Source organism: Pseudomonas trutticola BRTCR10, from assembly GCF_056155105.1.
Map to the genome: position 1 here is coordinate 2,545,652 of NZ_CM149552.1, position 57,671 is coordinate 2,603,322.

Below are 57,671 nucleotides of genomic sequence, written 5' to 3' on the forward strand. Positions count from 1 at the left end.
GGCACCAGCGGATCGTCCTGGCGAATCGCATCCAGTCCAGCCTCAAGGCGTAGTAGTTCGGCGGCGAGATGATCGATGCGACTGTCGGTGGCTTCATCGGGTTTATCGCTGTCGGCGCGCTCGCTCAACGCCAGTAACTCGCGACGGGTTTCGAGCAGCTCGCGCACGGCGACACGCTCTTCACCCCAACGGGTTTCCAATTCGCGAATCGCGTGCACGTTGCTGGTCGATTCGCTTTCCAGCAGGGTAATTCGCTCACGGTGATCAAGCCCAGTGGCCTGTTCACGGCGCAGGCGTTCGACTTCATCCTTGAGGCTGTTCTGCCGGTGGCGCAGGCTTTCCAGCGGAGGCGGTACGTCGTGCTGGCCGAGGGCGACCCGGGCGCACGCGGTGTCGAGGACGCTGATGGCTTTGTCCGGCAACTGGCGGCCGGAAATGTAGCGGTGCGAAAGTTTCACCGCTTCATGGATCGCCGCGTCGAGCACTTGCACGCCGTGGTGCTGTTCGAGTTTGGCAGCCACCCCGCGCAGCATTTCCACCGCGGTGATTTCATCCGGTTCTTCGACCTGGACCAGTTGAAAACGACGGGCGAGGGCCGGATCTTTCTCGAAGTATTTTTTGTATTCCATCCAGGTGGTCGCGGCGAGGGTGCGCAGTTCGCCCCGGGCCAGCGCCGGTTTGAGTAGATTGGCTGCATCGCTGCCACCCTCGGCGCCACCCGCACCGATCAGGGTGTGGGCTTCGTCGATGAACAGGATGATCGGTTTGTCGGCGCTGCGTACTGCGTCGATTACGCCTTTCAAACGCTGTTCGAACTCGCCTTTGACCCCGGCACCGGCCTGCAGCAAGCCGAGGTCAAGCACGCGCAAGCTGACTTCCTGCAACGACGGCGGCACGTCGCCGGCGGCGATGCGCAGGGCCAGACCTTCGACCACTGCGGTTTTGCCCACGCCAGGGGCGCCAACCAGAATCGGGTTGTTCTGGCGGCGGCGAAGCAGGATATCGATGCACTGACGGATTTCGCCATCGCGGCCAACGATCGGATCAATGCGCCCGGCATGGGCGTCGGCAGTCAGATCCTGGGTGTATTGGTCGAGAACCGAATCCTGTCGCGGTGCCGGACCTTTAGACGTGGCGGTTCGCGCACCGACGTGTTCGCGAGAGTTTTCCGTCCACTCCAGCAGATTCGCGCGCAGGGTCTCTTTGGGAATTCGCAGCAACGACGAAGCGCTGTTGAGCAACAGACTGCGGCGCTCGTCACGGTCGATCAACGCCAGCAACAACAGCCCGGAACGGATACTGTCGAGCCCCAGCACACTCGCCTGCACCACCGCATCTTCGAGCAAGCCCAACGTGTGCGACGACAGTGCCGGCGTGCGCGTACTGCCTGCCTTGAACAGATCCAGAGCCTTGTTGATCTCCACCGTCAGCGCATCGCGTTCCAGGCCGAAACGCGGCAGCAAAAAGGCAAAATCGCCACCCTCGATGTCGAGCAGTTCCAGCAACAAGTGTTCGATCTCGACAAAGTGATGCCCGCGTTGCAGACAGCGTTGCGCGGCGCGTTCGAGGGCGCGGCGGTTGTCTGGATTGAGGCGTCCGATCAGGCTGGCCAGTTCCATTTCAGGTGATCTCCAGCTGACGAAGACGGGTTTCGATGCGTTGCACAGCGAGGCTGGCCTGACGTTGCAGGCCGCCATTCCAGCTCAGCAGGGCGGGGGCCTGACGGCCGAGTTTCATGGGCCCGGCACCGCGCACCAGCAGCACCAGTTTGACGTCCAGATCCGGACCGAAATACAGCGCTGCAAGGCTCGCCAGTGCCGGGTGCGCTTCGCCGTCCGGCAGAAAACGTCCGGCCTGCGTCGAGGACAGTGGCCCGAGTGTCAGGCGAATACCCGCGTGTTCATCCCAGACGCGCTTGCCGGCAACGGCCGTGCGTCCGAGTTGCAGATTGCGCCCACCGGCCTTCATCAGGCTGCGGCTGGCCAAGGGAATCTCGCGCCAGGCACCTTCGTAAGCACTGAGTTCGACCGGCACTTCAAACTGCTCACGCACAATCGCTGCGAACCCGGCCAGCGAGCGGCGGCCATCGGCAAACAGCGCCGTACACGCGAGCACCGCGCAGTCAGGAATCGCCTGGCGTTCCTGCAAGGATTTGGGCAACAACCCGGTTAGCGCGCGCAGTTGCGCCTGCACCGGCGAGGCGCCCGGCGTGACAAAACCCAAGGCGATACGGTGCTTGCGCATCACCTTGTAAAGCAGGCTGAGCAGTCGATGCTGGAACAGATCGAGGAACTCGGCCGGCGCATGATCCTTCGCTCGCGCGCGCTGTTGCAGCCATTCCTGATAGGCGTAGGGCAGCGGGCCGTCGGGACCGCCCAGACCGAAGATCGGCGTGTCGAGGGTCAGTGGTTCGCCCGGCGCTTCCTGCAGATTCTCAATCTGGCTGGTCGCAAACACAGGCGTCAGCGGCCCGCGCAGTTTCAACGCTTCCGCTTGTGGCGAGGTGCCGCTGCCGAGGGATTCGGCTTGCGGTTGTTCGCGCTCCAGCAACAGCAACGCCTGCAACAACTCGAACGCCTGCGGATCGCGGCGCAGACGCTGGCTCAGGGTCAGAGCGACAGGGGCATGCCGGCTTGCGGTTGCCATGCCTTGACCTCCTTGTCGGCCTGCATCAATACCGTGCGCACAAAGCGATTGGCCGTGGCGTACACCGAAAAGAACTGCGCCAGCACCGCCGAAAACAGCACCGCGCTGCTGCCGACAAAGTGCTGCGGATCAAGCTGCAGTTGCACCTCCAACCCATTGCGCCAACCGCGCCAGGCATCGACGCCGACATGGCCGATTACCCGTTCGCAACTGATCCTCAGCAAGCCGTCTATCTGGCGTAAAGCGCTGGCTTCATCGCGCAGGTTGTGCAGATGCAGAATCTCTTTCAGTGCATCGAGCGCCTGCGGACCTTCGACCAGCGACAGATGATTGAGGGTCAGTTGCGACACCAGCCTCCAGCGCGAATCACCGTCCAGGCGCGGCAAACTTTGTGGGCTCGGTGGATTGCGCAGACGTGCCCAAGCCACCGGGCCGGGACGCTCAAACCCTAGCGGCGTACCGGCGGGCAGACTTTGCGCCAGGTGACGATTGGTGCACAGCAACTCAGCAGTCAGGCTGTAATCGGGCAGATCGGTCTGTGGCTCGAAACGGGTGTCGACCACGCTCACCAACAGATCGCTGCCGAGCCGGTTCGGGGTCATACCGCTGACCCGTCGGGCATGCCAGTAACGCTGTTGATCACCGCCGCTGTGCTGGCTGCCGTAATAGGCCGGCAGCCGTTGCACGCCGGCGCCGGAACTTGCGCGTACGCCGCGAATGCTGTGAATCTCGACGCTGTTTTCGCGGTGGCTGTCGGCGATCAATCGGTACTCGCTGCGGGTGCCGTCAGGGCGCAGCGGTTCGGACGTACGCGGGAACAGATTGATGACGGGCGCGCAGCCGAGAACGATATCGCTAGCCTGCAAATGCAGGCGACTGCTCGGCGCGCGATCAAAAACGATGTACAGATACAACGTCTGACTGTCGCTGGCTGCACCGCCCAGCGGCAGATCGAAGAAGTGGAATTTCTCAGGGCATGCGAAGTATTCGGCGAGCAGGCGCATGCCGGGATGTACACCGTCTTCGTCGGGCAACAGGACCTCGTCTTCGGCAAAACCGACGATGTCAGGCAGTCCCTTCAGTGCCGTGGGAACGCTGCCCGGCGATCCGGCCAGCACCTGCACCGTATGCGCACCGAGCAGGTCATACAGGCTGGCGTTGATCACCGGCGAGGCCGCGAGATGAATGCGCAATCGGTCGATGCCCAGCTCCGACCATTGAGTGTCGCCGAGGCAACGCAAACTCAGGCGCAATGCCGAACGCGCCTGCGCGACAGCGGTCAGTGCCTGTGCTTCATCGCTGCCAAGCAACAGGGCTTCGGTCACTTCGATCGGCCACAAACGTACGGCGGCACTGGTGCGAAAGTGGATGCTTTCGCCTTTGCTGGTGGTGACAAACAACGGAGTGTCGCGGGGCAGGGGATAGCCGCCGTCGAGCTTGCCTTTGCTCGGGTCCGGCTCGAACTGGACGATGGCGCACGACGGCAACGGGCGCATGGCCAAGGGATAAAGCTGTTCGAGCAGCGCATCGCTGAACTCGGCGTAGTCGTCATCCAGGCGCCGTTGCAGACGCGCGGCCAGCAGCGCAAAACCTTCCAGCAAACGTTCGACATGCGGGTCGGGACATTCGCCGGGTGACAGTTCCAGGCGTCTGGCGACTTTCGGATAACGCTCGGCGAACTGACTCCCGGCATGCCTGAGCCACGTCAGCTCACGTTGGTAGTAATCGAGCAGTTGCGGGTCAATCGAGTCGCTCATGACGTACCTCCAGCCCTTCGCCGCCGGGTTCGATGACGAACGCCACTGGCCAACGCTGCAAGCCGCTGCGCAGTTCGCCCAGCAAGCGAATGCTCAACCGTTGCGGGTGGTCGGGCAGGGGATTGACCTCAACCTCGCCTAACAACAGGCGAGGTTCGAAATGGGTGATTGCTTCGCGGATGTCTCGCGCCAGTCGCCGGCGGTCATCGCTGCGCTGCTGTTGCAGGGCGCTCCAGTCGGCGATGCCGTAATCGATCACGCTGGGTGGTGTGGTGAAGGTGCGCGAGCCACGGCGGGTGTTGAACAGGCGCGCCAACTCGGCAAGCACCGAGTCGAGCAGATCCTGCTGGTCGAACGCCTGCACGGCATCGTCCTCGCTCCAGGCAAGGCGTTCGAACAGTGGCGGGAGAATCCCGGTGCCGGCCATGGCTTATGCGCCCGGTCAGCCGGCCTTGTTCGCCGCCAGGTCCCACACGGTGCCCGCCGTGCCTTCCTTGGTGCCGTCGTCCTTTTGCGCGGTGAGTTCCCATTTGATCTTGGTGAAGTTCAGCGACAGGGTTTCCACCGGTTTGCCGCCCGTACCGCCGCTGACGCTGACGTTGGACAGCACCACGTTGTTGAGGGTGTAGATGATGAAGGGCATCAGTTGCCCGCTGCCTTCAGCGGCGTTGCGGCCGATGGTGATTTTGGCTTCAGGGATCGGTTTGCCCGCGCAGCAATAGCTGTTAAGCGTGGGGGTGGAGCTGTCGACAAATTTGGTCAGGGTGAATTCGCCGATATGCGGTTTGCCGGAAGTGCGCTCCGAGTTGCTGACGTCGTTGGTCACCTGCATCGCGACGTTGTGGCTGTAGGACATGACTTCGATCTTGTCCGTATAACCCTCGAGCAGGCTGTCGCCTTTGATGTCGCCGCCGAGGTCGAGAATGATTGCATCCATCGCTTGAAACTCCTGAAGAAAATCACATTAGGCAAATTGGCCTGAGCACTAATCACTGAGCAGTGAACCTGTGGCGAGGGGATTTATCCCCGATGGGTTGCGAAGCAGCCCCAAAAAATCAAGGGCCGCTGCGCGCCCCATCGGGGATAAATCCCCTCACCACAGGTGTTTCAATGGTCTGGAGAGACTGGCTCCCCCACCACAGGGAGGCATTCACTCAAATATTGCTGCGATCAGGCCGCAACCGGTGGCGGCAACGTCGCCACCAGACGAATCGACGCCGTCAACTCCTCAAGCTGAAAGTGCGGCCGCAGAAACACCGTCGCCCGATACGCACCAGGCTTGCCGGCCACTTCAGTGACATCCACCCGCGCTTCCCGCAACGGGTACTGCGCCTTGATTTCCTGTGGGGCGTTGTCGTTGATCAGCACGTAGTCGGCGATCCAGTTGTTGAGGTAGGTCTGCACGTTGTCGCGGGTCATGAAACTGCCGACCTTGTCGCGCATGATCACCTTCAGGTAATGGGCGAAACGCGAGGCCGCGAGCACGTACGGCAACATCGCCGAGATCCGTGCGTTGGCATTGGCCTCGTTGGTGTTGTAGACCTTGGCCTTGTTGGTGCTCTGGCCGCCGAAGAACACCGCCACGTCGCTGTTTTTCTTGTGGCACAGGGCGATGAAGCCGAGGTCGTTGAGTTCCTTCTCGCGGCGGTCGGTGATCGCCACTTCGGTCGGGCATTTCAGCGACAGGTCGCCGGAGCTGGTGCGGAACGTGTGCGCCGGCAAACCTTCGACCGCGCCGCCGCCTTCAGCGCCGCGAATCGCCGCGCACCAGCCATATTTGGCAAAGGCTTCGGTGATGCGTTGCGACAAGGCCCACGCGGCGTTGCCCCACAGGTATTTACTGTGGTCGGTGCCGTTGACGTCTTCGACATAGTTGATGCCTTCCACCGGCGCAGTGTCAGGGCCATAAGGCAGGCGCAGAAGGAAGTGCGGCAGCACCAAAGACACATAGCGCGAATCTTCGCTTTCGCGGAACGAGCGCCACTTGATCAGCTCCTGGCTCTCGAAGACTTTCGACAGATCACGCGGTACCGCCAGCTCGGTGAAGCTGGTCATGTCGAACAGGCGAGGGCTGGCGGCGGCAATGAACGGCGCGTGCGCTGCGGCGGCTACGTTCGACAGTTTCTCCAGCAGGCCGATGTCCTGCGGATGCCGGCCGAAGGTGTAGTCGCCGACCAGCAAGCTGAACGGGTGGCCACCGAAGGTGCCGTATTCCTCTTCGTAGATTTTCTTGAACAGCGCGCTCTGGTCGAATTCGACGGCTTTTTCCAGGTCGTTCTGCAGCTCTTTCTGGGTGACGTTGAGCAGGCGCAGTTTCAGCCGGGTACTGGTTTCGGTGTTCTGCACCAGCATGTGCAGGCCGCGCCACGAGGCTTCGAGTTTTTGCAGGTCGGGGTGATGCAACACCTCGTTGAGCTGGGCGCTGATCAGTTCGTCGATCTGGCTGATGCGGTCGTTGATCATCGCCACGGTGTCCTTGTCGATGGCCATGCCTTCGTCAAGAACCTGAGTGGCGAACTCCGCGAGCATGTCGCGGGCGTAATCCTGCTGACTGTCATCGTGGGCCATGCGGCCCTCGGCGATGATCCGGTCGAGCAGGGATAAAGTTTCGGCTGCAGCATTTTCGCTGGCTTGATTCTGGGCGGCGGCGGGCATGGTGAGTTCTCCCCTCGATTAAGTGGACGATCAGGCTTGCGGTTCGGCCGGCGCCTCGGCATCAGCTGCCGGGGTAGCGGTGTCCGGGCGGGCCGATTTGATTTCCTGCAGGCCTTCGGTGTTGGCGATGACATCGCGCAACAGCTTGTCCAGGTCATCGTTGCCGTCGAGCTTGGTCAGCAGATCGCGCAGACGCTGGCGGGCCTCGAACAAACGGCGCAGCGGCGTGACTTGCTCCACTACCTTGACCGGGTCGAAGTCGTCGATGTGTTTGAAGTTGAGTTCGATATTGAGCTTGCTGTCGTCGCCGCTGAGGGTGTTGTTGACTTGCAGCGTGGCGCGCGGGCCGATCGAGGCGAGTACCTCGTTGAAGTTGTCGCGGTCGATTTCGGTGAAACGTCGTTCAGTCAGTTTTGCCAATGGCTCGAGCGGTTTACCGGAGAGGTCGGCGAGGATCCCGACCACCAGCGGCAATTCCTTTTTCTCGATGGCGTTGCCGATTTCGACGTCGTAGGTGATTTGCACTCGGGGCGGACGCACCCGGTCGAGCTTGTGTTGAGTACTTTCTGCCATGACGGCGGACTCCGATGCGATGAGCGGGCGCAATGCATCGGGGTGGCCCGTTCATCGCTTTCCCTTGCTGGACCGTAGGTTAGAAAGGGAGGCAGATGACCTGTCGTTCCTTTGACAAACCTTCCTCATTCGGCTGTAGGAACCGAACTACCCAAGACGCTAGAACAGGTCTATAAAAATGCAAGGAAAAACATTCTTGGACAGATTCGGGAAAAGGAAAATTCATTTTGTGTAGACGACTTTTTCTAACGTGGGTGTTGGCACTGCTGGCGGGCTGTTCTTTCTTCGGGCCGAAAGTCGACCTCGACAGCCTGACCCTCGACGTCGCGCCCAAGGCCAATGACGACACACCGATTGCCGTGGATTTCATTGCGGTCAATGACCCCGATCTGCTCAAGCAACTGTCCGGCATCAGCGCCAGTCAGTGGTTTGCCGAGCGCGAGCAGTACCAGCGCGACTATCGTCAGTTGATGAGTGTGTGGGGACTGGAGCTGGTGCCGGGGCAATTCATCGACCGCCAACCCTTCCCACTGGGGGGCAAGAAGGCCGCTGGACTTTTAGTCTTCGCCAGCTATAACACTCCCGGAGCGCACCGATTGCGCCTCGATGATCAGAGTGAGGCCTGGCTCAAATTCGACAGTCGTGAAATGAGTCTGGTCAGCCAGAAAAACTGAAACACACCGCTCGCCGCCGGCTGGCGGCAGGGTCGAAAGGAGTCGTATGAGTCTGCTACCTGACGCGGTTTGCTGGCACGAAGGCATGCAATTGCTGCCGCAGCACTTTCAGTTGCAAGGGCTGCGGGCCGAAGCGCTCGGTGCGCACCTGGCGCAAGCGTGTAATCCATGGTTCTGGGGCGTCAGCCACATGGAGTTCGACCCGTCGGCGCTGAGCGCCGGCGTGGTGCGGGTGTTGTCGCTGCAAGGGACGATGCCCGACGGTTTGCCGGTGGATTTGCAGGCGGGTGTCGGGCCGACGCTGGAACTGGATGTCAGTGCCGCAATCAACGCCACCGACGATGCCACTGTCACCGTGTATCTGGCGATCAGCCCGATGTGGCGTGCCGGGCAATTGCTGCCGCTCAAGGGCCGCTTGCAGTCGGTGGTCGGCGAGGCGTTGCCGGATCTCACCAGCGGTGAATTCCCCGAATCGATCACCGTGTGGCGACCCAATCCACGCCTGTGTACGCAACTGAACAAAGCCGATTCAATCTGTCTGCCGCTGCTGAAAATCCGCAAGGAGGGCGGCGGCTTTCTGCCGTTGGCATACACGCCGCCAACGCCGGTCCTGTTGCCGGAATCTGTGCTCGGACGCCGGATCGCCGGGCTCTGTGCACGGGCGCGGGAAAAATGCCTGTTTCTCGGTGGCCGTTTGCGGCAGGCGCAACAGGCTGGCAACCAGGACGATGCCTTGGAAATCCGCCGCCAGTTGACCGCGTTGTGGGCGCGGCTGCCGGAAGTCGAAGGCACGCTGAACAGTCGCATCGCGCACCCGCAAACCTTGTATGTGCATTTGCTTGGCCTCGCCGGCGCGTGGTCGGCACTCGACCCACTGGCCGGCGTACCGGCGTTCGCACCACTGGATTTTCTTGAGCTGCAGCGCGGCTATGACGCCGTGCTGCAATGGCTGGAAACCACCCTCGAACTGATCCGCGCCGGCTATCGCAGCCTGCCGTTCGAACGCGGTGAGCAGAGCTTTTCCATTCAATTGCCGGACGAGCAACCGAGCCAGCGTCTGGTCGTCGGTCTGCGCATGCCCAATGGTGCCAGCGAGCAAGCGGCGATCGACTGGTTGCGCGGCGCGATCATCGCCTCGGCGCCGCACATTGCGTTGCTCAGCCGCCAGCGCATGAGCGGCCTGGCCCATCAGGCCATGAGCCGCAGCGAGCAGGTGGCCTATAGCGTCGGCGAAGACACGCGACTGTTTGTGATCACGGCCGAGGGCGCCTGGTTCGACGCGCAACTGCCGCTGATGATCGCCGCCCCCGCTGCAAAGCTGACCAGCAGTCCGTGGCAAGTGGTGCTGTTTGTCGCGCAGAACAGTGAAAGTGCCTGATCACACAAGGAACGCCGTATGTCGCAAGGAAGTGCCGCAAGCCTGGGGTTGCAAGACGCACCGTTGAGCAGCGCGTTCCGCCAGACATGGCAGCAATGGCAACAGGACTGGGTGCAATTGCCCAAGGACAGCGAAGACGAAGCGGCGCTGGTCGAGACCGTGGTCGAGTTGTCCACTCAGGCTTCGCAACGCTTGTGGCGCACCGCGTATTCGCGGGTCGGCGACTCGGCGACCGAGCAGGTCAAGGCACTGGTATATGCCTTCGTCGCCCTGGTCGACGAAACCCTGTTGTTTACGCCATGGCCGGGGCAGGCGGCATGGCAGGACAAACCTCTGGAGTCGCGTCTGTATTCCAGCCGGCAGGCCGGCGAGCAAGTGCCAGCGGCGATTCAAACCCTGCTCGATGAACAGAAACCGACCGCCCGCGATCTCGCCAACGTGTATTTGCAGTGCCTGATTCTCGGTTTCCACGGGCGTCTGCGCGGCGAGCACAGTCAGGCGCAACTGGAGAAATGGCGGTTGGCGCTGTTCAACTTTGCCTGGCAGGACGAGGCCTCTTATGAAGGCGTCAGCCAGCGACTGGTGCAGCCCTCGCTGGTCACACCGTTGCAGTTGCCGGTCCGTACAGCGCTGCCGGACGGTTTTCGTCTGGCGTTGGGGATTCTGGCGATGGTGCTGGTGTTGACCGGGCTCGGTCAGTTTCTCTGGCGTGACATTCGTTCTGAGTTGGAACCGGTATTGCAAATGACCGATTCGGTGACGCCCGCGGAGCAAGACTCATGAGCACCCTGACGATTGTCGCGTGGGTCGTCGCGTTGCTGTTGTTGCTGGTCATCATCGCCGTGGCAGTGTGGTGGCTGCGCACCCAGAGCGGCGCGGCGATCCGCAGTTTTTATGCCTCGGTGCGGCACATGGAGCAGGAGCAGGGCAGTCGCGACCGCTATCAGATGCCGTGGCTATTGATGCTCGGCGACGAAACCCAGGGCACGCAACTGGTCAGCGAATGGCGTTTGCAGCCGACCGACAAACCGGCGTGGTTCGGCCGCTGGTGGTCGGACCCCGAAGGCGCGGTGCTGGTGGTGCCGCAGGCGTTGTTCCTGCCGGACGACGGCATGCATTTGCAGCGCGGCGGCTGGTGGCGGCTGCTCGGTCTGATCTTGCGTTTGCGCAGTAAACGGCCGCTGGACGGGGTGATCTGGACAGTGCCGGTGAGTCGCCTGAGCAATCTCGAACAAGCCGCCAGCCTCGGTCTGGCGGCGCGCCGGCGCTTTATCGATTTGCTGCAACGCTTCGGTTTGAGCGTGCCGGTGTACGTGATCATCACCGGCCTGGAAGAGTTGCCGGGGTTTCAGGAACTGATCAGTGCCTTACCCGACGAGGCCCGCGAACGCACTTTGGGCTGGTCGTCGCCCTACGCGCGTGACGCCGTGTGGCAAGGGCAGTGGAGCGATCAGGCGCTGGATCGAATCCACCGCGCCGTGGCCGAAGCGGTGATCGAGGTCGGCACCTTGTCCGGCCATTTGAGCGCGGATCTGTATGCGCTGCCGGAGCGTCTGGAAACCCTGCGCCGTGGTTTGCAGAGCGTGCTGGAGCCGGTGTTTCAGGGTAATGCACAGGGCGAAGCGCCGTGTTTTCGCGGCGTGTATTTCACTGCCAGTCAGGCGTCGAAAGATGCCAGGGATGGTTTTTCCGCCGACGACAGCGGCTTGCAACAAAGCGTGTTCGTGCGCCAGTTGTGGCGCCAGCGGCTGGTCGGCGAGCGCGGTCTGGCCCAAGGTGTGCCGCGCCTGCTGCGTTTGCGTCAGCGCTGGCAGCGGATCACCGCTGGGGTCGCACTGGTAGTGGGCGTGGTCTGGGCGGTGGCGATGCTGTGGGTGTGGGATCAGTCGGTCAAGGATGCCCATGAACTGGCGCGGCTGATGCAGAGTGCGCAGAAGAGCTACGTGGCGGTCACCGATGACGCGCATCGGGTCGAGCCGACTCGGCGCAATGTGCAGAGTTTCTGGCGGGTGCTGGAGCGCGCCCCGCACTGGCACTACATTTCGCTGGCGTTTCCGACCTCATGGTTTTCCTCGGTGGACGTGAAAATCGAACAGGCACTCTTCAAGTCTGCTCAGCGCCAGATGGTCCAGCCGTTGCACCAATTGCTGGTCGCCGAGCTTACGAAAATCAAGGCGATCCGCAGTACCGATCGGCGCACCAGTGTGGAAAGTGAGGACCCGGCGCAATGGCAGAATTATCAAAAGGCTACGGATCTGGTAGATCGGGCGTTGCGTCTGGAACAGCAGAATCAATTGTTTGCCGAGGTGCAGAACAGTCAGCGGGCGCCGCTGGACGATCTCGTGCAACTGAGCAATAGCGCGCTGGCACTGAATCTCAATGCGGCGACCGTGCCGCATTCCGCGTACTACAACCGTTTGCTGGCGGCGGGGGATGGCGGTGATGTGCAGGCGCTGGATCTGAGCGTCGAGCGCCCGTTGGTCACCAGTAACTTCAACGGGCTGATGCAGCGCTGGCTTGATCAGTATTTTCTTGCCGAGAACTTCGTCAGCAAGGCCGGCTACCTCAAATTGCATCTGGAACGACTCGAGGCTGGCAGCGGCAACAGCCTCAATGAGCTGGAAGACTTGCGTGCGTTGATCGATGATCTGCAAGCGGCGGTTGCCCTGACCAACTCGACGTGGAGTCGCGGCAAAGGCCAGGAACTGGTGCCGGGTTATCGTGAGTTTCTCGACAAGGTGCGCAAAAGCACCTTGCTCGGTCCAGCCGTGGAGCAGCAACTCGATCAGCAGGCTGGCAAGTTGCAGCAGAGTTTTCGTGATCAATGGGTCGCCCAGGTCGGTTCACGCGGCAATCTGTTGATCCAGCAAGGCAGCGGGCAACTGGCGCTGCAGGAACATGTGGTCAAGCTCAACAACGCCGTGCAGGCGCTGTTCAAGCGCGACTTTGTGTCAGTGGCGATGCGCGCCAATCAAGACAACGTCAATCTGCAAGGCCAGACCGTGGATGGCGATGACCTCAATACCTCCCTCAATTACTACGCCAGCTACAAGAGTTACGTTGCCGAAGAATTGCCACGTATTCCGCCGGCCTATCGCGAGGCGTTGCTGCAAACCGCCGAAGGGGCTGCCGCTCAGGCGATGTGGCTGAGCCTGAAAGATCACAACGATCAGACTCACTCTTATGCGGTGTTCAATGTGCAGGCCGAGCAGGCCATGGCCTTGCAAAAGGCCTTTGTCGAGGTGCATCGCAATGATCTGGCTGCGCGCCTGCAAAGTGCGTTGAACCGTCGGGCGATGGCGCAGATTGTCAGTGGCCTCGATGAAATCACCGCGCAACCGCTGTTCGCGGGGCGTACTGAAATCAGCCAGTGGGACGGCTCGAAAAACCTCGGCCTGCAACTGTACGGTGCCACTGATGTGCAGGACTTGAAGCTGAGCCTCAAGCAGCAGTTCAACACCATGCTCGGTATCACCGAGCGACGCCAGTCGGCGTTGCAGTGGCTGATGACCCAACAAGGCAATCTGTCGGCGCTGGATTACGAGCGCGTGACGCAGTTCAGCGCGCTCAATGACGAACTGCTCAAGTACAAGGATGCCAACCCGGCCAGTTCGCCGGCACAGATCGAGCAACTGGTCAGCCGCGATTTCATCGACATGGACACCGCGTCCTGCGTGCAGGTCTTGCAAACCGCCAATCTGGCGGGCGGGCGCGGAACGCTGGCGATGCGCGCGGTGGAACTGCAGCAGTCGGCGATGCAGCGCTGCCAGTTCCTGCAACAGCAGCAGGCGGCAGCGGCGTGGAATGAGCTGGCCAACTATTTCAATCAATACCTGGCCGATCGTTTTCCGTTTGCCAACGGCGTGCAGGCGCAAGATGCCGACCCGGCGCGGGTTCAGCATTTCCTCGAAATCATCGATAAACGACTGCCTGTGGCGCAAGCCGGACTGGTGCTCAGCCAGACCCCGGAACGCTTGGCGGCGGAAGATTTTCTCAACCGCTTGAAGCAGGCCAGCACCTGGCTGACGCCGCTGTTCGTGCGCGACAAGAGCGGCATCCTCGGTATCGAACTGGACGTGCGCTGGCGCACCGATCGTGACGATGAGAAGGGCGCCGATCAGGTGATCGCCTGGGGCTTGCTCGCCGGCAGCCAGCAGATCAACTATCCGGTCCCGGCCGAGCAACCGAACCTGCGCTGGATGGTCGGTCAGCCGATACGCCTGACCCTGCGTTGGGCGCGTAACGGCAAGGAGCGCCCGGTCAACGATCCGTTGCAACCGAACCTGGTGGTGCGTGATCTGGAGGCCGGTTGGGAGTACGGCGGGCCGTGGTCGCTGTTGCGCCTGATGCGCGCGCATTTCTCGGTACAGCGCCAGCCGAGCATGGACTACACCGAGTTTCCGCTGACCTTGCGTTTGCCCGTGACGGCGTCCAGCGACAGCGTCACCAGTGACTTCACGCGAATGTTCGTGCGCCTGTCGCTGATGAGCCAGGGCTCGAAATTGCCGCTGTCGATTGCCCCGTTGCCGACCCGGGCGCCGCGTTCGCCGTTTCAGGTGACTGGCACCACGGCTGCGCTTGAAGCCCAAAAGGAGAAGCTGTGAGCCTGCCATCGACCACGTTGCCGGATCTGATTGATCAGTTGCTCGCGCCGATCAGTGCGGACGCGCCCTGTGGCGTCGATCTGCGTTACGAACGCGAGTTCGACCAGTTGCGTGACCTGCGCCGCGAGGACGACGCCAGCCTGCCGACCGGGGTCTGGCAGTCGACACTCAAGCGGGCGAACTGGCCGGACGTCGAGAAAATCACCACCCTGTTATTGCTGGAACGCAGCAAGGACCTGATGCTCAGCGCCTGGCTCGGCGAGGCGTGGCTGCATCTGCAAGCACTGGACGGCTTGCCCGGCAGCCTGGCGCTGATCGCCGGTTTGTGTGAGCGTTTTCCCGAGCAACTGCATCCGCAGGCAGAAGACGGCGACCAGTCGTGGCGGGTGATTCCGCTGGAATGGCTGGTGCGTCGCTACAGTGAAGTGCTGCTCACTCGAGTGTCATTGTTTGGCAGTCGTAACGTCGATTTCGAGACCTATACCCTTGAGGTCTGGCGGCGTTTGCAGATTCAGCAAGTGCAGGCCAACGACAGCAAGAATGCCAAGACCTCGGCGGAAACCGCGCGCAACGAACAGAAGAAACTCAACGAGCAGATCCGCGCCACGCCGCTGGCATTCTGGCTGCGCACTCAGGGCAATCTGCTGCTGAGCCTGCAACACCTGCAACGGCTCGATAGCTGGAGCGATGCCTATCTGGGCGATCAGGCCCCGGGGCTGCACCCTTTGCAGGACACCATTGAAGCGCTGCTGACCCTGGTTCAGGAGTTTATCGCCATGCACCCACAACAACCGGCGCCGCCACCGCCGTTGGTCGAAGCGCCCGTGGTGGTCGCGCAATCAGACGAATCCGCGCCGCTCGCGCAGGCCTTTCGTGAGCCGGCCAGTCGCGAAGAGGCATACCGGCAATTGCTGCTGATCGCCGAATACCTCGCGCGCACCGAACCTCACAGTCCGGTGCCCTATCTGATCCGGCGCGGGGTCGAGTGGGGCAATAAACCGCTGAGCGAATTGCTCGGCGAGTTGATCAGCGCCGACGCTGAATCGCGGCGCCTGTGGACGTTGCTAGGGGTGCTTTAGTGCACGCGCTGGTTGTTGACCCTCGGCGGCAATTGAATCGGCGTGAGCACCGGTTGCCCGGAAAAGAACGCCACGAGATTTTTTCCCACCAGTTCCACGGTGCCTTGGGTGGCTTCCGGTGACAGGCCGGCGACGTGGGGCGTGAGCAGCACGTTGGCCAAGGTTTTTAGCGCGTCCGGCACTTGCGGCTCATGATCGAAGACATCCAGCGCCGCGCCGGCAATGCGCCGTTGTTCGAGTGCGGTGATCAAGTCCGCCGTGGCGATCACACTGGCCCGGGCGATATTGACGATGAACCCTTTCGGACCCAGCGCATCGAGCACTGCACGCGTCACCAGATGCTGCGTGCCGATCCCGCCCGGCGTGGCGACGATGAGAAAGTCCGACGCCCGCGCCAGTTCGGTCGGCGTCGAGCAGAACGCGTAAGGCACCTCACTGCGCACCTGACGGCTGTGATAGCTGATGTCCATGTCGAAGCCGAGGTTTGCGCGCTTGGCAATCGCCAGGCCCACCGCACCGAGGCCGAGAATACCCAGGCGCTTGCCGGCGAGTGACGGACGCATGATTTTCGGCCATTCGCCACGGCGCACGGCGGCGTCACAGCGCGGGATATCACGCACCAGTGCGAGCAGCATGGCCATCGCATGGTCAGCCACCGACGAGGCGTTGACCCCGGCGCCGTTGGTCACGGTGATCCCGCGATCACTGGCGGCTTGCAGATCGACCTGCTCGTAACCGGCACCGATCACCGTAATGATTTTCAGCGCGGGCAGGGCGGCGATTTCGTCGGAGGTCAGGCCCAGCGGGCCCCGGGTCAGCACCGCGTCGATGCGCGGGCCGTGGGTGGCGATGGCTTGCGCACGTTCGGCAGGCGTGGGGGCGAGGATCAGATGAAAGCCCTGATGCTCGAGAATCGGCAAGTAATCATTGATGGTTTCAACCAGTACCAGAACGGTTGCGGGCATTGCGCGGCTCCTTTGATCGTCGGCGGTTCGGTCGCGAAAGTCGTTGCAGAGTGCTGATTCCAGAGCGGTTTGGCAATGGCCGAGCGCTGCCCCGTTCCAGCCAGTGTAGGAGCTGAAACGGGGAGCGCGCGGGCGCTTCGTCAGAAGGTCACGTCGGCGCTGTTGATCAACCGGGCGAACGCGCCGCCGAGGGTTGCGTTGTGGTGGTCAATGATGGCTTTGGCGGGCAACGCCGGAGTGTCCATGCAGGTGTGGGCGTCAGCCACCAGCAGCGGTTTGAAGCCCAGATCGGCAGCGGCGCGGCAGGTGCTGTCGATGCAGAACTGAGTCTTCATGCCAACGAGGTACAGATCTTTGATGTCTCCATTGCTGAGCTGCTGCGCAAGGTCAGTGTCGTGGAAGGCGTTGGGTCGGGACTTGTCGAACAGGTGATCGACTTCTGCGTCCAGTTCAAGCGTTGGCAACAATTGCCAGAAGGGGCTGCCCGCAGCAATCGGCGAGCCTTCGGGGCCGGTGTGTCGTACGGCGAAGACGGGCACGTGGTGTTGGCGCGCCTTTGCAATCAACTGCCGGATGTTGGCGAGAATGCGTTCGCCGTCGTGGGGTTTTTCCGGGCCGTGGAGCAGACCGACCTGCATATCGATGATCAACAGTGCTGCAGACATGTGTTTCTCCTTGAGTGACAAAAGCAGCCGCACGGACGGGAGAAACAACAAGGCCCCGTCCATTGCTGGCGGGGCCCTGGGTATGCTGCGCTGGTTTTACCCCAGGCACAAACACCACGACCCGCCGGTGGCGGTCGTGGTGGTGCGGGTGAGGTGCAGCGCGCGAAGGTTCATGGGGCTGATCATGCTGGCGGCGTCCACGGGCTGTCAACTGGCGTATTGGGCGATGCCGTTGCCAAACGACCAGTTCTCCTTTTTCACTTCCACCAGATTGATGAACACGTCTTCGAGGCGAACGCCCAGTTGCGTGTTCAGGCTTTGTGCGATGGTCTGGTACAGGGCTTTTTTCTGCTCCAGCGTTCGACCTTCGTTGAGGGTGATCTGGATGATCACCAGTTGGTCGCTGCGCTGGATGCCCAGATATTGCGGGTCGAAGATGAAATGTTCGCCGTCGTGTTCGTTGAGGATCTGGAAGTTATCGTGCTCCGGCACATTGATTGTGCTGCGCATGGCAGCGTAGATCTGCTCGCCGACGCGCTTGGCGAAGGTGGGATCGGTGCGTTTTTTGAGTTCGACGCGAACGAGCGGCATGAATGGAAACTCCGGGGAGGCAGAGGATTCATTCACGCTAGACCATTTGGGCCGGATTGGAAGACTCGGGTGTTCGATCGGACGCCTTCGCTGGCAAGCCAGCTCCCACAGGTCACGCGCTGCTCAAACTATCGTGACCAGATTCCAAATTCCTGTGGCAGCGGGCTTGCCAGCGATGGGGCAGGCAGCCTTCACACAGCACACTTGCTTGCCTGCAATCTGTCAGAAGACTCGTTGATTTTGTGACGGATAAAAGCGAAACGGCGCTGGTGATTGCACAGCACGTGGGGCTGGCGGAGCTGGCGGTGAATCAGTGCTCGACAAATGGGGGCCGACGGAATAAGCCTGGCTTGCGCCGGGGCGATTAGCCCTCCGCAATCTCTATGGCGATGTTGTATGAGTCGGCCTACCTGACTCCCGGATATTGCCTACAAAACCGCCGGATTCATCCGCTATCTGGCACGGGATGAATAGGAAATCATGAGGGTACAAAGTAGCCCCGGCAGCCACTGCCAACAGCCAAGGAAGGCGCATGCTTCAGAACGATCGGGAAAATCTGGAACTCGAAAGACTGCAAAATGAATCACGGAAACTGATTGTCGAACGACGCAAACTCATTGCCGAAGAACGCAAATTGGGGCGGGAGGGACTTTGGTATCCAGTTGCGGCAGGCACTGGGGTATTAACCGCGCTTGCGGCTGTATTAGGCCTTTTGGCCAAGTTTTGAGTAACAGACGCAGCACTCATCGTATTTGTCGTCACGCATCCCACATTGTTCAACCACGGTTCACATGGCAAGTAGCTCTCGTGCCCCCCGGAAAGGAAATAATCATGACCCTAGAAGAACGCGTAGCCAGAATTGAGCGACTGTATCGGGAAGACGCCGAACTTGCCGACGAAATACAAGGCCTCTCCCCAGCCGAAATTCGGTCGGATTTGTTCAGGTTCAGTCTCGGTTTTTTGTTTGGCTTGGCGTGCCTCACAATCGGATTGATAGTCATGCGTTCTTTCTAACGAGGTTTTATCCGCCGTCGGCGCTGGAAGTTGTCAAAAAACGACACCGCACATGCCTTGCGCCGACAGCCATTTTCCCAAAAACGACACCCCACTGATCTGCTCCGCACAACCATTCCTCAGCTAAGTCTTTGCTTCTGCTCATTTATCGCGGAGAATCGCGCCCCTGTTTCGGCCGGAGCATGTCTGTCGGTTTTTTCCGACGCGTCCTGACCGAGTGGCAAGTGACCGGAATGCGGAGATCCGACCGGATGAATGATCAGGCCAAAAGCGTCGACCAACGCTTTGATGCAGCAGCACCCGCTGAACTTTCGAGCTGGAATCGCCAGGACACCACCTGGATGTTGGGACTGTTCGGGACGGCCATCGGCGCCGGTACCCTGTTTTTGCCGATCAATGCAGGGCTGGGTGGCTTCTGGCCGCTGGTGGTCCTTGCGCTGCTGGCCTTCCCGATGACGTTCTACGCGCACCGTGGCCTGACCCGTTTTGTGCTCTCCGGTCGCGAAGGCGCTGACATCACCGACGTGGTCGAGGAGCATTTCGGCATCAAGGCCGGTGCGCTGATCACCTTGCTGTACTTCTTCGCGATCTTCCCGATCCTGCTGATCTACAGCGTCGGCCTGACCAACACGGTCGCCAGTTTCCTCGAACATCAATTGCATATCATGCCGCCACCGCGCATCTGGCTGTCGTTGGTGCTGATCCTCGGCCTGCTGGCCGTGGTGCGTTGCGGCGAGCAGGCGATCGTCAAGGCGATGAGCCTGATGGTGTACCCGTTCATCGTTGCGCTGTTGTTCCTCGCCGTGTACCTGATTCCGCACTGGAACGGCGGCATCCTCGCCACCGCTTCGCAAGTGCCGGCGCCATCGGCGTTGCTGCACACGATGTGGCTGGCGATTCCGGTGATGGTGTTCTCGTTCAACCACTCGCCGATCATCTCGGCGTTTGCGGTGGATCAGAAGCGTCGTTACGGCGTTAACGCCGACCAGCGCAGCTCGCAGATCCTCTGCCGTGCCCACCTGTTGATGGTGGTGATGGTGCTGTTCTTCGTCTTCAGTTGCGTGCTGACCCTGTCGCCGGAACAACTGGCTGAAGCCAAGGCGCAGAACCTGTCGATCCTGTCGTACCTGGCCAACCACTTCAACAATCCGACTATTGAGTTCGCGGCGCCGTTGATTGCGTTCGTGGCGATCTCCAAGTCGTTCCTCGGTCACTACATCGGTGCCAGCGAAGGTCTGAAGGGCTTGATCATCAAAAGTGGCAAGCGTCCGGGCGCAAAGGCTCTGGATCGCATTGTGGCGGCGTTCATGCTGGTGATCTGCTGGATCGTCGCAACCTGGAACCCGAGCATTCTTGGCATGATCGAGGCCGTTGGTGGTCCGGTGATCGCGGCGATCCTGTTCCTGATGCCGATGTACGCGATTCGTAAAGTGCCAGCGATGGCGCGCTATCGCGGCAAGGCGTCGAACGTGTTCGTGACCGCAGTAGGTCTGGTGGCAATTTCGGCGGTGATTTATTCGCTGACGGCGTAAGCCAAAGCCTCGAAGACTCAGCTACAGTGGCCGCTGTGCGTGATGCGCACAGCGGTTTTTTTTCGTCTGGAGACAGTGGATTGTCGAGCGCCCCACAACCTGTTGAATCACCCAATCGCTGGCGGGATGTACTCGCCGGTCTGTCGATTGCCGGGCTGTTGCTGCCCGAAGCCGTAGCCTACTCGACCATCGCCGCGCTGGCGCCGCAGGCCGGGGTGATCGCTCTGTTTGCCGGGTTGCTCTGTTACGGGCTGTTCGGTACCAGTCGTTTTGCCATTGTTTCGGCGACGTCATCCTCCGCGGCCGTACTGGCGGCGGCCACGGCAACGCTGGCCAATGGTGATCCGCAATTGCGCGCGACGCTGGCGGTCGGTCTGGTATTGGTCACGGGCGCGCTGTTTGTGCTGGCCGGGATCTTTCGTCTGGGCAGCGTCACGGCGTTCATTGCCAAACCGGTGTTGCGCGGGTTTGCCTTCGGCCTGGCGCTGACGATCATTCTCAAGCAGGTCGCCAGTGTGGTCGGCGTGCACCTGACCGACGCCAATCTGGTGCGCTTCGCCCCGCAATTACTTGAACAGTTGCCGCAATGGAACTGGCCGGCGGCGGCAGTGGCGGCAGTGGCGTTGATTCTGTTGGCGGCGTTTTCGCGGTTGCCACGATTGCCCGGTGGTTTGCTGGTAGTGGTGATCGGCATCGCCGCCGGCCAATGGCTGAGCTTGCCGGCGTACGGTGTGAAGATGATCGGCATGATCGACCTCAGCCTGGAAGTCCCCAACCTGCCGGTGCTGCCGTTCGCCGACTGGCTGCGGTTGGGGGAGGTGGGCTTTGCGCTGGTGATGATTCTGTACGCGGAGTCTTACGGCTCGATCAGTTCGTACGCGCTCAAACATGGTGACCGCGTGACGTCCAATCGCGATTTGCTGGCGCTGGGCGCGTCAAACCTGGTGTCCGGGTTGTTCCATGGCATGCCGGCGGGGGCGGGTTATTCGGCGACGTCGGCAAATGAAGCGGCGGGCGCCACTTCACGTTGGGCCGGCGGGGTGGCGGCGTTGGTGGTGCTGATCATCGTGCTGACCGTGTTGCCGTGGATCGCTTTGACCCCTGAACCGGTTTTGGCGGCGATTGTCATGCACGCGTTGGGGCGCGGTTTGAGTCTGCAGCCATTGGGGCGTTACTTCGTCTGGCGTCGCGACCGTGTGCTGGTGTTGTGCGCAGTGGCGGCGGTGCTGGTGCTCGGTGTACTCGACGGTTTGCTGGTGGCGGTGGCGATCAGTGTCTTGCTGATGCTCAAGCAAATGTCGTCGGCGGATATTCAGGTGCTGGGGCGAATTGATGGCGGGCATGACTTTGTCGATCAACAGCGCCATCCGACGGCAACCAGCGAGCCGGGGGTGTTGATCGTCCGGCCGGGCGAGGCGTTGTTCTTCGCCAATGTCGAGCGGATCCTCGGCGCGGCGTTACGCTTGACTCGGCATTCGGATGCGCCTGTGCACACAGTGATTTTGAGTCTGGAGGAAACTCCGGATCTGGATGGCACCAGCATCGAGGCGATGCAGGAATTCTTTTTGCGGGTGCGTCAGGAAGGCAAACGGCTGATTCTGGCGCGACTCAAGCATGGGGCGTTGGTGGTGCTGGAGGCGTTGCCCGAAGTGCAGGCCAACGGCGTGATCCTCAGTGGCTTGAGCGTTGATGGCGCTGTGCAGAAAGCCCTCAAGCTCAACACTTGAACAGGTTGAATGGGCTGGCCCCATCGCTGGCAAGCCAGCTCCCACAGGGATTGGGGTGAACCTCAGCACAGCTCACCTGTGGGAGCTGGCTTGCCAGCGATGAGGCCGGGACAGGCACTGACTATGCAGCAGGCATAAAAAAACGCCGCTCATCTCACGATGGGCGGCGTTTTTCATTGCGTTGCAGCGTTAGGCTTGAACGACCGGGATGTTGGCGTTCGCAGCAGCTTCACGGAACTCGGCGATCTGGTCGAAGGACAGGTAGCGGTAGATATCGGCCGCCATGCTGTCGATCTTGCCAGCGTATTCCATGTACTCCTCGACGGTCGGCAGGCGACCCAGGATCGAAGCAACGGACGCCAGCTCGGCCGAAGCCAGGTAGACGTTCGCGCCGTCGCCCAGACGGTTCGGGAAGTTACGGGTCGAAGTGGAGACCACGGTGCTGTTCGGCTCAACGCGTGCCTGGTTACCCATGCACAGCGAGCAGCCTGGCATTTCCATGCGTGCGCCAGCCTTGCCGTAGATGCCGTAGTAGCCTTCTTCGGTCAGTTGGTGAGCGTCCATCTTGGTCGGCGGCGACAGCCACAGACGGGTTGGCAGCTGACCCTTGACCTGATCCAGCAGTTTACCGGCAGCGCGGAAGTGACCGATGTTGGTCATGCACGAACCGATGAACACTTCGTCGATCTTCTCGCCAGCAACGCTGGACAGCAGACGGGCGTCGTCCGGATCGTTCGGCGCGCACAGTACAGGCTCGCTGATGTCGGCCAGATCGATTTCGATGACTTCGGCGTATTCGGCGTCGGCATCGGCTTCCATCAGTTCCGGGTTGGCAACCCAGGCTTCCATCGCTTGAGCACGACGTTCCAGGGTACGCGCATCGCCGTAACCTTCACCGATCATCCAGCGCAGCAGGGTGATGTTGGAGTTCAGGTACTCGGTGATCGATTCTTTCGACAGCTTGATGGTGCAACCGGCAGCCGAACGTTCGGCCGAGGCGTCGGACAGTTCGAACGCCTGTTCCAGGGTCAGACCTTCCAGACCTTCGATTTCCAGGATGCGGCCGGAGAAGGCGTTTTTCTTGCCTTTCTTCTCTACGGTCAGCAGACCGTTCTGGATAGCGAAGTACGGAATGGCATGAACCAGGTCACGCAGGGTGATGCCAGGTTTCATTTTGCCTTTGAAGCGCACCAGGATCGATTCCGGCATGTCCAGCGGCATAACACCGGTGGCGGCAGCGAACGCGACCAGACCGGAACCGGCCGGGAACGAGATGCCCATCGGGAAACGGGTGTGCGAGTCACCACCGGTACCGACGGTATCTGGCAGCAGCATGCGGTTCAGCCACGAGTGGATGATGCCGTCGCCCGGACGCAGGGAAACACCGCCGCGGGTCATGATGAAGTCAGGCAGGGTGTGGTGGGTGGTCACGTCGATCGGCTTTGGATAGGCCGCGGTGTGGCAGAACGACTGCATCACCAGATCAGCGGAGAAGCCCAGGCACGCCAGGTCTTTCAGTTCGTCACGGGTCATTGGACCGGTGGTGTCCTGAGAACCTACGGTGGTCATCTTCGGTTCGCAGTAGGTGCCAGGACGAACGCCCTGGCCTTCTGCCAGACCGCAAGCCTTACCGACCATTTTCTGCGCCAGGGTGAAACCCTTGGTGCTTTCAGCCGGAGCTTCAGGCTTCTTGAACAGATCGAATGCGGGCAGACCCAGTTCGGCGCGAGCCTTCTCGGTCAGGCCACGGCCGATGATCAGCGGGATACGGCCGCCGGCACGGACTTCGTCCAACAGCACAGGGGTCTTCATTTCGAAGGTGGTGATGACTTCGTCGGTACCGTGCTTGCAGACTTTGCCAGCGTGCGGGTACAGGTCGATTACATCGCCCATGTTCATGTTGGTAACGTCGAACTCGATTGGCAGTGCGCCGGCATCTTCCATGGTGTTGTAGAAGATCGGAGCGATTTTGCTGCCGAAGCAGAAACCGCCAGCGCGCTTGTTCGGCACGTAAGGAATGTCGTCGCCGAAGAACCACAGTACCGAGTTGGTCGCGGATTTACGCGAGGAACCGGTACCGACGACGTCACCAACGTAGGCGATCGGGAAGCCCTGACCGCGCATTTCTTCGATCTGCTTCATCGGGCCGGTCTTGCCTTGCTCGTCCGGAACGATTCCGTCACGGGCCATTTTCAGCATGGCCAGGGCGTGCAGCGGGATGTCAGGACGCGACCAGGCATCCGGAGCAGGGGACAGGTCGTCGGTGTTGGTTTCGCCGGTGACCTTGAACACGCGCAGGCTGATTTTGTCTTCCAGCACTGGACGCTTCTTGAACCACTCGCCGTCAGCCCAGGATTGCAGTACGGCTTTAGCGTGAACGTTGCCGTTCTTGGCTTTTTCAGCGACGTCGTGGAAGGCGTCGAACATCAGCAGGGTGTGCTTGAGTTCTTCGGCGGCCACTGGCGCCAGTTCGGCGTCGTCCAGCAGTTCGACCAGGGTCACGATGTTGTAGCCGCCCTGCATGGTGCCGAGCAGTTCTACAGCGCGCTTTTTGTCCAGCAGAGGGGAGGAAACTTCGCCTTTGGCCAGAGCCGACAGGAAACCGGCTTTGACGTAAGCGGCTTCGTCCACTCCTGGTGGTACGCGATTGGTGATCAGGTCAACGAGGAAAGCTTCTTCGCCAGCCGGAGGATTCTTCAGCAGCTCGACCAGGCCTGCAGTTTGTTCGGCGTTAAGCGGCTGGGGAACGATACCCAGTGCTGCGCGCTCTTCGATATGTTTGCGGTAGGCTTCAAGCACAGTTATTACCCTCATCAGTGGTCCCAAATGGCTGTCCGGGACGCTCGTCGCGAAATGCTCGTACTCATGCGCTGCACGGCGTTGTGGGCCGTTTAGCCAGAATTACCGAACATTCCTTACAGAAGCTGCTTTCAAAGTTTTACGCCTGCAGAACGGGGAGCTGATGAGGGTTGGCGTTGGGCTTTTCCCCGCTGGAAAAACCCCTCGCCAACACCGCTCTGAAGGAACGACTGTGCTCGTGACGCTTTGAAAACAGCTTCTAACGGACATTGGCGCCTTAAAAGGCTGGCTGATTCTACGGCAAAAAAAATTTAAAGGTAAGTCGCGCTCTATTGGACTTTGGTGGCGTTGTGCGGGGCCTGCTAAAAGTCTGCCCGAGCGCTTGCCCCTGACGTTTGAGGGGTGATCAATGCCCGACAAAGGGCTAACATGCGGGCCTGTTCCGCGTTTCAGTGTTTTGCCAATTTATGCCCAATCAGACCATCAAGACCCCCTGCGTCGGCCTCTGCTCCACTGTTTACGGAGATCTGGTGTGCCGTGGCTGCAAGCGTTTCCATCACGAAGTGATCAATTGGAATGGTTACAACGAGGAGGAAAAGCGTGCGGTCTGGTTGCGGCTGGAGCAATTGCTGTCACAAGTGATGGCAAGCAAGGTCGAGATCTTTGATTCGGCGCGCCTGCGCCAACAGCTTGAACAGCGCAAGATCCGCTTTGTGCCGCATCAGTCGGAATATTGCTGGGCCTATCAACTGATCGCCCGGGGGGCGCGGGTGATCATTAATCTCGAAGCCTACGGGATGGTCTTGCTGCCGGAATTTCGCGACTGGAGCCTGCCGGAATTGCGCGATGCCATTGATCGGGAATTCTTCCTGCTGTCGGAAGCGCACTATCAGCGCTACATCGCCCCCGGCTTCCTGAAAGACGCCTTCGGCGCCTAGAAGCTTCGCGAGCAGGGATTGAAGCGGATGCCGGTTCTGCAGGCAGCAACAGAACCTGTGGGAGCTGGCTTGCCAGCGATGAGGTCGGTACATCCAATATCAATGTTGACTGACCCACCGCTATCGCTGGCAAGCCAGACTCCCACAGTTTTTGTGATTCCAAATGCACCGCAATCACTGTGGGAGTCTGGCTTGCCAGCGATGACGGCCGCATCAGCGCCGTAATTCTCAGTGTTTCACCGCCAGCTCTACCAGATGATCCTCAACCTCCTGCGGCTTGAGCACCAGCACATCACTTTCCAACGCATCCAGCACCACTTCAGCGGTGTTGCCGATCAACGCGCCTGACAATCCCGAGCGCGCCACCGTGCCGATCACGGTCACCGCAGCCTGCAGCTTGTGCGCCATGAACGGAATCAATACATCCGCCGGACCTTCCTCGATGTGCAGGTGCGCGTCATCCACGTCGAATTCGGCCTGAAATGCCCGGCATTGCTCGCGATAACGTGCTTCGATGGTTTCACTCAGTTGCAAGGTAGGGTCGGCGGCGGAGAGCATCGGTGACGGATGGGCGCTGATCACATGCAAATGCCCTTTGGCCAGACTGGCAATGTCATAGCCGTGATCGATGATCGTCGTGTGCAAATGCCGGTGCTCACCGTCGACATTGCCGACGTCGACCGCCGCCAGAATCACCTTGTCCTTCCACGAACCAGCGGTTTTCACCAAAAGTACCGGAGTAGGGCAGTGGCGCAGCAATTTCCAGTCTGCCGGGGTCAGCAGGGCTTTTTTCAGCGAGCTGTCGGGGAAGTGCTGCTTGATCACCAACCCGCAACCCTCGGCCTGCTGCACGTCGATGATGGTTTCGTGCAGGCTCTCGTTCCACGCCTGTTCGGTGGTCGCGCTGTAGCCGTCGGCCAGCAGCGCGGCCTTGAGCACGCTGAGCATGGCGGCGTGGTCGTGCTTCTTGTCGCACACCAGCAGGTGCAGATGGGCCTGGGTCACGCCAGCGATCAGCTTGGCGCGCTTGAGCGCCAGGCTTTCCGAATGTTCGGGTTCGATGACCACCAGAATGCTGCGAATGGCTTGCATGAGCGGAGTCTCCAGCAAAGAAAAGGCACGGCGTTGCACAACTATAGTTGCTGCTCGAACAGCTGCGACTTGATGCATATCAACGCCAGCCGCTGGTGGTCTGCGGACAGGCCGGTATAATCGGCGCCCTTCGCTCGAACACCTTTACCGTGAGCCCCATGATCCTTCCCGAAATCCACGAATTCCTTGGCTGCCGCACCCCCGACGCCTGGGTTCAGGCCGCACTGGCCGATCAGGAAACCCTGCTGATCGACCACAAGAACTGCGAGTTCAAAGCCGCCAGCACCGCGCTGAGCCTGATAGCCAAGTACCACTCCCACGTCGACCTGATCAACATGATGTCGCGTCTGGCCCGGGAAGAACTGGTGCACCACGAACAAGTCATGCGCATCATGAAACGCCGCAAGATCGAGCTGCGCCAGTTGCATGCCGGGCGCTACGCGTCAGGCCTGCGCAAAGTGGTGCGCAGCCACGAGCCGGTGAAACTGGTGGATACGCTGGTGGTGGGGGCGTTTATCGAGGCGCGCAGTTGCGAGCGGTTCGAAGCACTGGTGCCGCATCTGGACGAAGAACTCGGCAAGTTTTACTTCGGTTTGCTGAAAAGCGAGGCGCGGCACTTTCAGGGCTATCTGAAACTGGCCTATCAGTACGGGGACGCCAAAGACATCGCCCAGGTGATCGACAGAGTTCGCACCACCGAGCAGGACTTGATCGAGTCGCCGGACGAGGAGTTCCGCTTCCACAGCGGTGTACCGTCGGCCGCATGATCTTCGGAATCTCTTGCGGGAGATGTTGTTTTGAGGTTTGGTGTGAAGCATCAACCGGCCCTCGTGACCGGTTTTTGTTTTTCAGGAGATGGCAGGTGAATGAAAATATGCTGTTATTGTCAAGTGGTCCCGCGATTGGCCGTAATAATTGAGATTGCCTCGTCTATGTTTTTTGATCGTAGTTTTATTTTTTCAGGGCGACCGAGTTGTATATATTTCAATGACTCCACCATGCTGCCCCAAAACTTACAGAGTTCTAACGTTTTATTTTTTTCTTGAGTTGATCGCCGGCATATTTCTGCGAGAACATCTTCATACCAGTCGGGCGACATGGAATTAATGGCGCTATTGGCGATCAGTTGGATGTCAGGGCGATCGTGCGTCGAGATGATTTTTGTTTCTTTGATTAAGTTATCTATAAGCTCGGTGCAAAACGTCATTCTCAACATTCCGCTCATGAAGCCGCGCCACGGCATATATGTTGCGCGATTTACAATGCTTGGAAGTAATTTCGAAATTCTAAAAATAAGCCTTGCAATGAAAGATGCAGACCGAAATGCGTCGACTGGAAGAAGTGTGCCGACTACAGTCATTGCTCCCAGTGCAAGCATTCCGTTTGCTGACGACCCGTGCCCGCCGTCGATAGGGATTGTATCGCATGCACTCAATAATACTATAGGCGGCATTTTAAGTTGATGCTGTAGTTTCCAGACATCGAGTTCGCTACCTCCAACAACTATAGAGCCCATGTCGGAGTTTTTATTCAGCGTCCCATGCCCATCAAAAATCATCAAGGCGCCGGTGAAATCATTTACAGTGCTTACGAATTCCTCGGCAGTGGCGACATCTATAATTTTATAGTTTGGATACTCAGGGTGTCGACTTGACCATTGTTGAAGGGTGTCTTCAAGTGTGAATTTTATTTTGTCTGTGTCTGAGAATGATCGGACAACCAAAATCTCTTTGAAATCTGACAAAGACACCGTTGTGTATCTGTTTTTTATTAGCTGGCTTAGGCTTGCATTTCCCGGAGTGGCTGGGATTCGGCTTACATCACACCTCAAGGTTATAGGTAGTCCTCGTAGTGGTAGCCATTCTAGTGGTAAGTCACTTACTAGGGATATTCCTGAAAATTCTGGAACATTATTTTTGAGTAGAGATGAATACTTGGCATGCATAAGGGAGTGCATGCGGATCTGTAATTGGTTGGCAAGTTTGTTTAGTTTAAAGTTGATGTGAGGTCCATTGCCTCTTGAGCAGTTTGCTAAGTTGATTAGGTCACCTTTTATTTTGTTTATTTTTGGCTCGATGCGAAGGATCGGGCATAGGTCCGATATGCCCAGTATGCCGGTAGAAAGGTTGAAGGTTTCAAGTTCGCGGTTATGGAGAGCTACAAAGTAATTTCCAGCAGTATCTGATGCTAAGTCTGTTATGTGTTCGATCTCTCGACCTGTTAAGTTTCTTATGTATTCCTCTGATCTTCTTACTGATTTGACATAGGTTTTTAGTCCGGCAATAAGTTTTTTGCTGTTTTGATTGTCGTTAAAAAGCTCAGAGTCTACGTCTGCTTTATATATTCGCCAAAGTATTGGTTCTGCCGTTATGCAGAGAAGGTTCTCAATGGGCGCATGCTCTATAAGATTTTTTCGGTAGCTCCATAAAGATTGCAGGCTGCGCAGAACTGCTGGTATGTATTCGTGATATTTTTGTGGCTGAAGTTTTCCCTCGGAAATTATGCTTAATTCCAAGCTGTTAGCAATAACTTCGTTGGCGACGGTTACACCATGGTTGTAGCCGGGATATGGTAGTCTCTTCCAGGGCTTTTTTTTGGGTGCAAGTATTTCTTTAATTGCTGTAACAAACTCTGGTGGAACTTGTCCTTTTGCTAGAAGGTCGAGCGCTCGCTCTATCGCATAATTGCTAATTTTTTTTAAGCTGGAGTCTTTTTCTTCTTTGCTGGCTGACTCTGCTATAGATATATGTAGAAAGCCTTTTCCGTAGTCGCTTGATAGAAAGTTTTTTACATGGGAGTACATGCGCTCGTCTGAAAGGATGACTTTTAATGGCGGGGTGTGCATTGAGTCATGACTGTGCATGGACTCAATGTTTGCAGGTATGACAATAAGGCTCGTGACCCCCGTAACTCTTGCTTTTGCCACGTTGTTGCGAGTCGCTTTTATTTCGCGCACATCAAATGGCAGTGTGGTTGCTAGTTTTAGCAACCATCTGGATCGTACGATTTCGGGCCAGTAGGCTAAAAAAAAGGTCTCAGTACTATAGTCGCGATGATGTGGTATATAGTAATGAAATGCAAATCTGATGTCTTGAAAATGCTCCTCTTCAAAAATTCGCGTTGCCAAGTTCAGTTCGTCGCGTGATGTTGATTCGAGCATTTGTGCTGGTTCCTTAGCTTATAGCTGCGTCCATAGGGTACGAGTTACGGGTTGTGGGTTATTAGTCAGCCAAGCAGTCAAAGTATCATGATAATTATTTTATTAAGAGAGCTTGTTTTGTTTTTTAGAACATCGTTTGGTGCACAGGGGCACTGCTCCGATGGCGGAAATTTGCGCAAAGGCGAAGGTGAAATGGGCAAAGGTTAGATGAAGCGCTGATTGCCTAATCGCCGAGTAAACCTCAGATTCTAAAGCGGATTGGGCGGCGTAGATTGTTAAAAACTCTTAAGAGTATGAAACATCACCGAAAACCGTCCCCCGTGGCCGGTTTTTGCTGCCTGCGATAAACGCCTCGCCCGCGAATGCCGCCATAATGTCGCCCACTTCACAGATGGTTGGCAGATGGTCGTTATGGATAACCTGGGTTTTGGCAAAGTCCTGCTGGTGGAAGACGATGAACGCCTTGCCGCGTTGATCGCGCACTTCCTCGAACAACACGGCTACGAGGTGCGCACGGTGCATCGCGGGGATCTGGCCGTGGCCGCTTTTCTGGAGTTCAAACCCAAAGTCGTGGTGCTCGACCTGATGTTGCCGGGGCAGAGTGGCCTGCACGTGTGTCGGGAGATTCGCAGCGTGTCAGACACGCCGATCGTGATTCTCACGGCCAAGGAAGATGACCTCGACCATATTCTCGGCTTGGAGTCCGGTGCCGATGACTACGTGATCAAACCGATCAAGCCGCCGGTGTTGCTGGCCCGGTTGCGCGCCTTGCAGCGGCGGCAGGTGCCGGACAGTGGCGTGGTGAGTTTTCTTGAGTTCGGCCAGTTGAGCATCGACCGCAGTTGCCGTGAAGTGCGCCTGGCGGGCGAGATCATCGAAATGACCACCATGGAATTCGAGTTGCTGTGGCTGCTGGCCAGTGCCGCCGGCAATACGCTGTCGCGCGATGACATCCTCAACCGCATGCGCGGCATTGCCTTCGATGGCCTGAACCGCAGCGTCGACGTGTACATCAGCAAGTTGCGCAACAAACTCAAGGACAATCCTCGCGAGCCGGTGTGCATCAAGACCGTGTGGGGCAAGGGTTATCTGTTCAATCCGTTTGCGTGGGAGTTGTAGATGCTGCGGTTATTCCTCGGGCTGTTTCTGGTGATGACGGTGGGGCTGGTGTTGGCCCTGCAAACCGTCGAACACACCTTCAACGCGTTGCTCGACAATCAGATGCAGGCCTACAACCGTGAAGCGGTGCGCGGTCAGGCGTGGTCGCTGGTGGATCATTTGCGCGGGCGTCAGGGCACGGATCGCGAGCAGCAACTGGAAACCTTGCGCCCGCATTACGGGCTGACACTGAAACTGGTCGAGGCCGATCAACTGGCCCTGAATGCCGAGGAAAAAGCCCAGCTGATGCAGAATCTTCTGGTGATCCGTGACAACTACACGCAGTTCATCAGCAACATCGACGGCGGTTCTCAGGTGCTCAGCATCAAGCTGCCGCCGGAGCCGAGTCTGATGCCGTTCTATATCTCGGCGGCTTACGGGATGCTCGCGGTACTGATCGGTATCGTCCTGTTTTTCTGGGTGCGCCCGCACTGGCGTGATCTGGAAAAACTGCGCCTGGCCGCCGAGCGTTTTGGCGATAACGATCTTTCGGCGCGTATCCAGTTGTCGAAACGTTCGAACATCCGCGACCTGGCCGAGCACTTCAACCTGATGGCGGCGCGCATCGAGAGTCTGATCGCCAATCAGCGCGAACTGACCAATGCGGTCTCTCATGAACTGCGTACACCGATTGCGCGGCTGTCGTTCGAGCTTGATCAGCTCAAACAACAATCTGACCCGAGTCAGAATCGCGAATTGATCGCCGACATGTACGCCGACCTTGGCGAACTGGAAGAAATGGTCTCGGAGTTGCTGACTTACGCCAGTCTTGAGCGCGGTGCGACGGTGATCAAGCGTGAAAATATTCAGGCGGGCAATTGGCTCGATAGCGTGGTTGGTAGTGTGGCGCTGGAGGCGGAGGCGGCGGGGGTACAGTTGTCGATCGGCGATTGCCGGCTCGAAACGGTACGCATCGAACCAAGGTTCATGGCCCGTGCGGTGATCAATTTGCTGCGCAATGCGATTCGTTATGCCGAGCAACGAGTGGAAGTCACGCTGGTGCGCAATGGCGATTACTACGAGGTGCAGGTCAATGACGATGGGCCGGGCGTGCCGGTGCACGGGCGGGAGAAGATTTTCGAACCGTTCTCGCGCCTGGATGCGAGCCGCGACCGGCGCACTGGTGGGTTCGGATTGGGGCTGGCCTTGGTGCGACGGGTGTCGCAGTCCCATGGCGGGCAAGTGGAGGTCGGTGATTCGCCTTGGGGCGGGGCGTCGTTCCGGATGACCTGGGCGCATCTGGATTGACTTGTGTTGGCATGGCCGACGCCATCGCTGGCAAGCCAGCTCCCACAGGTTTTGTGGTGTGACTACTTGCCCGAAAACACCGCAAAACCCTGTGGGAGCTGGCTTGCCAGCGATGAGGCCATCAGTCCCACCGCACACTCAGAAGGCGTACTCAACCTGCCCAGCCAATGAAGTCTGCAATCGCCGTTCGACAATCGGGCTGTCTGCTGCTTCATGGCTCAGGTACTGCACCGCCAGCACTGACGACACGCTCCAGCGCTCATCAATCGGCAACGTCCAGGTCAGGTCCGCGCCGCGACTGATCAATCCGGCTTTCGGTTCATAAACCCGGAACTGACTGCGCGAAGCCTGTGCCGTGCTCACGCCATACCAGGTGCGCAGGTAATCGCTGTCGCCGAACTGGCTGTTCAATCCGCCGGTCACCTTGCCGAAACGGCCCTCATACAGCGGCAGGTTGATGCTCAGTTTCAGGCGATTCCACGATGAGCCGGTGTCGTGGTCATCGTCGTCCTTTTCCAGCGCATGCTCGAAACTCGCGCCGAGAATGATAGGCCCCATGTGATAGCGGCCGTCCACGCCCAGCACCGGGCGCGACTTGATCGAGCCCATGCCGTTCAGTTCATCGGAACCCTTGAACCCGGTCTTGCGATCCTTGCGCACATCGCTGGCGCCGACGTAAACGCTGAGACCGAAATCCTCTTCGTCAAAGCCCCAGCCCAGCCCTCGGTTGCTGTCGAGAAAGAAACCCTGCGGACTGACCACTTCGACAGCCACCAGCGGCGCCGTCACCCGCTCATCGCCGCCGCTGTAGCGCGGAGCATTGACCGCACCAGCGCGCAGGGTGGTGTGCCAGTCTTCGGCGCGCAGCGAACCGTCGGGCACCAGCAGGCAAAGGGAAGTCAGGGACAACGAAAACGTGCGAAACGACATCAGCATGGGGCACCCGAGGGGAATGTGGATGCGCCCATGCTAGGCGGGTGGCGAGCGGCAATCTTTGGCAGCTTTGTCGGGAAACTGTCAAAGACTGTTAAGCCGCGATCAGAAGTCCCATTTGGTGGTGAGCATCAGGTTGCGCGGCTCGCCGTAGAACGTTGTGTCGAAGTTGCCCAGCCCGGTCAGGTAGCGTTTGTCGAAGACGTTATTGGCGTTGACGGTGAAGCTCAAGTGCTCGTCGTACTGATAACGCGTCATCAGGTCGACGAGGGTGTAGCCGCCTTGTTTGATGCTTGTGTAATCGCCGGCTGGCGCGCTGTAGATCTTGCCGTAAAACGCGCTCTGCCAGCTCACGCCGCCGCCGACGGTGACTTTGTCGAGCATGCCCGGCAGGCGATAGGTGGTGAAGGTGCGCACGGTGTGTTCAGGCTTGGTGGTCGACAGCGGATAACCGTAGATGCGCTGTTCATCGGCGTCACGGGTGCGCGCATAGGTGTAGCCGGCGGAGACATTCCAGCCGTCGGCCAGTTCGCCGGCCAGTTCCAGTTCGACACCTTTGGTGGTGGCGCCGTCGATGGCTTTGTAGATGCCTTCGTTGGTCACCGCGTTGGTGCCGATCGATTCGGCGACGCCATCCTGCTCGATGCGGAAGAACGCCAGGCTGGCATTCAGGCGACCGTCGAAGTACGCCGCTTTCAGGCCCGCTTCAAAGCTGTCGCCCTCGACCGGCGCGAGGGTCGAACCGTTGCTGTCCTTGTAGGTCTGCGGCTGGTAGATGCTGGTGTAACTGGCGTACAGCGAGTAGGTGTCGTCGAGGTCATAAATCACCCCGGCGTAAGGCGTGACAACGCCGTGTTCCTTGTAACTGGTGTGAGTGTCGTCGAGGCCGGCGCCCGGGTTGTAGCGGTAGTCTTCGTTGTACTTGAAGGTGCTCAAGCGGCTGCCGAGGATCACCGAAAGATCGTCGGTCGGGTGCAGACGCGTGGCCAGGTACACGCCGTTCTGGCTCTGGGTGCGCTCGTATTTGCCGTTCTTCGGGAAGTCCTGTTTCGGCAGATTACCGTCCCAGTCGTAGATGCTGCCCGGCACTTGCGAGAAGGCGCTGGTGTCGTAGGTCGCGCCGGTCTGGCGCGAGTGCGAGGTCATCACGCCGGCAATCAGTTCATGCTCGCGACCACCCAGGGTGAACGGTCCGGAGACGTTGACGTCAGCGGTGTTCTGCACGCGATGGCCTTCCCAGCGTCCCCAGTACAGGAACATGCCTTCGCCGCTGGCACGATTCGGGTTGCCGCCGCTGGCCGAGGCCAGGCGCGTGTCGTGATCGGTGGTTTTCTGATCGAGCGTGACCTTGAACTTCCAGTCATTGGCCAGCGCCTGTTCGAGCGAGGCGAAGTAGGTGATGTTGTCGAAGTCGCGACGGCTCCAGTCCGCGGCGGAGTTGAAGTGACGCGGGAAATCGGTGCGCCCGCCATCGGCGAAGTACACCGGGTTACCGGTCCACGAACTGCCGCGTGGGGTGGTGCTGGACTTGTCGACGCCGAAGGTCAGCAGGGTGTCGTCGCTGAGGTCGGCTTCGAGGATGCCGTAGAACAGGTCTTTGCGCTGGCTGTAGTGATCGAGGTAGGAATTCTTGTCCGAATACGCACCGATGAAGCGCCCGCGCACATTGCCGGAATCGGTCAGCGAACCGGAGATATCACCGACGGTGCGGTAGGCGTCCCACGAGCCGATGGTGCCGCTGATCGAGGCTTTGAATTCCTTGGTGGGTTTCTTGCGGATCAGGTTGACCGTGGCCGATGGGTCGCCGGAGCCGGTCATCAGGCCGGACGCGCCTTTGATGATTTCGATACGGTCGATGCTTGCTGCGTCGTCGCCGTTGTTGGGGTTTTCACCGTAGACGCCGTCGTAGGGAATGTTGATGCCGTCGTACTGGAAGTTGGTGATGGCGAGGCCGCGTGCGGAGAATTCGGTGCGGTCGCTGTCGTACTTCTGCGTCGAAATGCCGGGGGTGTTGCGCAGTGCATCGCCGACGCTCTGCACGCCGCGATCATCCATTTGCTGGCGGGTGATCACCGTCACCGATTGCGGGGTTTCGCGGATCGACAGCGGCAGGCCGGTGGCCGAAGACATCGCGCCGGTGGTGTAGGAGCGTGTGTCTTCGGTGGTGGCGCCGAGGCCCTGGGCGGAAATATTGGTCGCGCCCAACTGCAAAGCCTGGTCGTTTTTTGCCGGCGTTTCAGCCGCGTGGGAAGAAAGGCTCAGCAGAGCGGCCGCAAGCGGGCACAAGGCAAAACGAAAACGGACGTGCGACATGGAGATCCCTTTGCATCGAATCGATCGGTAGTTGAAGTGCTTCTGAAGGGTTAACCGAACGAGTGCGGGAAAAGGGAACTACAAAAATCCAAAGGTGAAAAAAGAACCTTGTGGGAGCTGGCTTGCCAGCGATGACGGCCACCTATTCAACATCAATGTTGACTGTTCCAACGCTATCGCTGGCAAGCCAGCTCCCACAGGGGGCGAGGAATGCTGAAGATTATCTATCGGGTCAAACCGAGGCGTTCGTGCCATTGCGCGATGGATTCTTCGGGATAGACCTCGAACTGTTGATCCCCGGGCTTGGCCTCGACTTCGACCCATGGTGCTTTTGAACCGAGCATCAAATGGGTGTATTCCGGTGGCACCGGCAACGGCGTGTCGATGGCCGAGGCGAACGGGTGGATCAGTTCCGGCCACTCCGGGCTGAACAGCCATAGAGCACTGCCGCACAACGAGCAGAAATGCCGCTCGGCGGTGCTGCGATGAGCGCGTTTTTCGCCTTCCTCCTTCATGCGCGCGTGGTAGATGCTGATGTGTTTGCGTCCGCGCACCTTGAGGCTGCTCGCGTCGCCGCCGAGGTTGATCGCATAGCCGCCACCGCCCTGAGTCTTTCGGCAGATCGAGCAGTAGCAGCGTTGATAAGGGTAGGGGTGGGCGCTGATGAGGCTGAACGAAACCGCGCCGCAATGGCAGGAGCCTTCGAGGTGCATGGGTGCTCTCCGTTAGCAGGGGTGTGCGTTTGAGCCTAGAGCATTTTGCGCGACGCCTGCCGGTGTGATGCGACAGGCGCCGGCAGCGTCTAGCCCCAGTGTCCCCGCAATCCCATGGGGCGAGACTTCGGAACCCGGCATGCAAGCGCTGTTGAACGAGATCCTTGACGCTGTCCGGCCCCTGATCGGGCAGGGCAAAGTGGCTGACTACATTCCCGCCCTCGGCACCGTGCCGGCCAATCAGCTGGGCATCGCCGTGTACGGCAACGACGGTGAGATGTACTGCGCAGGCGACGCCGAGACACCGTTCTCGGTGCAGAGTATTTCCAAGGTGTTCAGCCTGGTGCAGGCCATCGAGCATTCCGGCGAGGCGATCTGGGAACGCCTTGGCCATGAGCCGTCCGGTCAGCCGTTCAACTCACTGGTGCAACTGGAATTCGAGCGCGGACGCCCGCGTAATCCCTTTATCAATGCCGGCGCGCTGGTGATCTGCGACATCAACCAGTCGCGCTTTGCCGCGCCAACCCTGTCGATGCGCGATTTCGTCCGGCGCCTGTCGGGTAACCCGCAGATCATGATCGACGGCAAAGTCGCCGATTCCGAATACCAGCACCGCGCGCGCAACGCGGCGATGGCTTACCTGATGCAATCCTTCGGCAACTTCCACAACGATGTCGAATCGGTGCTGCGCAGTTATTTCAGCCACTGCGCGCTGCGCATGAACTGCATCGATCTGGCCCGGGCGTTCTGTTTCCTGGCCAATGACGGTTACTGCAAACACAGCGGCGAGCAGATCCTCACGCGCCGCCAGACCCAGCAAGTCAACTCGATCATGGCCACCAGTGGCCTGTACGACGAGGCGGGCAACTTCGCTTATCGCGTCGGTCTGCCGGGCAAGAGTGGCGTCGGCGGCGGCATCGTCGCAGTGGTGCCGGGGCAGTTCACAGTGTGCGTGTGGTCGCCGGAGTTGAACGCTGCGGGGAACTCACTGGCGGGGATGGCGGCGCTGGAGATGCTCAGTTCGCGGATTGGTTGGTCAGTGTTCTGATCCGATCATCCATACACTGCAAAACTCTGTGGGAGCTGGCTTGCCAGCGATGGCGGTGGGGCTGGCTATATTAATGCTGGATGTGCCGGCCTCATCGCTGGCAAGCCAGCTCCCACAGGTTTCTCTGGCAGGTTTTTCAATAGCGTTTCAGGCATGACCCGCAAGAATCAAACACAACAAAAAAACCTGTGGGAGCCTGGCTTGCCAGCGATGGCGTCCGCTCAGCAAACATGGATGTCGCTGACCCACCGCCATCGTTGGCAAGCCAGCTCTCACAGGGACCGAGGTGTTTGCGGAAGGTGTTTTTCAGCGAAAATTCCTATACATTTTCCGGCCGCCCTCTGCATGGTGAATCCGCTTCATGTCTCTTGCGCTCGAACGTCTAGTCGCTGGCACGCCGATCCCTTTCGCTGGTAACCGCGTGACCGTGGTCAGCCCCGAACTGGCGGCGCGCTTTCAGCCCGGTGACCACCTGTTGGTGGAGCAGGTGAGTGGCGAGCTGTTGCTGATTCCGGTGGCGGATCAACAAGCGGCGTCAGTGGCCATCGAGCGCGCCGCTGCGGCGTTTACCGCGTTGTCGGCGGTGTCCGACGAGGCGATCAGTCAGTTCTTCGATCTGTTTGCGCAGCGTCTGGAAACGCCCGATTGCTGGGCGCAGATCGCCGCCGCCAACCTCGCCGATATCGAGCGGGCCAAGGCGCGCGGACGCTCCACCACGCGTCTGCTCGCCGATGAGCGCATGCGCGGCGACATGATCGCCGGCCTGCGGGCGTGGCGCGATGCCCCGGCAACGCGCGGCAAAGTAATCAGCAGCGTTGAACACGAGGGCTGGAAGGTCGAGCAAGTGGTGTCGCCGCTGGGCATCGTCGCGTTTGTCTTCGAAGGTCGCCCGAACGTGTTTGCCGACGCGGCCGGCGTTTTGCGCACTGGTAACACGGCGGTGCTACGGATTGGCAGTGATGCACTGGGCACCGCGCAAGCCATCGTCAAGCATGCGCTGAACCCGGCGCTGGCAGCGGCCGGTTTGCCGGCGGGTGCGGTGTCGCTGGTCGAAAGCGTCAATCACGCGGCCGGTTGGGCGATGTTCGCTGATCGGCGTCTGTCGTTGGCGGTGGCCCGTGGATCGGGGCGCGCGGTCAGTCAGTTGGGCAGCATCGCTCAGCAGGCAGGGACGGCGGTCAGCCTGCACGGCACCGGTGGGGCGTGGTTGATTGCTGATCGTGATGCCGACGCCAAACGCTTTGCCGCGGTGGTGCGCAACTCACTGGATCGCAAGGTCTGCAACACGTTAAACGTCTGCCTGATTCAGCGCGACCGCGCTGCAGAATTGGTGCCGCTGTTCCTCGATGCGCTGAAGCAGGCGGGCAGCGCACGCGGGCAGGGCTGCAAATTGCACATCGTCGAAGGCAGTCAGAGTTACCTGCCGAGCGATTGGCAAAGCGCGACGGTCGAGGTCTACCGCGCCGAGGGTTATCAGACCGAAGCACTGGCCGAGCCGCTGGCGGAATCTGACCTTGGCCGTGAGTGGGAATGGGAGGAGACCCCGGAAGTCAGTCTGATGATCGTCGACGATCTGGATCAGGCGATTGCGCTGTTCAACCGCTACAGCCCGCAATTCACCGTGTCGCTGATCAGCGAAGATGCGCAGGCTCAGGAACGCTTCTACAACGCGGTCAATGCGCCGTTCGTGGGCAATGGCATTACCCGTTGGGTCGACGGCCAATACGCGCTGAACAAGCCGGAACTGGGGCTTTCGAACTGGGAGAGCGGGCGGTTGTTTGCGCGCAGTGCGATTCTGTCTGGCGATGGCGTGTTCACGGTACGCAGCCGCATGAGCCAGATCGACCTCACCGTAAAACGCTGAAAATGCCTCATCCTGGTTGATCCGCACCGGTCCTGTGGCGAGGGGATTTATCCCCGATGGCGCGCGCAGCGGCCCCAAGAGATTGGGCCTGCTGCGCAGTCCATCGGGGATAAATCCCCTCGCCACAAGTTCTTTTTCACCTCGGCGGATTTGTATCAGGCGGCTGCGCTGGTGTTTGCCTGAACGGCGCACGTCGCCGGTTGCTCGGCCAGCGGCACAAAGGTGCGGCGGTCCGAGGAGAGCGCATCGATCGAGCCAGTCTCGATGTCGTACACCCAGCCATGCAGGTTCAGCAATCCTTTCTCCTGGGCCAGGCGCACGCTCGGGTGGGTCTGGATGTTCGCCAGTTGCGCGATCACGTTTTCACGCACCATCGAACTCAACTTCGCCGCGTCATTGACATGCGGCCGTGCTTCATTCACCACTTTTGCCGATTCGGCATGCTGCAGCCAGCCGCTGACGGCCGGCAGGTGATCCATGCATTTGCACTGGGCAATCGCGGTCATTGCGCCACAGTCCGAATGGCCGCAGATCACGATGTCGGTCACGCCCAGTACCGCCACAGCATATTCCACCGTCGCCGAAACACCGCCCGGATGCGGGCTATAGGACGGCACGATATTGCCGGCGTTGCGGATCACAAACAGTTCGCCCGGTTCTTGCTGGGTCAGCAGTTCCGGCACCACACGGCTGTCGGAACAGGTAATGAACAAGGTGCCAGGCTGCTGGGTGGTCGCCAGATGCTTGAACAGTTCGGTGCGTTGCGGGAACGCTTCGTTCTGGAATTTCAGGAAGCCATCAATCAGGTTTTTCATGGTGTTGTCCTCTCAGTTCGAGCAACCGCTGCCGAATTCGCTGAATTGCAGAATGTGTTTGCCGCCCTGGCTGTCCAGGTAAGTCATTTCCACCGGCACCACGCCACAGACGTCGGCAACCGGGGTAATGCTCAGCACTTGCGCAACGTCCAGTTGCATGCCGTAGCGGTAAGCGACGGCCTCATCAGCGGCAAATGCGTGGGCGCAAAAGCCGCCGAGCAGGGCCAGGGTCAACAGAATTTTTTGCATGGAGCAGCCTCCAGACGCAGGTGGTGACGATGTGCAATTGGGATTTGGATGGCCCGCACGCGAGGTGCGGGCCGGGATGGATCAGAACGGACGCAGTGGCAGGAACTTGCCGTCGAGGGTGACCACGGCGCGGGAGCCGCCTTCCGGGTCTTCGACTTTCTTGATGTCCAGTTTGAAGTTGATCGCGCTGATGATGCCGTCGCCGAATTGCTCGTGAACCAGCGCCTTGAGGGTGGTGCCGTAGATCTGGATCATCTCGTGGAAACGGTAGATGGTCGGGTCGGTCGGCACACCGCTGAGGCTGCCACGCAGCGGAATGATTTGCAGGGCGGCGACGTCGGCGGCGTCCAGCTCAAGCTTGTCGCCGACCACTTCGGCGGCGTTTGCCGGCAGCGGATGTTGGCCGAGCAGGGCGGCGGTGACGAAGGCCAGGCTGAGGCCGGTGTCGTCAGCGAGAGCCTGCCACGACAGATCTTTGCGTGCCTTGGCATCGAGAATGCGGGTGGTCAGGGCCAGGCTGGTGTCGTTGTAGGCGTGGGACTGTTGCATGGTGTCACTCCTTTCAGGGGTTGGCTTGCTGTGTGGGATTCATCTTCTGCCGATTGATCCATAGCGTCCAAGACCCATATACAATGCTGCGCATAAGTCCTGCCTATAGATGGTGATCCCCATGCTGTTGCGACATTTGCGTTATCTGCTGGCCGTGGCCGATCACGGCGGCTTCACCCGTGCGGCCGAGGCGTTGCATGTGTCTCAGCCGACCTTGTCGCAACAGATTCGCCAATTGGAGGAAACCCTAGGAGTAAACCTGTTTGATCGCACCTCGCGCACGGTCAAGCCGACCGATGCCGGCGAGGCTTATATCGAATGCGCGCGGCGGGTGCTGGTGGAGCTGGAGGCGGGCAAGCGGGCGTTGCATGACGTGAAGGATTTGTCCCGGGGCACCTTGCGTCTGGCGATGACGCCAACGTTTATGGCGTATCTGGTCGGGCCGCTGGTGCGCGATTATGTTGCGCGCTTTCCGGGGATTCACCTGGAGATCTTCGAGTTGTCGATGGACGACATCGAGGCGGGACTGGCGGATGACTCGCTGGACATTGCGATCGCCTTCACACCGGTGCGCAATCCGGACATCGAGTGCATTCCGGCGTTTGTCGAGACATTGGCGGTGATGGTCGGACGCGAGCATCCGTTGTACGACAGCACGTCAGTGTTCATGCCGGAAGACCTGGCGCAGTTGGATTTCGCTTTGCTGGCACCGGACTTCATTACGCGGTTATCGGTGGATGAATATTTCCGTCAGCATGGAATTACGCCGCAGGTGCGCATAGAGGTGAACTCGGTCAGTACGTTGCTGGAGGTGGTGCGGTGTTCGCCGATGGCGACGATGTTGCCGGAAGCGATCGCGACAGAGGATCGGGCGTTGCGCCGGTTGCGGGTCGAGAGTGAGGCGCCGCAGCGTGGGGCGGCGTTGTTGCGGCGGCGCAATAATTACCACAGTGCGGCGGCGGTGGCGTTTGTGGATTTGGTGTTGGGCATTGAGAGCCCCTCACCCTGACCCTCTCCCAGAGGAAGAGGGGACTGACCGAGGTGTTTGTGCGATTTACGACGACCTGAAAGTTTTGAGTCGAACTAAAATTTGAACGCAGCGCAAATCGGCTCCCTCTCCCTCGGGAGAGGGCTGGGGTGAGGGGCTACAATTCCACTCACGCCAAACAATGCAAGCGAACAAAAAAAGGCCTGCTTCCTTTAAGGAAGCAGGCCTTTCAATTATTTAATTACTAACTCAGCAGAACCGATCAATCACCCGTACTTCGTTTTTATTCTGCATCGAGTCCCACGCCTGTTTCAGCGTCTGCAGCACATTACCGATGAAGTCTTTATCGGCTGCGGCTTTCTTGCCGACATAACCGTGGCCGCGACGGTACATTTTCAGGCGGGCCAGCAGGTTCTGGTTGTTGCGGTCGAATTCTTCTTCACCCGCATGAGGCGCCAGGCAGTCGATATGCACCTGACCCGACTTGCTGATCCACAGAATATGGCTGTCGTGGCTGTCTTTTTGCGCAGCGAACATACGAGCCAGTTCTTCGATAGTAGGTTGATTGTTCAGATTCATGATGTTGCCCCTTGACCAGTCTGGTGATCTTTCAAAGTTGATTCGCTAATACAGGTAGCCCATCGGTTAGTTGATCCCTGGCACCGAAACCAGGACGTCAGCGGTCGCCCGTGATAAGTACGGGGTCATGCGTCTGTTGCATGTAGTCGTGTTGAATAACTGCTACGCAATAGCGTCACAACGAGGAGAAGCAGCGAAAACCGGGAGGCTCCTTGACGACATTTTCAGTGTCGACCACAAGCGTCTTGAGAATTTTCGCCAGCGCTTCTCGTCCTTGTACTGGACGTTCGGGCCAGGTCAGCTTCTTCAATCTGCCTTGTGGGCAGCGTGTATCCGGAAAAAACAACTCGGCGGTCAGACGAGTTTGCTCAAGCGTGTTACCAAATGTTCCCGATCGGGGAACGTCTTCATCATGCAAAAGCAAAACGACGCCGTCAACGGTTTTGTAGTGATTATTTTTGAGCACTACATATTGTCGGACAAAGCAGTTCTGGAATGAGAAAGGATCCGTTCAGGCAACGGAAAAGGGCGCACACAGAACGTAGAACGTGCACGGATAACCGTCCACTTCACGCTGCTGCTGAGTGAATTCGCCGCCGCTCAATGCAGGGATCAGCCCGGCCCAGAAGCGCTGTGCAGGCCGGTTGGCGTCGATATGGAAGATTTGCCACTGACCTGGGATTTTGCTCAAGAGGGCAGAAACGACAAACTGCGCGACGCCTTGGCCACGAAAGCGCCGCGTGAGGAATAAGTAGCCGATGTTGTGCTCGGCGCCGGCGATGTGGGTTGTGTCGTCTACGGTGACGAAACCGGCGAGTTCGCCGTCGACGCGAATCAGGAAGGGTCTGGTTGCCGGATGGCGCCAGTAATCGTCCTTGGGCTGGATGCTGAAGAAACCATGCTCGGCCAGCTTCAGGGGCAGCCATTGGCTGAAGTCGTACATGTAGAACTGCATCAGGTTTTCAATGGTTTGCAGTTCATCGCGTTGGGCGGGGTGTAGTTCGATGGTGGGCATCTGGATCAACTCCGGCAAAGGCATCCCATCAGTGTGGACTCAAGACCCTTTGTCACAGGATACGTCGTCGCTACCTGGCGGTGCGTTTGGTTGTGCCGGTAGTTTTGCTGCGGGTCGATTTGCGCTTTTTCTTCCACGGTGCAGCCGCTTTGCCGGCAGGTGGCGGGCCGTTGATGGTCAGGCTCAGGCCGGAGCAGCGGGTCACTTGTTTGCTCATCCACGCCGCCTGTTTGGTGACGAACTCTTCCAGGCTCATCTCGCCGCTCTGCACCATGTCCAGTGCCTGTTCCCAGATCGCCGTGGTGCCCGGGTCGGCGATTGCACGGGGCACAGCGTCGATCAGGCTGAAAGCAGCAGGCGTTGCCGCCAAGGCCTTGCCGTTTTTCACCAGATAGCCGCGATCCAGCAAACCCTGAATGATCGACGCACGGGTGGCTTCGGTGCCGATGCCGGTGGTGTCCTTGAGTTTCTGTTTGAGCAGTGAATCCTCGACCAGTTTGGCGACGTTCTTCATCGCCTTGATCAGATCACCCTCGGTGTAGGGCTTGGGCGGTTGCGTCCACAAATCCTTGAGCTTCACCCCGGCGACGGCGCACTCGATGCCCTGGCTCAGTGTCGGCAATGTTTGTGGCGCCGGAGCCTCACGACCCTTGGCGGGGGCGAGAGCCTCGGGCAAGGCGCGTTTCCAGCCCGGTTCAATGATCTGCTTGCCGACCGCGCGCAGGGTTTCACCGGCGCAATCGAAATCGGCCTGGGTGCGATCGTATTCGTGGTTGGGCAGAAACTGCGCCAGATAACGCGCGCGGATCAATGTGTAAACCGCACGGTGCTTGCCGCTCAGCCGCTCAAGGTTTTTCGCGGCGGCGGTGGGGATGATGCCGTGGTGCGCGCTGACCTTGGCGTCGTTCCATGCCCGGGAACGGCGCTGCGGGTCAAGAAAACCGTTCAACGCCTCAAGGCTCGGGTCGGCCTGCCGCAGCGCCGCGAGAATCCCCGGTGCCTCGCTGTGCTGACTCAGTGGCAGAAAACCGCAATCGCTGCGCGGATAGGTGACAACTTTGTAGGTTTCATAAAGCGCCTGGGCGATGTCGAGGGTCTCCTGCGCGCCAAGGCCGAGTTTCTTCGAACACACTTCCTGCAAAGTGCCGAGATCGAAGGGCAGGGGCGCCACTTCGCGCATCCGCTCGGTTCGCAGTTTCACTACTCGCGCACTGGCGGCACTGCTGATGGCCGCTGCCGCTTGTTGCGCCAGTGCCTGATTCAGGCAGCGCTCCTGATCGTCACAAGCATCCGAAGGCGCCCGCCACTGCGCGGTAAACGGCGTCCCTTCATGCAGCAATTCCACATCGATCGCCCAAAATGGCACCGGCACGAAATCGGCGATGCTGCGATCACGATCCACCACCAGGCGCAATGTCGGCGTCTGTACCCGACCGACCGGCAACACACCTTGATAACCCGACTGCCGGCCGAGAAGGGTGAACAGGCGACTCATGTTCATGCCGATCAGCCAGTCCGCACGGGAGCGGCCGAGTGCCGAGTGATACAGGCTGAAGGTCTCTGCGCCCGGTTTCAGTGCCGCGAGCGCTTTGCGGATCGACGCCTCGTCGAGCGCCGATAACCACAACCGGCGGATCGGCCCGCGATAGCGGCAGTGCTCGACCAGTTCCCGGGCGATCATCTCGCCCTCACGGTCGGCGTCGGTGGCGATGATCAGTTCGCTGGCCTCGCCGAGCAGGCGTTTCACCGCTTTGTACTGGCTGGCAGTGCGCGGCTTGACGGTCATTTTCCATTTGTCCGGAATGATCGGCAGATCCGCCAGCACCCAGCGCTTGTAGCGGGCGTCGTAGGCATCCGGCGGCGCAGTTTCCAGCAGGTGGCCGATGCACCAGGTCACCGTGACGTCCGTTCCCAGCCAGCAGCCGTCGCCGCGACGTCTGGCGCCGAGCACGGCCGCAATGTCTTTGGCCTGGGAAGGTTTTTCACAGAGGTACAGCCGCATAACCACCATCGTCGATCAATGTCCGCAGAGGTGCACAGAATGGCCGGAGTTGGCGCCACGGGCAACTTTTATCTGTATGGATATACAGATAAAAAGAGTTGCGGGATATGACGGGTAATTCGGGGGCACCGCACAGCACTATCGAGAAATTGATTAGTACCCGGTTTGCAGCTGTGTCAGGTTTTTTGGCGATTCACAAACGCGAGTGACAGGACGATCTCGCCAGGAGATCGCCGTGGTCTGTCGATACTGACTACTCAGAAACAAGGAAGTCCACCATGGCTCAAGCCAAAGCGAAAACCAGCAGCGCCTACGATGAAATCAACACCTTCAGCCACTTGTATGACCGTGGTGTCGGGCTGGTCAATGGCAAACCGTCGTTTACCGCCGATCAGGCCGCTGACGAAATCCTGCGCAAGAACCTGGCGTGGGGCGACAAGAATGCTGACGGCAAAATCGACCTCAGCTACACCTTCCTGACCGAGAAACCCGCGAACTACAACCCGAAACTCGGCAACTTCAGCGAGTTCAGCGCCCTGCAAAAGGCGCAAGCCGTGTTGGCCATGCAATCCTGGGCCGATGTGGCCAAGGTCACTTTCACTGAAGGCAAGGGCGGCGACGGCCACATGACCTTCGGCAACTACGACGTGAGCACGGGCGGCGCTGCGTTTGCTTACCTGCCGAGTGGCGGCAGCTACGACGGTCAGTCGTGGTATCTGATCAACGATCAATATCAGGTCAACAAAACCCCTGGCACCAACAACTACGGGCGCCAGACCCTGACCCACGAAATCGGTCACACCCTCGGCCTGTCACACCCGGGCGCCTACAACGCCGGCAATGGCAGCCCGACCTACAACGACGCCAAATACGCTGAAGATACCCGTGGCTACAGCCTGATGAGCTACTGGAGCGAAGCCAACACCGACCAGAACTTCAGCAAGGATGGCAGCGGTGCGTACGCGTCGGCGCCGTTGCTGGACGATATTGTTGCGGTGCAGAAACTCTACGGCGCCAACTATGAGACTCGCGCCGATAACACCACCTACGGTTTCGGTTCCAACGCCGGGCGCGATTTCTACAGCGCCACGTCGGCGTCGTCGAAACTGGTGTTCTCGGTGTGGGACGGGGGCGGTGATGACACCCTGAATTTCTCCGGTTTCACCCAGAACCAGAAGATCAACCTCAATGAAGGCTCGTTCTCCGATGTCGGCGGCCTGGTGGGCAACGTTTCGATTGCTTACGGTGTGACCGTGGAGAATGCGGTGGGCGGTTCGGGCAATGACCTGCTGATCGGCAATTCGGCGATCAACCATCTGTTCGGCGGTGCCGGCAACGACATCCTTTACGGCGGTGGCGGCGCGGATGTGCTGTGGGGCGGCGAGGGTGCAGACACTTTCGTGTTCGGCGCGGCCAGCGACTCGACCAACAACCAGCCGGACTGGATCATGGATTTCAAAAGCGGCCTGGACAAGATCGACCTGTCGGGCATCGCCGAGTTTGCAACGGGTGCGGCTACGCTGAACTTCGTCAGTAATTTCACCGGCCATGCCGGCGATGCGATCCTGACGTACTACGCGCAGCACGGTCAGACCGGGCTGCTGGTCGACCTGACCGGGCAAGGGCAGGTTGATTTTGCCGTGGGTGTGGTGGGGCAGGCGGTGGCGACTGACATTGTTGCGTGATTTGCTGACTCTGTAGATTCAGGGCATGCATGCCTCCTGTGGCGAGGGAGCTTGCTCCCGCTCGGCGGCGAAGCCGTCGCAAAATCGAAATTCGCGTTATACCTGACACACCGCGATTGTTGATTTTGGGGCCGCTTCGCAGCCCAGCGGGAGCAAGCTCCCTCGCCACAGTTCGTTCATGTCCTTGGAGAAACCCATGAAAAGCTCCGGCCCCAGCCCCGTCATCTCCCTCGAAGAACTCCCAGGTTGTCTGTTGGTGAAGTTCCACGGCATTCAGGTTGCCGCCTCTTCCCACGTACTGGTGCTCAACGAGGCCAACTACCCGCCGGTGTACTACGTCCCTCGCGAAGACATCGACGAAAAATATTTCGCCCGTACCGACCACACCAGTTATTGCCCATACAAGGGCGATGCCAACTACTTCAGTCTGCAGATACCGGGGCATGAGGGTGCGAATGCGGTGTGGACTTACGAGAATCCGAAAGTGTCGGTGACAGCGATCCGTGATTACGTGGCGTTTTATCCGGATCAGGTGAAGTTTGAGGTGATCAAGGCTGAAACTTGAAGGAAACAGCCCGCCACTGCGTGAGCGGTGGCGGGCCTGGGGTTATTTGCCTTTACGCTTGGCGGCGGGTTTGGCTTTGGTCGTTGTCGCTTTGCGGGTGCGATTGGTGTGCTTGACCACAGGCGGCGGTGGCGCGGCAACCCATTGTGCCTGAGCAGGGGCCGGCAGGGTTGATTGCGAGGCCGCCAGCGATTGATCGAGCTGCTGGAATGACGCCAGTGCATTGGCTTTGGCTTCGCTCAGGACGGCCGCGAGTTTTGGCGTAAGCAGCGAATCCATCTTCTTCTCGAAGACAGCGGCCATGCGTTTGTAGGCAAGGGCATTGAGGTGCAGTTCGTTGATCCAGTCTTCGTCTTTGATCAGGTCGCGCAAATCCAGGTAGTGGACATCTGTATTGCTATCGGCGACGGATTTGAGCATGTCATTGAACTGGTCGATGAAGTCCGCGACGATCTTGCGTTGAATCTGCGGGTCCATGATGTTCTTGCGCGTCAGAGACGGGCGAATCCACGGCCCGATGAATCGATAGTTACCGAAATTGACCACGCCTTTTCCCGTGGGAATGGCGCGGCCGTAACCGTGGAAAATGATTTTGGTTTTGGGGCTGACGGCTTTGACACGCTTGATCATGTCTTCGTAACTGCCGCGAAACACCCGGTCGATGGTGTCGTTGACGTAATTGGTGCGCAGCAAGGACGGGGGCGAGGAATCAGCGTGGTTCAGGAAAGACGCAAACTCATCGCCGGCGATGTCATTGCCACCGGCGGAGAACAGAAAAAACGCCGGTTTGGTGCTTTTGATTTCAGCCAGCACATCGGCCAACTCCACCGGTTTGCGTGTCCACGAGCCTTCCTTGATCTCTGTGCCGTACACCATGTTTTCCAAGGTGTCGCCGCCTGTGGCGAAGCTCTTGATCTTGTAGCCGGACGTCAATTTCAGCCACTTGATGATGTCCACGCCGGGCAGATAGTCGAACCAGGAGTCACCCTGTGCCACGACGTCCACGCCATTGGAACCGAAGAAAAATCCTGCAGCGGCACCCGGTGCCACTTTTTGTGCCGGCTGATCGTGTTGCCAGATCGCCAGATTGATTTTCGCTAAGGCATCTTCACTTTCGTAGTTCATGTCGGCAGTCCTTTTTTATCGGATAAAACGCACGGGAACCGACAGTTCGCGGGTTCCTGTCATTGAGTCCGAACGACGTCTTGAAGGTGCTGCTACGTCCAGACTTTTCAGCACTTCGGCGGCGCGACAGGTGCCGTGGGGTCAACGCCAGATTTGCAGGCTGATCGCGCCATGGTTGTTGAAATACATTGGCCTTACATCGTTGGCGAAACACCTGAGTTGACCGGATGTCGTTGCCACCCAGCCGACCGGCCAGCGCAGGCCATCACCGATGGCGAAGAGGCTCTGTGGATTCTTATCGATCGAGCCGATCAGTGTGAACCACGTGGCGTCTTGCGCCTTGCAACGCAGTAAACGCTCGAACGGCTTGAGATGTGCCACCGCTGCACCATTGGGATCGTGTATCTGTCGCCAGTCGAGCCAGACACCACTGGCGCGGAAAAAATAGCGTTCGCCGGCGATCAACATGACCGGTGTCGGGCACCAGGGATCGTTCGCCTGGATGTCGACGGTATGCAACAGTTCTTGAGCGCCCAGAGGCGCGATCCGGGTGGCTGGCACGTGATTCTCCAGACTCAGTAATTGAGGTCGATCAGCGGCTGATGCAGAGCCTCATCGGGGCCGAGCTTGAGGATCGTCTTCAAGGTTCTCGTCATGGCGGTCAAGTCATTGTCAAAGCCACCGTGGGACGTATCGGCCTTGATGTTCGGCCCGTAGGTCATTTTCGCATCGTTATAGATGTGCAGAGTCTTTGCGAAGCTGGCGGCGAGGCCGTTGCCCGTGGCGGCGAAGCCTGAAGGAATATTGTTGTTCCAGTAGAAGTTGTTCCATTGCAGCGTCATGTCCTGAGCGGCAATGTTCCATTCGCAAGCATCGGGCTTGCTGAAGTCCAGGTACGCGCCGTCGAGACTTTTGGCCATGCCCAGCAGCGGCATGCGCTGCAACTCTTCATAGGAACGGGAGACGAGATAAAGCAATGACTTGTTGTAAACACGAATGACGTTATCGGCCTGTTCGCGTTTGTCGGACATGATGTGCAAATGGAAGTTTTCGCGCTCAAGGCCGCCGTTTTCGATGACTTTGCGATAAGTGCGATTGGCGAAGTCGAGCGTGCAGGCCGGTGCCAGCAGCGTCGAAGTGGCAATGGGCAAGCCCCGTGCCCAGAGCAATTGAATCAGATGACCATTGATCAGCGAGCCTGCCGAGTGGCCAATCAAGTGCAATTCGACGCGAGTGGCGCCCAGATCCCCTACCAGTTTTTTCAGATTGTCGGCCATTTCCAGCAAGCCGCGTGGGGTGAAGCTCGCGATTGAGGCGGCTTCCGCGTTTTGTTTCATCTGGCTCCATTGGTCGCCGCCGAGTTTTTTCGTGACCATTTCCACTGTGCGGTCGAGTCCCTCAACGGCTTTGTCCTTGATCACTTTCAAGATGTCGCCAAACCCCCCGGACTCTGGAAACAAGCCGGGGAAGGTGTCTTTGACGATATCTGCCAGGGTTTCCAGAATCCCGGTGCGCCAAGTGACAAAGAGCGGATAAATCCCGTTCTCGAGGAAATAGGGCGCCATCGCACAAATGCGGCTGATGGAGTCCTTTTCCGAATTGATTCCCCCGTGGGAAAACACAGCGATGCGCAGCACCTTCGGCTTTTGCGCGGCTGGCAGGTTGTCATACCAGGCCTTGGGCGCCTGGCGAACAATCCGTGCCACGCCCGCACGAACGTTTTCAACATCGGTCAGGCGCGGGCCGATGCTGCCATTGTTTTCCATGACCACGGTCAGCCCGTAAGCCTGATCCGTAGTTAATGCCGGTGGACCCTTGCGATCCGGTTGGCGCGAGTCGGCGGACAGCAGAGAGACCCCATCGCGTTTGGCGCTCGATTGCGGCAAGGCATTGCGAAATACTGATTGCTCATCACTTTGGTTTTTGGAAGGTTTTGCATTACGTGAAGCCGCACCGTGCTTGATCGGCACCCCCAGTGCGACGGCCCAGGCGTCAGTGCCGTTGGCCAGCCAGTCTTCGTACGTCAGGATCGCGAAACCCGAGAATCCCCATTGAGTGGACCAGGAGTTCTGTACGATGAAACCTTCATGGGTGTAGCCGATCAAGGCAAATGCATGTCCACCTTTGGCTTTTGGCTTCCATCTGATGACAGGCAATTGCGCGGTACTTTGAAAGGCCTTGGCTTCACCCTTGGAACTGATCGCCCAGCCTTCATGCACCGTGGCTGAAACGTAAAGTGCGCCGGTTTCATACAGCGCTGCCATCATGGCGGTGATGTCGTCCTTTTCGACCCGGTAATAGACGCCCAAGGGGCGCGTCACCGCATCTTCAGCCCAATTGGCGGCTGGGGCTTCGAATGCCGGCACGCTGCCGTCGGGGGCAACGGAGTAAGGCCACAGGCTTTTTTCGCAGACGCCGTGTTTGTGCCAGCCCTTCAAGGCTCCGCGACAACTGGAACCCGAATAGTCTTCGCCAGGCCATTCGTCATACAGTTTGGCCAGGTGGTAGAGCTGACGTGGGCTGGTTTGCACCGATTCAGCGTCCCGCCGCCACAACAGATAGTTGATGACCGCTGAGAGACCGAACCCGGTGCAGGCGCCTTCTTTTCCCTGAAAGAGCACCATTTGCCTATTCAGGTAATCGGCCAGTTTTTCGGTGACGTCCTTGTCCGATGGGAAAGATGCCGGCAGTGATTGCACACGGGCGGTGAAGATCCGGTCACGGAGGTCGAGGCGGTCCGGCCGGGCGTCGAGCGTAATGGTGGAATCGGGCAAGGAAAAACGTGTAGCAGGCATGGGAGTGTCCTCAATCCAAGAGGCATGATCCCCCACGTCACGAACGCTTTTCTGCGTCGCAGGGCTTTTGTGTGTGGTTTATCGTAGACGAGATTTTGCCAATGCAAAGGGCATAGCGAGAGAAGTTTTTGCCGGCATTGGGGACGCTGGCGGTGTCGGCGGCATCTGACTGTTTCAGTGGTGAGAGAGCCAGCCTCTCACCACTGAATTCAATGTCCGATCAGAGGTTCAGTTCTTGTCCAGATCGATATTCTTCGTCTCACGCAAACAGATCATTCCCACCACCAGGCTCACCCCGGTAATCAACACCGGGTACCACAGCCCATAGAAAATATCCCCGGTGTACACCACCAGCGCAAACGACACGGTCGGCAGAAAACCGCCAAACCAGCCGTTGCCAATGTGGTACGGCAGGGACATCGAGGTGTAGCGAATACGCGTCGGGAACAGCTCGACCATCAGTGCGGCCAGCGGGCCGTAGCACATGGCGGAGATGATGATCAGCGCCACAATCAGCGCGACGATCATCGGTTTGTTGATCTGCTGCAAATCGGCCTGTTGCGGGTAGCCGGCGAGGGTGATCGCGCCGCGCAAGGCCGCTTCGTCGAAGCCGTCGAGTTTCACATCGCCCACGCTGACTTGCACAGCGCTGCCGGCCGGCGCGGCGGCGCTGGAGTAGGGCAGGCCTTGCTTGACCAAGAAGGTTTTGACCTTGTCGCATGGGCTGTCGAATTTGGCTTTGCCCACCGGGTCGAACTGGAACGTGCAGGTGGCCGGGTCCGCCAGCACGGTGATCGGTGCCTGACGGCTGGCCTGATCGATCGCCGGGTTGGCGTAATGCGCCAGGGATTTGAAGATCGGGAAGTACAGCGCCGTCGCCAGCAACAGGCCGAGCATCAGCACCGGTTTGCGTCCGACCTTGTCCGACAGCCAGCCGAAGAAAATGAAGAACGGCGCACCGATCACCACACTGATGATCAACAACGTGTTGGCCACCGCCGGGTCCATTTTCAGGAACTGGGTGAGGAAGAACAGCACATAGAACTGCGCTGCGTAGAAGGTCACCGCTTGCCCGGCGTTGATGCTGAACAGGGCGATCAGCACCACTTTGAGGTTTTCCCATTTGCCGAAGGATTCGCGGATCGGCGCCTTCGAGGTTTTGCCTTCCTCTTTCATCTTCAGATACGCCGGCGATTCGTGCAGGCTCAGGCGAATCCAGGTGGAAATGCCCAGCAGCACAATCGACAGCAGGAACGGAATCCGCCAACCCCACACTTCAAATTGGTCGCCAGTAAAGTAACGGCAACCGAGCACCACCAGCAGCGACAGCAGCAGGCCGAGGGTCGCGGTGGACTGAATCCAGCTGGTGTGGAAGCCGCGCTTGCCGATCGGCGCGTGTTCCGCGACATAAGTCGCGGCACCGCCGTATTCACCGCCGAGGGCCAGGCCCTGAAGCATGCGCAGCACCACCAGAATGATTGGTGCGGCGATGCCGATGCTGGCGTAGGTCGGCAACAGGCCGACGCAGAACGTCGCTACCCCCATCAGGATTATCGTTGCGAGAAAGGTGTATTTACGCCCGATCATGTCCCCCAACCGACCGAACACCAGTGCCCCGAACGGCCGCACGATAAAGCCTGCGGCGAACGCCATCAGCGCAAAGATGAACGCCGTGGTGTCGTTGACCCCGGCGAAGAACTGCTTGCTGATCACCGCGGCAAGGGCGCCGTAGAGGAAGAAGTCATACCACTCGAACACTGTGCCCAGTGATGAAGCGAAGATGACTTTGCGTGTATCCGGGCTGGTATCCGTGATGCGCACGGCGTCCAGCGGCTGAGCGTGTTCTGACATATCGGTATCCCTCACAGTGATTGTTTTTGTTGTTCCACTGGTGTTGCGTGTCCGGGTGATGCGCGATGCCTTGAATTAACGCGGTCCCCTGTAGGAGTGAGCCTGCTCGCGATAGCGGTGTATCAGCCAACAGAGATGTTGAATGTTATTCCGTCATCGCGAGCAGGCTCACTCCTACAGAGGTTGTGTTTACAGCATTAGGGTTGAGGATCAGTTGCGCCGCTTTCTCGGCAATCATCAGCGTAGGCGAGCAGGTGTTGCCCGAGGTGATGCGCGGCATGATCGAGGCATCGGCGATGCGCAGCCCGGGGACCCCGTGCACACGCAACTGCGCATCGACCACCGCGTCGCCGTCGTTGCCCATGCGACAGGTGCCGACCGGGTGAAAAATCGTCGTGCCGATTCTGGCCGCTGCTTCATGCAGTTGCGCTTCGCTTTGCAGGCTGTCCCCGGGCAAATACTCGACCGGTTTGAACGCGTGCAGGGCCGGCGCGCTGACGATGCGGCGGGTCAGGCGGATTGCATCGGCGGCCACGCGCAGGTCTTCGGGATGGCTTAAATAGTTGGGTTGAATCAGCGGCGCTGCTTGCGGATCCGCCGAGCGGATTTCTATGCGCCCCCGGCTCTGCGGACGCAGATCGCACACCGAAGCGGTGAACGCCGGAAAGCTGTGCAACGGCTCGCCAAAACGCTCCAGCGACAACGGCTGCACGTGGTATTCCAGATTGGCGGAAGTCTGCTCCGGCCCGGAGCGGGCAAACGCACCCAACTGACTAGGTGCCATCGACAACGGCCCGCTGCGGTCGTACAGATAACGCAGGCCCATGCCCATCTTGCCCCACACGCTGCCGGCAATCTGGTTGAGGGTGCGGGCGTTTTCCAGTTTGTAGATCAGTCGCAGTTGCAGGTGATCCTGCAGATTGCCGCCGACCCCCGACAGTTCATGAATCACGCCGATACCGAGGCGTTCCAGCAGCGGACGCGGGCCAATTCCCGAGCGCTGCAAAATGCTCGGCGAGCCGACAGAACCGGCGCACAACACAATCTCCTTGCGCGCCTTGAAGCGTTTCACCTGGCCTTCGTCGCGGGCGCTGACTTTCGATGCGCGACCGTCCTCCAGCAGCACGCGATCCACCTCAACCCCGGTCAACACCGTCAGATTGGCGCGATTGCGCACGGGTTTGAGAAACGCCTTCGCCGCGTTCCAGCGCACGCCGGCCTTCTGGTTGACCTGAAAGTAGCCGCAACCTTCGTTGTCGCCCTGATTGAAGTCGTCGATGCTGGCGATGCCGCTCTGTTCGGCCGCACTGCGAAACGCGTCCAGAATCGGCCACGACAAACGCTGTTGCTCGACCCGCCACTCGCCCTTGGCGCCGTGAAATTCGGCGGCGCCGGCAAAGTGGTTTTCGCTTTGTTTGAACAAGGGCAGAACATCGTTCCAGGTCCAGCCCGGATTGCCCTCGGCTGCCCAGCCGTCGTAGTCGCCAGCCTGGCCGCGCATGTAGATCATGCCGTTGATGGAGGAACAGCCACCGAGCACTTTGCCGCGCGGATAGCTCAGGGCGCGACCTTGCAGGCCGGATTGCGCTTCGGTCTTGAAGCACCAGTCGGTGCGCGGGTTGCCGATGCAGAACAGATAGCCGACGGGGATGTGAATCCACGCATAGTTGTCGCGTCCGCCGGCTTCGAGCAGCAACACGCGCTGCTGCGGATCGGCCGACAATCGATTGGCCAGCAGGCACCCGGCAGGGCCGGCGCCGACCACGATGTAATCGTATTCATCAAGGGAAGTCTGCATTCCCTGACCTCGCTTTTTGTTTTTATTGTCGGACACTCTAGTTGTTAGCTTTCGTCAAAAGAATGTTAATTTTTGCGCAGCCGCTGTGCGTTTTTAAACAGCCTTGACTGACCATAGCTGACAAGGACACCCCATGTTCGACTGGAACGACCTGCGGTTTTTTCTCGAACTGCAACGCAGCGGTCGCCTGCTCACCGCCGCCCGCCGCCTGAACACCACGCACGCCACCGTCGCCCGCCACATCGAGGCCATCGAAAAAAGCCTCGGCACCGCGCTGTTCGTCCAGCACGCCCAAGGCTACGAAATGACCCCGGCGGGGGAGGCGCTGCTCAAACACGCCGAAGCCATGGAAAACGTCGCGCTGCTGGCCCAGGAAGAAATCACTCAATCCACCGCCCCACTGGGCAAGATCCGCGTCGGCGTGACTGAAGGGCTCGGCGTCAAATTTCTCGCCAGCCGCATGATCGGCCTGTTTGAACGCTATCCGGGGCTGGAAGTGGAACTGGTCGCGGTGCCGCGTTTTGTCAGCATTCTCAACCGCGAGGCGGAGATCAGCATTCATCTGGAACGTCCGGCGGCGGACATGCTGGTCACACGCAAACTCACCGACTACCGCTTGGCGCTCTACGCCAGCCAAAGGTATCTCGACAACGCACCACCGCTGCGCAGCCGCGAAGACCTCGGGCGGCATGCGTGGATCGGCTATGTCGATGATCTGCTGTTCAGCCAGGAACTGATGTTCCTCAACAGCTTCTGCCGCAGCCCTCGCGTTGTGTTTCACAGCACCAGCGTCATCGCCCAGCAGGAAGCGGCACGCTCGGGATTGGGCATTGCGGTGTTGCCTTGCTACATGGCCGCCTCCGACCCGGATCTGGTTCCGTTACTGCCGGATGAAAGCATCGAGCGCAGTTACTGGATCAGCACGCGGCGCGAGTTGCACAAGTCGGTGCGGCTGCGGGTGGTCTGGGATTATGTCGTTGGCCTGTGCGAAGCAGAGCAGGGCCTGTTACGCGGGTAGTGCTAGCTGCATCAAAACCTGTGGGAGCGGGCTTGCCCGCGATGACGGACTGACATCCAACATCTGCATCGACTGATCCTCCGCTATCGCTGGTAAGCCAGCTCCCACAGGGTTCTTCGGTGTCGGGCAAATCCGGGGTTGATTAATATATGGATATCCGTATATTCGGCGGTCCATATGTACGGCGCACCCCTGATGATCACGCCCCCCGAAGTCTTCAAAAGCCTGGCCGACGAAACCCGCGTCCGCGCCACCCTGCTGATCGCCGATCAAGGCGAACTCTGTGTCTGCGAGCTGATGTGCGCCCTCGACGACAGCCAACCGAAAATCAGCCGTCACCTCGCGCAACTGCGCAGCAATGGCTTGCTGCTGGATCGTCGTCAGGGTCAGTGGGTTTATTACCGGCTCAATCCGGAGCTGCCGGACTGGGTTCACCAGATCCTGCAGGTGACGTCGAAGGCCAACGCCGACTGGCTCAAGGACAACGCTTCGCGCCTGCGGCACATGGATAGCCGTCCCGTCCGCGAAGCTGCGTGCTGCTGAACCCCAACTGCCAGGAATTTTCCATGCGAGTCTTGTTCATGTGCACGGCCAACAGTTGCCGCAGCATTCTTTCCGAAGCCATGTTCAATCACTTGGCGCGCCCGGGATTCGAGGCGGTGAGCTCCGGAAGCTTCCCCAAAGGCCAGGTGCTGCCGCGCAGTCTTGCCACGCTGCAACAGGCCGGTATCTCTACCGATGGCTTATACAGCAAGGGCAATGACGCCTTTGAAAACAACCCGCCCGACATTGTCATTACCGTGTGCGACAAGGCCGCCGGTGAGAGCTGTCCCGTGTACTTCGGCCCGGCCCTCAAATCCCATTGGGGGCTGGAAGATCCGTCCGCTGTGATCGGCGACGATGTCACGGTGGATGCGGCGTTCCGTGCCACGCTGGCGAACATCGAGCGCCGCTGTGCAACCTTTCTCGGCCTTCCTTTCAAAACGCTCAGTCGTGCTGAGCTCCAGCGTGAGCTGGATCGTATCGGCTCACTCTAAGCCGGAGGACATATGTCAGAACATCTGCCCAATCTTGACCCAACCCTGTTCGAAGGCTTGAAAACCTCAACTTCGGGTAAGCACAAACCGCGCATTCTGTTGCTCTACGGATCAACTCGCGAACGCTCATTCAGCCGCTTATTGGTGGAAGAGGCCGCACGGCTGCTGGAGCATTTCGGCGCCGAGACGCGCATCTTCAATCCGTCCGGTCTGCCATTGCCTGACGATGTCCCCGTCGACCACCCGAAAGTGCAGGAACTGCGCGATCTGGTGCTGTGGTCGGAAGGCCAGGTCTGGTGTTCGCCGGAGCGTCACGGGGCGATGTCGGCGGTGTTCAAGGCGCAGATCGACTGGATTCCACTGGAGCTTGGCGCGGTTCGCCCTACCCAGGGCAAAACCCTGGCGGTGATGCAGGTGTGTGGCGGCTCGCAGTCATTCAACGTGGTCAATCAACTGCGCGTACTGGGCCGCTGG

Annotated in this window: 49 protein-coding genes (2 of these 49 running past the window's edge); 21 read left to right on the top strand and 28 right to left on the bottom strand. The window is 59.4% G+C overall.

What is annotated here, in order from left to right; all coding sequences use genetic code 11:
* From tssH to tssB, 7 genes are all read right to left on the bottom strand, one after another.
* Positions 1-1,619, bottom strand: partial view of a type VI secretion system ATPase TssH gene (tssH, locus tag ACVVH8_RS11425; RefSeq protein ID WP_475230159.1) — the 5' portion only. Its footprint begins 922 nt before the window's first position; 1,619 of the gene's 2,541 nt are visible here — the first part of the coding sequence; its start codon is at positions 1,617-1,619; its stop codon lies off the left edge, out of view.
* A gap of 1 nt (position 1,620) precedes the next feature.
* On the bottom strand, positions 1,621-2,646 hold the full coding sequence (gene tssG / locus ACVVH8_RS11430) for a type VI secretion system baseplate subunit TssG (protein WP_213028284.1): 1,026 nt from the start codon (positions 2,644-2,646) through the stop codon (positions 1,621-1,623).
* Complete coding sequence (tssF, locus tag ACVVH8_RS11435) at positions 2,610-4,403, bottom strand: type VI secretion system baseplate subunit TssF (protein ID WP_475230162.1); 1,794 nt, start codon at positions 4,401-4,403, stop codon at positions 2,610-2,612. Before tssF ends, tssG begins: the two co-directional genes overlap by 37 nt.
* Positions 4,387-4,830 (bottom strand): type VI secretion system baseplate subunit TssE, encoded by a 444-nt coding sequence (gene tssE / locus ACVVH8_RS11440; RefSeq protein WP_213028286.1) that lies wholly within the window; start codon positions 4,828-4,830, stop codon positions 4,387-4,389. The genes tssF and tssE overlap by 17 nt, the downstream gene beginning before the upstream one ends.
* Before the next feature lie 15 nt (positions 4,831-4,845).
* The gene (locus tag ACVVH8_RS11445) at positions 4,846-5,340 is read right to left on the bottom strand and encodes an Hcp family type VI secretion system effector (protein WP_103303333.1); all 495 of its coding nucleotides are present in this window, start codon (positions 5,338-5,340) and stop codon (positions 4,846-4,848) included.
* A gap of 233 nt (positions 5,341-5,573) precedes the next feature.
* Positions 5,574-7,058 carry a type VI secretion system contractile sheath large subunit gene (gene tssC / locus ACVVH8_RS11450; RefSeq protein WP_103303334.1) on the bottom strand — a complete coding sequence of 495 codons (1,485 nt, stop codon included), beginning with the start codon at positions 7,056-7,058 and terminating at the stop codon, positions 5,574-5,576.
* A gap of 30 nt (positions 7,059-7,088) precedes the next feature.
* Positions 7,089-7,631 (bottom strand): type VI secretion system contractile sheath small subunit, encoded by a 543-nt coding sequence (gene tssB, locus ACVVH8_RS11455; protein WP_064117633.1) that lies wholly within the window; start codon positions 7,629-7,631, stop codon positions 7,089-7,091.
* Positions 7,632-7,858: 227 nt separating this feature from the next.
* On the opposite strand from tssB, the gene ACVVH8_RS11460 reads away from it, so the two are divergent.
* The 5 genes from ACVVH8_RS11460 to tssA are packed head-to-tail and all read left to right on the top strand — an operon-like array spanning position 7,859 to position 15,366.
* The gene (locus ACVVH8_RS11460; RefSeq protein ID WP_475230165.1) at positions 7,859-8,305 is read left to right on the top strand and encodes a type VI secretion protein; all 447 of its coding nucleotides are present in this window, start codon (positions 7,859-7,861) and stop codon (positions 8,303-8,305) included.
* Between the two features lie 46 nt (positions 8,306-8,351).
* Positions 8,352-9,683: a type VI secretion system baseplate subunit TssK gene (gene tssK, locus ACVVH8_RS11465; RefSeq protein WP_213028287.1), complete on the top strand. Its 1,332-nt coding sequence runs from the start codon at positions 8,352-8,354 to the stop codon at positions 9,681-9,683.
* 18 nt (positions 9,684-9,701) lie between these two features.
* The gene (locus ACVVH8_RS11470) at positions 9,702-10,466 is read left to right on the top strand and encodes a DotU/TssL family secretion system protein (protein ID WP_475230168.1); all 765 of its coding nucleotides are present in this window, start codon (positions 9,702-9,704) and stop codon (positions 10,464-10,466) included.
* Positions 10,463-14,287 (top strand): type VI secretion system protein, encoded by a 3,825-nt coding sequence (locus ACVVH8_RS11475; RefSeq protein ID WP_475230171.1) that lies wholly within the window; start codon positions 10,463-10,465, stop codon positions 14,285-14,287. The genes ACVVH8_RS11470 and ACVVH8_RS11475 overlap by 4 nt, the downstream gene beginning before the upstream one ends.
* Positions 14,284-15,366, top strand: a complete 1,083-nt coding sequence (tssA, locus tag ACVVH8_RS11480) for a type VI secretion system protein TssA (protein ID WP_475230174.1) — start codon at positions 14,284-14,286, stop codon at positions 15,364-15,366. The genes ACVVH8_RS11475 and tssA overlap by 4 nt, the downstream gene beginning before the upstream one ends.
* Here tssA and ACVVH8_RS11485 read toward each other — a convergent pair.
* From ACVVH8_RS11485 to ACVVH8_RS11495, 3 genes are all read right to left on the bottom strand, one after another.
* Entirely contained in the window at positions 15,363-16,331 is a 969-nt protein-coding gene (locus ACVVH8_RS11485; RefSeq protein WP_213028290.1) for a 2-hydroxyacid dehydrogenase, read from the bottom strand. The two genes, tssA and ACVVH8_RS11485, sit on opposite strands and share 4 nt — an antisense overlap.
* Before the next feature lie 140 nt (positions 16,332-16,471).
* Complete coding sequence (locus ACVVH8_RS11490; RefSeq protein WP_475230177.1) at positions 16,472-16,996, bottom strand: cysteine hydrolase family protein; 525 nt, start codon at positions 16,994-16,996, stop codon at positions 16,472-16,474.
* A gap of 207 nt (positions 16,997-17,203) precedes the next feature.
* Positions 17,204-17,587, bottom strand: a complete 384-nt coding sequence (locus ACVVH8_RS11495) for a tautomerase family protein (RefSeq protein WP_103303342.1) — start codon at positions 17,585-17,587, stop codon at positions 17,204-17,206.
* A 532-nt stretch (positions 17,588-18,119) separates the two neighbouring features.
* On the opposite strand from ACVVH8_RS11495, the gene ACVVH8_RS11500 reads away from it, so the two are divergent.
* From ACVVH8_RS11500 to ACVVH8_RS11510, 3 genes are all read left to right on the top strand, one after another.
* Positions 18,120-18,314, top strand: a complete 195-nt coding sequence (locus ACVVH8_RS11500) for a hypothetical protein (protein WP_401299810.1) — start codon at positions 18,120-18,122, stop codon at positions 18,312-18,314.
* A 538-nt stretch (positions 18,315-18,852) separates the two neighbouring features.
* Positions 18,853-20,133 (top strand): serine/threonine transporter, encoded by a 1,281-nt coding sequence (locus tag ACVVH8_RS11505; RefSeq protein ID WP_475230179.1) that lies wholly within the window; start codon positions 18,853-18,855, stop codon positions 20,131-20,133.
* An 80-nt stretch (positions 20,134-20,213) separates the two neighbouring features.
* Positions 20,214-21,860, top strand: a complete 1,647-nt coding sequence (locus ACVVH8_RS11510) for a SulP family inorganic anion transporter (protein WP_475230181.1) — start codon at positions 20,214-20,216, stop codon at positions 21,858-21,860.
* 189 nt (positions 21,861-22,049) lie between these two features.
* On the opposite strand, the gene acnB is transcribed toward ACVVH8_RS11510, so the two are convergent.
* Positions 22,050-24,659, bottom strand: a complete 2,610-nt coding sequence (acnB, locus tag ACVVH8_RS11515) for a bifunctional aconitate hydratase 2/2-methylisocitrate dehydratase (protein WP_123532122.1) — start codon at positions 24,657-24,659, stop codon at positions 22,050-22,052.
* A 467-nt stretch (positions 24,660-25,126) separates the two neighbouring features.
* Here acnB and ACVVH8_RS11520 point away from each other — a divergent pair, with 467 nt between their 5' ends.
* Entirely contained in the window at positions 25,127-25,597 is a 471-nt protein-coding gene (locus ACVVH8_RS11520) for a DUF1289 domain-containing protein (protein WP_475230184.1), read from the top strand.
* Between the two features lie 228 nt (positions 25,598-25,825).
* On the opposite strand, the gene ACVVH8_RS11525 is transcribed toward ACVVH8_RS11520, so the two are convergent.
* Entirely contained in the window at positions 25,826-26,689 is an 864-nt protein-coding gene (locus tag ACVVH8_RS11525) for a universal stress protein (RefSeq protein WP_103303348.1), read from the bottom strand.
* Between the two features lie 158 nt (positions 26,690-26,847).
* On the opposite strand from ACVVH8_RS11525, the gene ACVVH8_RS11530 reads away from it, so the two are divergent.
* The gene (locus tag ACVVH8_RS11530) at positions 26,848-27,456 is read left to right on the top strand and encodes a MiaE family protein (protein WP_475230187.1); all 609 of its coding nucleotides are present in this window, start codon (positions 26,848-26,850) and stop codon (positions 27,454-27,456) included.
* Positions 27,457-27,575: 119 nt separating this feature from the next.
* On the opposite strand, the gene ACVVH8_RS11535 is transcribed toward ACVVH8_RS11530, so the two are convergent.
* A complete protein-coding gene (locus ACVVH8_RS11535) occupies positions 27,576-29,849 on the bottom strand; it encodes a CHAT domain-containing protein (RefSeq protein WP_475230190.1) in 2,274 nt (757 codons plus the stop codon).
* A 411-nt stretch (positions 29,850-30,260) separates the two neighbouring features.
* Here ACVVH8_RS11535 and ACVVH8_RS11540 point away from each other — a divergent pair, with 411 nt between their 5' ends.
* Positions 30,261-30,968: a response regulator gene (locus tag ACVVH8_RS11540; protein WP_103303350.1), complete on the top strand. Its 708-nt coding sequence runs from the start codon at positions 30,261-30,263 to the stop codon at positions 30,966-30,968.
* Positions 30,969-32,255 (top strand): ATP-binding protein, encoded by a 1,287-nt coding sequence (locus tag ACVVH8_RS11545; RefSeq protein WP_103303351.1) that lies wholly within the window; start codon positions 30,969-30,971, stop codon positions 32,253-32,255.
* A 138-nt stretch (positions 32,256-32,393) separates the two neighbouring features.
* Here ACVVH8_RS11545 and ACVVH8_RS11550 read toward each other — a convergent pair whose 3' ends face one another.
* From ACVVH8_RS11550 to ACVVH8_RS11560, 3 genes are all read right to left on the bottom strand, one after another.
* On the bottom strand, positions 32,394-33,191 hold the full coding sequence (locus tag ACVVH8_RS11550; RefSeq protein ID WP_475230193.1) for a MipA/OmpV family protein: 798 nt from the start codon (positions 33,189-33,191) through the stop codon (positions 32,394-32,396).
* 102 nt (positions 33,192-33,293) lie between these two features.
* Complete coding sequence (locus ACVVH8_RS11555; protein ID WP_475230197.1) at positions 33,294-35,501, bottom strand: TonB-dependent siderophore receptor; 2,208 nt, start codon at positions 35,499-35,501, stop codon at positions 33,294-33,296.
* Positions 35,502-35,725: 224 nt separating this feature from the next.
* On the bottom strand, positions 35,726-36,214 hold the full coding sequence (locus ACVVH8_RS11560; protein ID WP_475230200.1) for a GFA family protein: 489 nt from the start codon (positions 36,212-36,214) through the stop codon (positions 35,726-35,728).
* A 139-nt stretch (positions 36,215-36,353) separates the two neighbouring features.
* Here ACVVH8_RS11560 and glsB point away from each other — a divergent pair, with 139 nt between their 5' ends.
* Positions 36,354-37,262, top strand: coding sequence for a glutaminase B (gene glsB, locus ACVVH8_RS11565; protein WP_103303355.1), 909 nt, complete (start codon positions 36,354-36,356; stop codon positions 37,260-37,262).
* A 361-nt stretch (positions 37,263-37,623) separates the two neighbouring features.
* Complete coding sequence (locus tag ACVVH8_RS11570) at positions 37,624-39,126, top strand: aldehyde dehydrogenase family protein (RefSeq protein WP_475230203.1); 1,503 nt, start codon at positions 37,624-37,626, stop codon at positions 39,124-39,126.
* Between the two features lie 155 nt (positions 39,127-39,281).
* Here the strand turns inward: ACVVH8_RS11570 and ACVVH8_RS11575 are convergent, their stop codons facing one another.
* The 3 genes from ACVVH8_RS11575 to cynS form a co-directional block, all read right to left on the bottom strand.
* Positions 39,282-39,941 carry a carbonic anhydrase gene (locus ACVVH8_RS11575; protein WP_475230205.1) on the bottom strand — a complete coding sequence of 220 codons (660 nt, stop codon included), beginning with the start codon at positions 39,939-39,941 and terminating at the stop codon, positions 39,282-39,284.
* A gap of 12 nt (positions 39,942-39,953) precedes the next feature.
* On the bottom strand, positions 39,954-40,190 hold the full coding sequence (locus ACVVH8_RS11580; protein ID WP_103303358.1) for a DUF2790 domain-containing protein: 237 nt from the start codon (positions 40,188-40,190) through the stop codon (positions 39,954-39,956).
* 81 nt (positions 40,191-40,271) lie between these two features.
* The gene (gene cynS, locus ACVVH8_RS11585; RefSeq protein WP_103303359.1) at positions 40,272-40,739 is read right to left on the bottom strand and encodes a cyanase; all 468 of its coding nucleotides are present in this window, start codon (positions 40,737-40,739) and stop codon (positions 40,272-40,274) included.
* A 121-nt stretch (positions 40,740-40,860) separates the two neighbouring features.
* Between cynS and cynR the strand changes: the two genes are divergently transcribed.
* Positions 40,861-41,748: a transcriptional regulator CynR gene (gene cynR / locus ACVVH8_RS11590; RefSeq protein WP_475230208.1), complete on the top strand. Its 888-nt coding sequence runs from the start codon at positions 40,861-40,863 to the stop codon at positions 41,746-41,748.
* A gap of 228 nt (positions 41,749-41,976) precedes the next feature.
* Here cynR and ACVVH8_RS11595 read toward each other — a convergent pair whose 3' ends face one another.
* The 4 genes from ACVVH8_RS11595 to ACVVH8_RS11610 form a co-directional block, all read right to left on the bottom strand.
* Entirely contained in the window at positions 41,977-42,306 is a 330-nt protein-coding gene (locus ACVVH8_RS11595) for a hypothetical protein (protein ID WP_103303361.1), read from the bottom strand.
* A gap of 175 nt (positions 42,307-42,481) precedes the next feature.
* Positions 42,482-42,772: a hypothetical protein gene (locus tag ACVVH8_RS11600; protein ID WP_158249168.1), complete on the bottom strand. Its 291-nt coding sequence runs from the start codon at positions 42,770-42,772 to the stop codon at positions 42,482-42,484.
* Positions 42,773-42,817: 45 nt separating this feature from the next.
* Complete coding sequence (locus tag ACVVH8_RS11605; RefSeq protein ID WP_475230210.1) at positions 42,818-43,321, bottom strand: GNAT family N-acetyltransferase; 504 nt, start codon at positions 43,319-43,321, stop codon at positions 42,818-42,820.
* Positions 43,322-43,391: 70 nt separating this feature from the next.
* Positions 43,392-45,323: a DNA topoisomerase III gene (locus ACVVH8_RS11610; RefSeq protein ID WP_475230213.1), complete on the bottom strand. Its 1,932-nt coding sequence runs from the start codon at positions 45,321-45,323 to the stop codon at positions 43,392-43,394.
* A 278-nt stretch (positions 45,324-45,601) separates the two neighbouring features.
* Here ACVVH8_RS11610 and ACVVH8_RS11615 point away from each other — a divergent pair, with 278 nt between their 5' ends.
* Positions 45,602-47,008 carry a serralysin family metalloprotease gene (locus ACVVH8_RS11615; RefSeq protein WP_475230215.1) on the top strand — a complete coding sequence of 469 codons (1,407 nt, stop codon included), beginning with the start codon at positions 45,602-45,604 and terminating at the stop codon, positions 47,006-47,008.
* 196 nt (positions 47,009-47,204) lie between these two features.
* A complete protein-coding gene (locus ACVVH8_RS11620) occupies positions 47,205-47,573 on the top strand; it encodes a DUF427 domain-containing protein (RefSeq protein ID WP_103303365.1) in 369 nt (122 codons plus the stop codon).
* 42 nt (positions 47,574-47,615) lie between these two features.
* Here ACVVH8_RS11620 and ACVVH8_RS11625 read toward each other — a convergent pair whose 3' ends face one another.
* The 5 genes from ACVVH8_RS11625 to ACVVH8_RS11645 all read right to left on the bottom strand — a co-directional run bounded on the left by ACVVH8_RS11625 (position 47,616) and on the right by ACVVH8_RS11645 (position 55,142).
* Entirely contained in the window at positions 47,616-48,698 is a 1,083-nt protein-coding gene (locus ACVVH8_RS11625; RefSeq protein WP_103303366.1) for an SGNH/GDSL hydrolase family protein, read from the bottom strand.
* 141 nt (positions 48,699-48,839) lie between these two features.
* Positions 48,840-49,259, bottom strand: coding sequence for a hypothetical protein (locus tag ACVVH8_RS11630; protein ID WP_103303367.1), 420 nt, complete (start codon positions 49,257-49,259; stop codon positions 48,840-48,842).
* A gap of 14 nt (positions 49,260-49,273) precedes the next feature.
* The gene (locus ACVVH8_RS11635) at positions 49,274-51,493 is read right to left on the bottom strand and encodes a C1 family peptidase (protein ID WP_213028304.1); all 2,220 of its coding nucleotides are present in this window, start codon (positions 51,491-51,493) and stop codon (positions 49,274-49,276) included.
* A gap of 228 nt (positions 51,494-51,721) precedes the next feature.
* Positions 51,722-53,344, bottom strand: a complete 1,623-nt coding sequence (locus tag ACVVH8_RS11640; RefSeq protein ID WP_475230218.1) for an MFS transporter — start codon at positions 53,342-53,344, stop codon at positions 51,722-51,724.
* A gap of 145 nt (positions 53,345-53,489) precedes the next feature.
* Positions 53,490-55,142: a GMC family oxidoreductase gene (locus ACVVH8_RS11645; protein WP_475230221.1), complete on the bottom strand. Its 1,653-nt coding sequence runs from the start codon at positions 55,140-55,142 to the stop codon at positions 53,490-53,492.
* 133 nt (positions 55,143-55,275) lie between these two features.
* On the opposite strand from ACVVH8_RS11645, the gene ACVVH8_RS11650 reads away from it, so the two are divergent.
* From ACVVH8_RS11650 to arsH, 4 genes are all read left to right on the top strand, one after another.
* Positions 55,276-56,160, top strand: a complete 885-nt coding sequence (locus tag ACVVH8_RS11650; protein ID WP_401297559.1) for a LysR family transcriptional regulator — start codon at positions 55,276-55,278, stop codon at positions 56,158-56,160.
* 195 nt (positions 56,161-56,355) lie between these two features.
* Entirely contained in the window at positions 56,356-56,703 is a 348-nt protein-coding gene (locus ACVVH8_RS11655; protein ID WP_103303572.1) for a metalloregulator ArsR/SmtB family transcription factor, read from the top strand.
* 23 nt (positions 56,704-56,726) lie between these two features.
* Entirely contained in the window at positions 56,727-57,197 is a 471-nt protein-coding gene (locus ACVVH8_RS11660; protein ID WP_213028309.1) for an arsenate reductase ArsC, read from the top strand.
* 12 nt (positions 57,198-57,209) lie between these two features.
* On the top strand, positions 57,210-57,671 hold the 5' portion of the coding sequence (arsH, locus tag ACVVH8_RS11665; protein ID WP_401297556.1) for an arsenical resistance protein ArsH. The gene runs 237 nt beyond the window's last position; only the first 462 of its 699 coding nucleotides appear in the window; it begins with the start codon at positions 57,210-57,212; the stop codon falls past the right edge of the window.

Coding starts and splice junctions, on each gene's coding strand:
- tssF (WP_475230162.1), bottom strand. CDS start 4,403: ATGAGCGACTCGATTGACCCGCAACTGCTCGATTACTACCAACGTGAG.
- tssG (WP_213028284.1), bottom strand. CDS start 2,646: ATGGCAACCGCAAGCCGGCATGCCCCTGTCGCTCTGACCCTGAGCCAG.
- ACVVH8_RS11555 (WP_475230197.1), bottom strand. CDS start 35,501: ATGTCGCACGTCCGTTTTCGTTTTGCCTTGTGCCCGCTTGCGGCCGCT.
- ACVVH8_RS11485 (WP_213028290.1), bottom strand. CDS start 16,331: ATGCCCGCAACCGTTCTGGTACTGGTTGAAACCATCAATGATTACTTG.
- glsB (WP_103303355.1), top strand. CDS start 36,354: ATGCAAGCGCTGTTGAACGAGATCCTTGACGCTGTCCGGCCCCTGATC.
- ACVVH8_RS11560 (WP_475230200.1), bottom strand. CDS start 36,214: ATGCACCTCGAAGGCTCCTGCCATTGCGGCGCGGTTTCGTTCAGCCTC.
- ACVVH8_RS11500 (WP_401299810.1), top strand. CDS start 18,120: ATGCTTCAGAACGATCGGGAAAATCTGGAACTCGAAAGACTGCAAAAT.
- ACVVH8_RS11445 (WP_103303333.1), bottom strand. CDS start 5,340: ATGGATGCAATCATTCTCGACCTCGGCGGCGACATCAAAGGCGACAGC.
- ACVVH8_RS11660 (WP_213028309.1), top strand. CDS start 56,727: ATGCGAGTCTTGTTCATGTGCACGGCCAACAGTTGCCGCAGCATTCTT.
- ACVVH8_RS11640 (WP_475230218.1), bottom strand. CDS start 53,344: ATGTCAGAACACGCTCAGCCGCTGGACGCCGTGCGCATCACGGATACC.
- cynS (WP_103303359.1), bottom strand. CDS start 40,739: ATGCAACAGTCCCACGCCTACAACGACACCAGCCTGGCCCTGACCACC.
- tssK (WP_213028287.1), top strand. CDS start 8,352: ATGAGTCTGCTACCTGACGCGGTTTGCTGGCACGAAGGCATGCAATTG.
- tssB (WP_064117633.1), bottom strand. CDS start 7,631: ATGGCAGAAAGTACTCAACACAAGCTCGACCGGGTGCGTCCGCCCCGA.
- ACVVH8_RS11625 (WP_103303366.1), bottom strand. CDS start 48,698: ATGAACTACGAAAGTGAAGATGCCTTAGCGAAAATCAATCTGGCGATC.
- ACVVH8_RS11620 (WP_103303365.1), top strand. CDS start 47,205: ATGAAAAGCTCCGGCCCCAGCCCCGTCATCTCCCTCGAAGAACTCCCA.
- ACVVH8_RS11580 (WP_103303358.1), bottom strand. CDS start 40,190: ATGCAAAAAATTCTGTTGACCCTGGCCCTGCTCGGCGGCTTTTGCGCC.
- ACVVH8_RS11650 (WP_401297559.1), top strand. CDS start 55,276: ATGTTCGACTGGAACGACCTGCGGTTTTTTCTCGAACTGCAACGCAGC.
- ACVVH8_RS11605 (WP_475230210.1), bottom strand. CDS start 43,321: ATGCCCACCATCGAACTACACCCCGCCCAACGCGATGAACTGCAAACC.
- cynR (WP_475230208.1), top strand. CDS start 40,861: ATGCTGTTGCGACATTTGCGTTATCTGCTGGCCGTGGCCGATCACGGC.
- ACVVH8_RS11495 (WP_103303342.1), bottom strand. CDS start 17,587: ATGCCGCTCGTTCGCGTCGAACTCAAAAAACGCACCGATCCCACCTTC.
- ACVVH8_RS11505 (WP_475230179.1), top strand. CDS start 18,853: ATGAATGATCAGGCCAAAAGCGTCGACCAACGCTTTGATGCAGCAGCA.
- ACVVH8_RS11615 (WP_475230215.1), top strand. CDS start 45,602: ATGGCTCAAGCCAAAGCGAAAACCAGCAGCGCCTACGATGAAATCAAC.
- ACVVH8_RS11535 (WP_475230190.1), bottom strand. CDS start 29,849: ATGCTCGAATCAACATCACGCGACGAACTGAACTTGGCAACGCGAATT.
- ACVVH8_RS11575 (WP_475230205.1), bottom strand. CDS start 39,941: ATGAAAAACCTGATTGATGGCTTCCTGAAATTCCAGAACGAAGCGTTC.
- ACVVH8_RS11490 (WP_475230177.1), bottom strand. CDS start 16,996: ATGTCTGCAGCACTGTTGATCATCGATATGCAGGTCGGTCTGCTCCAC.
- ACVVH8_RS11595 (WP_103303361.1), bottom strand. CDS start 42,306: ATGAATCTGAACAATCAACCTACTATCGAAGAACTGGCTCGTATGTTC.
- ACVVH8_RS11655 (WP_103303572.1), top strand. CDS start 56,356: ATGATCACGCCCCCCGAAGTCTTCAAAAGCCTGGCCGACGAAACCCGC.
- ACVVH8_RS11545 (WP_103303351.1), top strand. CDS start 30,969: ATGCTGCGGTTATTCCTCGGGCTGTTTCTGGTGATGACGGTGGGGCTG.
- ACVVH8_RS11550 (WP_475230193.1), bottom strand. CDS start 33,191: ATGCTGATGTCGTTTCGCACGTTTTCGTTGTCCCTGACTTCCCTTTGC.
- ACVVH8_RS11530 (WP_475230187.1), top strand. CDS start 26,848: ATGATCCTTCCCGAAATCCACGAATTCCTTGGCTGCCGCACCCCCGAC.
- ACVVH8_RS11470 (WP_475230168.1), top strand. CDS start 9,702: ATGTCGCAAGGAAGTGCCGCAAGCCTGGGGTTGCAAGACGCACCGTTG.
- ACVVH8_RS11520 (WP_475230184.1), top strand. CDS start 25,127: ATGCCCAATCAGACCATCAAGACCCCCTGCGTCGGCCTCTGCTCCACT.
- ACVVH8_RS11570 (WP_475230203.1), top strand. CDS start 37,624: ATGTCTCTTGCGCTCGAACGTCTAGTCGCTGGCACGCCGATCCCTTTC.
- tssC (WP_103303334.1), bottom strand. CDS start 7,058: ATGCCCGCCGCCGCCCAGAATCAAGCCAGCGAAAATGCTGCAGCCGAA.
- ACVVH8_RS11635 (WP_213028304.1), bottom strand. CDS start 51,493: ATGCCTGCTACACGTTTTTCCTTGCCCGATTCCACCATTACGCTCGAC.
- ACVVH8_RS11610 (WP_475230213.1), bottom strand. CDS start 45,323: ATGCGGCTGTACCTCTGTGAAAAACCTTCCCAGGCCAAAGACATTGCG.
- ACVVH8_RS11475 (WP_475230171.1), top strand. CDS start 10,463: ATGAGCACCCTGACGATTGTCGCGTGGGTCGTCGCGTTGCTGTTGTTG.
- tssE (WP_213028286.1), bottom strand. CDS start 4,830: ATGGCCGGCACCGGGATTCTCCCGCCACTGTTCGAACGCCTTGCCTGG.
- ACVVH8_RS11525 (WP_103303348.1), bottom strand. CDS start 26,689: ATGCAAGCCATTCGCAGCATTCTGGTGGTCATCGAACCCGAACATTCG.
- ACVVH8_RS11645 (WP_475230221.1), bottom strand. CDS start 55,142: ATGCAGACTTCCCTTGATGAATACGATTACATCGTGGTCGGCGCCGGC.
- ACVVH8_RS11540 (WP_103303350.1), top strand. CDS start 30,261: ATGGATAACCTGGGTTTTGGCAAAGTCCTGCTGGTGGAAGACGATGAA.